This window comes from Pseudoalteromonas sp. AOP7-A1-14 (genome assembly GCF_052376275.1).
Taxonomy (GTDB): Bacteria; Pseudomonadota; Gammaproteobacteria; order Enterobacterales; family Alteromonadaceae; genus Pseudoalteromonas.
In genome coordinates this window covers 1-57,671 of record NZ_JBQSVO010000004.1, presented here as the reverse complement: position 1 = coordinate 57,671, position 57,671 = coordinate 1, and the positions used below count along the sequence as shown (strand labels likewise).

The following is a 57,671-nucleotide window of genomic DNA, read 5'->3' as shown; positions in this document are numbered from 1 at the left end:
TCAGTGACATTAAAGAAGGCCACACGCTCATTGCCACTGATGGTCACGCCGTAGGTAAAGTAAATGGCTTAACGGTATTACACATCGGTGATACCTCATTTGGTACGCCCGCGCGTATTACTGCCACCGTTTATGCAGGCGCCGATGGCGTAATTGATGTCGAACGTGAAGCAGAACTGGGTAAAGCTATTCACTCTAAAGGCGTGATGTTGCTCACGGGTTACTTGGGAAATAAGTATGCCCAGCAATTTAGTTTAACCCTAAGTGCTAATATCGCCATAGAGCAAAGCTATGGTTATATTGACGGCGATAGCGCTTCGCTTGCAGAGTTGTGTGCGCTTATTTCTGCTATTACTAGTTTACCAATTAGCCAATCTATAGCGCTTACTGGCTCTATTAACCAACATGGTGATGTACAAGCTATTGGTGGCGTAAACGAAAAAATTGAAGGCTTTTTTAAGCTTTGTAAAATGCGCGGTTTAACGGGTTCCCAAGGGGTGATTATTCCAAAATCAAATCAAGTGAACTTAGTGCTGGATGATGAGATTTTAGCCGCCGTTGAGCAAAAGCGATTTAATATATTTGCTGTTGAAACCGTTGATCAAGCACTTAGCTTATTAATGGATAGTGACGCAGGCGAGCTTTCAGATGGCTGTTATCCAGAAGATTCAGTTAATGGCATTGCCTTAGCGCGTTTAAGTAATATCGCCGATATAGTAAACGGCGAAGGCGACGACAAAGAAGAAGAGAAAGAATAAGATGGTTAATATTATTTTGGTGATAATTATCGCCATATTTTGTTTTTTGATTTATCAAAATAGTAAAAAAGTAAAACAACAAGCTGTAGCTAATGCACAAATTGAGGCCGATTTTTTAATCGCGAATAGCAAGGTCGAAGGGGTACATGAAACCGCCTCTGGTTTGCAATATAAAATCGAGCAACAAAGTGGCAACGACACTAAACCCAATCCTACCAGTATGGTTAAAGTGCATTATCATGGCACCTTGCTTGATGGCAGTGTATTTGACAGCTCAGTAGAGCGAAACAGTCCAATTAGCTTTGGGCTACATCAAGTGATTAAAGGCTGGACTGAAGGTCTGCAGTTAATGAGCGAAGGTGATAAATATACACTGTATGTCCCGCATCAATTAGCATATGGCGAAAAACGCGTTGGTAGCATACCTGCCGCGTCATTACTTATTTTTGAAGTAGAGCTACTCAAAATAGAGTCATAATAAGGTTGTGAGTGCTTGGAGCGGGCTTATGTTATTGTTTTATGGCCCTCAGCAAGGGCTTTTTTACTGAAATGGATGCTTTTTGAACCTGAATTAGCTAACTAATCGTATTTACACTTTGTTACAGTAATTTGTCGCACAAAGCTGCAATTCCTTCTTATATTGTTATTATGATATAAAATAACAATATGCTCATCACTTGAGCTAGTAAGGACGGTAACGTTGAAACTACGCACTTTATTAACTGTAATAGCTGTTACAGTTGCACCTGTAACTTCCCCAATGGCAGTAGCCTACGAAACACAAGATACGCGACTATTACGCTTCCCTGATATCTATAAAGAATTTGTCACTTTTGTCTATGCCGGCGATATTTACATCGCAAATACAAAAACAGGTAATAGTACGCGTCTGACTGATCATGAGGGGTTTGAGACTTTTCCTAAATTTTCACCCGATGGCAAAAAAATTGCTTTTTCAGCTCAATATAATGGCAGCAGACAAGTTTATGTCATAAATCGTGACGGCAGTGAACTTAAACAGCTTACTTATTATAATGATGTAGGAGTTATGCCCCCACGCGGTGGTTATGATTACCGTGTTCTTGATTGGACACCTGACGGTAAAAACATTGTATTTAGAGCAAATCGCACACCGTATGGAAAGCGTGTTGGTAGGCCCTATATGGTCCCCGCAGAAGGGGGGTTAGAGCAACCATTACCCATCCCTGAAACCGGCGGCGGTATGCTATCGCCAGATGGTAAGCACTATGTTTATACACCGATTGATCGTGAGTTTCGTACTTGGAAACGCACGCGTGGCGGGCGAGCGCAAGATGTATGGATTTATGATTTAGAAAATAATAAATCTAAACAACTTACTACTAACAGAGCTACCGAGCAGCAACCGACTTGGGTTAACGATAATATTTATTATGTGTCAGATAGAGAATATACGCTGAACCTATATAAGCACCAAGAAGGCAAAGCGCCAATAAAAGTTACAAACCACACCGATTTTGACATTCTTTGGCCGTCAGCAGGACCCGATGCCATAGTCTATGAAAGTGGTGGGTATTTGTACCGCTTTGACGACGCAACACAGCGTGAAGAAAAGCTGACGATCAATGTACAAGGAAGCCGTGAATATACCATGCCTTACAGCAAAAATGTGGCTGGTTTTATTGACTCAATGGACGTCTCTCATGATGGTAACCGGGTGGTATTTAGCGCCCGTGGCGACTTATTTTCTGTGCCGGTGAAAAACGGTCCTACACGTAATTTAAGTCATACTTCAAAGGGGCGTGAAATTGCGGCTTCTTGGTCACCAAACGGTCGCTATGTTGCTTATATGAGCGATGAAAGTGGTGAGTACGAAATTTATATTCAAGATAGAGCGAATAATAATAAAGTGAAACAACTGACCAGTAATGGCAGTATTTGGCGCTTTGACCCCGTTTGGTCACCTGACAATAAAAAATTATTGTTTGCAGATCAAAATCATACATTATGGTGGTTTGATATCAAAACGGGCAAGCAACATAAAATAGATACCAGTAAGTATGATGAAGATGGCTTGACCACTTATATTTGGTCTCCTAATAGTGACGATATTGTTTTTGTTAAAAATAATGAAAATCGCTATGCCTCGTTATGGCTCTATAATTTGGATGACGAGCGTGTTATTCGTTTAACCGATAATATGAGCAGTGAAAAAAATCCGGCATTCTCACCCGATGGACAATATCTGTACTTTACCTCTGAGCGTGATTTTAACTTAACGTTTAGTAGTTATGAGTTTGACTACATGTTTAACAACGCAACTCGGCTTTATTCTGTTGCGGTAAATAGTAAAATTAAACCGTTAAATAGTCCTCTTACTGATGAAATAACTATTGTAGGGTCAGATACTAAAGGCGATAAAAAATCAGCTAAAGTACCAAGCAATCACATACAAAGTGATGGTTTCATGGAGCGTGTTGTTGCACTAAATACCCCTGCTGGAAATTATGAAGCATTAACGGGTGTTAAAGGCGGGGTATTAACTTTATCTAAAGGGGAACTTAAATTAATACCTGATAGTGTCGATAGTGAAGTGACGATAGTTGCACAAGGGATTGATAATTATAAAGCTTCAGCAAATGGCGAACATATCATTGCGCGAGTAGGCGATAACTATAGCGTAATTAAGCCAGAGGCAAAGCAAGACTTAAAAGAAACGCAACTCAACCTGCAAGATATGGTATTAAAAATTGATCCGCAAACTGAGTGGGCACAAATTTATCGAGAGGGTTGGCGAACCTTACGTGACTGGTTTTACGATGAAAATCATCACGGTCAAGATTGGGATGCGATTTTAGCGCGTTATCAACCGATGGCTGATGCTGTGGTACATCGCGCTGATCTTGATTATGTTTTGAGTGAGATTGCAGGTGAAATTAACTCTGGGCATATTTATGTAAACTCAGGTGACATGCCAACAGCAAAACGGTTAAAGCATGGCTTGTTAGGCGTTGAAATTAGTGCCCATAAATCCGGTTTTGTAAAAATAGAGACTATTTTTAAAGGCGAAAATTGGCACGAGAACTTCCGGTCACCACTTAATGAAACCGGTGTTAATGCAAGTGTAGGTGATTATATTATTGAAGTGAATGGCCGCTCAGTAAAAGACGTGGTTAACTTTTATGAATTACTAGAGAACACCCAAGGTAAGCCCGTGGAGTTATTACTGAGTAAATCACCCAGTTTGAAAAAAAGTTGGAAAGTAACCGTTAAACCAACAGCTAGTGAAACCGGTTTACGTTACCTGCAATGGGCGCAATCGCGTGCTGATTACGTAGATAAACTCTCAGATGGCCGCATCGGTTACGTACACTTACCCAATACACACTATGAAGGAAATCGTTCGTTATTTAAAAACTTTTTACCGCAAACGACTAAAGAAGCCATGATCATAGACGATCGTTATAACGGCGGTGGCTTTATTCCAGAGCATATGATCACTTGGCTTGCGCGCAAACCACTTAATTATTGGAAGCGTCGCGGTGTTGAGCCAACTAAAACACCGCAGTTTGCTCATGATGGTCCAAAAGCCATGCTAATAAATGGTTATTCAAGTTCTGGCGGCGATGCACTGCCGTATTACTTTCGTCAAGCGGGGCTTGGTAAATTGATTGGTACGCGAACGTGGGGTGGCTTAATTGGTATCTCAGGTAATCCTAGTCTTGTTGACGGTGGTTCAGTTATTGCTGCAACCTTTAGAATACTCGACAACGACGGTAATTGGATAATCGAAAACGAAGGGGTTAGCCCAGACATTAAAGTCATCGATCGCCCAGAGCTAATTCAAGCAGGCGAAGACCCGTCTATTGAACGTGCTGTTGAGGAGTTATTAAAAGAGCTCAAAGCGAACCCTAAAAAACCATTAGTTGTACCCCCAGCTCCGAAAGAGTTTGGTAAATAGTTAGGTACAATAGCATTAAATAAAGCCAGTATTTACTGGCTTTATTTTTACACAAAAAATAATTTACTTTAAGACAAAGAAGGCTTGCAACCGTAAAGCTATTTTAGAGAAACGTTTTAAAATTAAACATCAAACAGCTCACTTAATTAAAAATAGTCAACATCCACACCAGAGAGGTTACTTATTTTACACCGCTTTTTGCTACTTGCGCGCCTTTTGATGATACTAATAAATAATAATTTTCGCCTTGCATAGCAGCTATTTCGGCTGCTTTTAGCCAATAATTAAAATTAACCCTTCGTTAGGCTTCAATCGATCCTGCGGTATTTTTTGTGGTATCGAAAGATAATAATAATAGAGCGGTTATTTTTATAAGAGACTCCAAACGAGCAAACTTCTAAAGCTATTCTTCTTTAACTTTGAACCTCATAACCAAGCCAATCACTCCCACCAATACTACAAATATCCATACTGGTAAGCTGCCATATTGACTGTAAATACTATCGCCTTGAATGAGCTTTACGTTCACTTTAAGGGTATCGGCTTCAAACTGCGGCATGCTGGTTTGGATTTGGCTGATTGGATCATATACACCGCTGATGCCGTTGTTGGTGGCACGAATGAGTGGACGTTGTAATTCTAGGGCGCGCATGCGGGCTATTTGCATGTGCTGGTGGGGTCCATGTGAGTCGCCAAACCAAGCATCGTTGCTGACGGTAAATAAAATGTCAGATTCGCTGTGGTAATTGCCACGGACTAAATCGGCAAAGGCTATTTCGTAGCAAATAGCGGGCAGAATATTTAGGCCATTAGCGCGTAGGTTATTTTGGACTTTATCACCACGGCTGAACGACGACATGGGTAAGTCAAATAGTGGTGCGATGGGGCGCAATAAGTCTTCAAACGGTACAAACTCCCCAATGGGTAACAGCTGGTGCTTTCGGTAACGATTTTTGCCTAAATACTGGTAGTGGCCGTGCTCATCGCCGCGCTCTTTATTGCCAAGCACTATTAAGGTATTAAAGATAGCGCGAGTGTCGCGCTGGTAATCAACAATGCCGGTAATAAGTGCGGTATCGTTAAATGATGCGGCGTTATCAAGGCCTGATAAGTAACTACCAGCAAGGGCTTCCATTTCAGGCACAGCGGCTTCTGGCCAGACAATGAGATCAGCATTCCAATGTGGGCGAGTCATGTCTTGATACTTGCTCATCGTACTCCAGAATTCACTGGGATCAAAACGTAGGTGCTGTTTGATATTACCTTGCACTAACAAGGTTGAAATAGTTTTATCGCTGTATTGTGTCGCTTTATTGTTATGGCCAATAAAACCAACGATGCACAGTAATATAGTTGTAGCGACAAGCGCTTTAATAGCGCGTGCAAAGAGCAGTTGATAGGCACTAAAGGCAAGCGCGATGCATACAAGGATTAAGCCAAATTCACCGATAATGGGGGCAAATATATTTAAAGGGCTGTCGGTTTGCGTATAGCCAAAGCTTAACCAAGGAAAGCCTGTTAGCACTACACCACGCAAATACTCAGTAACCGCGAAACCGCTTAATAACAGTAAACCAAAGGTGTTTGGACTACTCGCAAAGCGTGTTGCAAACGCGCAGGCCAGTGCCGGGTAAATAGCTAAATAAGCGCACAGTAAAACCATTAAAGTAATTGAGGCTATAAGTGGCATGCCACCAAAAGTTGCAATAGAAACATGCACCCAGCTAATGCCTGCACCAAACCAACCAAGGCCGAAAAGAAAGCCGTACTTGGTGCTTTTTTTACTAAACGTTTTACCAGTTTGAGTTGGATTAATACAGTATATTAGGCAAGTAAGGCTTAAGAAGACAATTGGCCAAATATTAAAAGGGGAGTAGCTAAAAGTTAAAACAAGGCCCGCAATAAATGCGAGCCACGCTTTTTTATCTTTTGCTAATAAAGTGAGATTAGTTAGCAGTTTCTTCAATGTTGTTGTCTTCAGTCTTTGGAATAGTTATTTGTAGTTGTAAGATACGACGGTTGTCTGAGTTAGTTACTTTAAACTGCAAAGCATCTATATTAATGAGCTCACCACGGCCTGGCATGTGACCAAATGCATGTAAAACAATACCGCCTATGGTGTCTGCATCTTGGGTGTTAAAGCCGGTTTTAAAGAACTCGTTAAAATCATCTACAGGGGTGAGTGCTTGTACTACAAAGACATGTTTTGAAAGCTGACGAATATCGTGTTGATCTTCGTTTTCATCGTGCTCATCTTCGATTTCGCCAACGATAATTTCTAAAATATCTTCTATAGTAACAAGGCCTGATACACCACCGTATTCGTCAATTACAATCGCCATATGATAACGTTGTTGGCGAAACTCATTAAGTAGTGTATCTACACGCTTACTTTCAGGCACGACCATTGCGGGGCGTAAGTAGTCACGCAGTGATGGCAATTGGTCATCTTTATTTAAGATTAATGGAATTAAATCTTTAGCAAGTAAAATTCCCTCAACATGGTCTTTATCTTCACAGACTACTGGAAAACGAGAGTGTGTTGAGTCCACCATCATGGGAATTATTTCTTCTAGTGGGGCATCGACCTCTAATGTGATCATCTGTGAGCGCGGGATCATAATGTCGCGCACTTTAAGCTCAGAAACCCCAAGCACACCTTCAATCATCTCTTTGGTATCAGGGTCGATTAAATCCCGCTCTTGCGCATCGGCAATTACTTCAACCAGATCTTTTTTGCTTTGGGGTTCACCTTGCAACATTTGGGTAATTTTACCCAACCAGGTTTTGCCAGAAGAACCCTGGCTACTCTGCGAGTTATCGTCGCTCATTGCGTCTATCTGCTCCGTTAATTTAAATATCGTCCCGATATGGGTCAGCTATATTTAGTTCAGCAAGTAATTGCTTTTCTATGCTTTCCATTTCGAATGCGTCTTCGTCCTTTATATGGTCAAATCCAAGTAAATGCAAGCATCCATGGATCACCATGTGGGCAAAATGGTCATGAAATGACTTTTCTTGCTCAATTGACTCAGCCAAAACAATGGCTGGGCAGATAATTAAATCACCTACCAATGGTATTTCTATACCTGGTGGCGCTTCAAATTCAAATGACAACACGTTAGTGGGTTTGTTTTTACCTCGGTAGTCATTATTAAGTTGTTGGCTTTGTGCCTCGTCGCTAATAACTATTGTTAATTCAGACTCTTCGCGGTATTTATTTAGAGCTTTATTTACCCAGACTTCAAATTGTGCAAAGTTAGGTAAGTTGTCAAACTCACATGCGAGTTGTAAATCAAGGTCTGTGGTCACTATTTACCTTCTTGCTGATTGTTGGTCAGTGCCGTTTGTTGAGCTTCTTTTTGGCGATGTTTTTCTGCGCGTTTTAAGCGTGCAACCTCGTCATTATGTTCATACGCTTCGACAATACGTGCAACTATAGGGTGGCGAACCACATCGTGCGATTGAAAAAAGTTAAAGCTTATTTCGTCAATGCCATCAAGTACTTCAATTGCATGGCGAAGTCCTGAGCGCGCGCCACGAGGTAAATCAACCTGGGTTATATCGCCGGTGATCACTGCTTTTGAGTTAAAACCAATCCGCGTTAAGAACATTTTCATTTGCTCAGCAGTGGTGTTTTGGCTTTCGTCTAAAATAATAAATGCGTCATTAAGTGTACGGCCACGCATGTAAGCAAGTGGGGCAACTTCGATGATATTTTTTTCAATTAGTTTTTCGACTTTTTCAAAGCCGAGCATTTCAAATAATGCATCGTAAAGCGGGCGAAGATAAGGGTCGACTTTTTGGCTTAAATCGCCAGGTAAAAACCCCAGCTTTTCACCGGCTTCAACCGCTGGGCGGGTTAGTAATATACGGCGAACCTCTTGGCGTTCTAGCGCATCAACCGCAGCGGCTACCGCAAGGTAGGTTTTACCTGTGCCTGCAGGGCCAATACCAAAGGTAATATCATGATTTAAAATATTGGCAACGTACAAACCTTGGTTATCATTACGTGGCTTAATAACACCACGGCGGGTTTTAATAACCATTTCTTTGCCGTAGGCGCTTTGTGGCATATCTTGCTCAAGTGCATTGCATTCGCTAATAGCGAGATGAACGGCATCGGGTTCTATTTCACCAATTTCACCACGTAGTGGCTGAGTATCAACATATAAGCTTTTTATTATTTCTACCGATGCTGCCGCGCTATGCAATTGACCTGTTACTTTAAAAAAGTTATCACGATGGGCTATTTCTACACCAAGTCGGCGTTCAATTTGTTTGATATTTTCGTTAAATGGACCACATAAAGAAGAAAGGCGTTTATGGTCGGAGGGTTCTAAATAAAGCTCTAAGGTTTTTAATTGATTACTCAAAATTGCTTCCTATTTATGGGTGTCAGCCTAAGCTTTAACCGAGACTGACACCAATTAATTAGCTACGGAACAAACGTCGCAACACCAATTTCGTTCTGTGCTGCAGGTGCTTCTGGTTGAGCTGCCTTACTAACTATGGCTGATGGTGCAATATCACGACGTAGGTTCATTTCTGATTCTGTACGAATTAAGTCACCACGTAAAGAGTTAGGTAATGCTTCTGTAATACGTACATCAACGAATTGACCGATTACTGAATGAGGACCAACAAAGTTTACTACACGGTTATTCTCAGTGCGGCCGCGCAGTTCCATCGGGTTTTTCTTTGATGGGCCTTCAACTAATATGCGCTGCTCGGTATCAAACATTTGGCGGCTTATATGCTGTGCCATTTGGGTGATTCTATTTTGTAATAAGTAGAGGCGCTCTTTTTTCTCTTGATCTGACACATCATCTGGCAAGTCAGCCGCTGGTGTACCTGGGCGCGCGCTATAAATAAAACTAAAGCTCATATCAAAACCAATATCATTAATAAGGTTCATAGTGGCTTCAAAGTCAGTTGCACTTTCACCTGGGAAGCCGATGATAAAGTCAGACGACATACTTAAGTTAGGGCGAATTTTACGTAATTTACGAATCGTTGACTTATATTCAAGCGCAGTGTGGCCGCGTTTCATTAAATTAAGAATACGATCTGAGCCACTTTGTACTGGCAAGTGCAAGTGATCGACTAGTTCGGGTACATCTTCGTACGCATCAATAATATCCGGAGTAAACTCAACCGGATGAGAAGTGGTGTAACGAATGCGGTCAATACCGTCAATCGCTGCTACGTAACGAATTAGATCGGAGAAATAACAAATCTCTCCGTCGTGAGTATCACCGCGATAAGCATTTACGTTTTGACCTAATAAGTTTACTTCACGTACGCCTTGTTCAGCCAGTTGCGCTACTTCTAATAATACATCATCCAGTGGGCGGCTTACTTCTTCACCACGAGTATATGGTACTACGCAGAACGTACAATATTTAGAGCAGCCTTCCATAATAGATACAAATGCAGAAGGGCCTTCGGCTTTTGGCTCGGGCAAACGGTCAAATTTTTCAATTTCAGGGAATGAAATATCAACTACCGATGATCCTTTACTCCCTTGTACTTGCTTGATCATTTCAGGAAGGCGATGTAATGTTTGCGGACCAAAAATCACATCAACAAATGGTGCGCGTTGACGAATAGAGTCACCTTCTTGGGAGGCTACACAGCCGCCGACCCCAATGATCAAGTCTGGCTTGTCATCTTTTAATAACTTCCAGCGACCTAATTGATGAAACACCTTTTCTTGGGCTTTTTCACGAATTGAACAGGTATTGAGTAAGATCACGTCTGCATCCACAGCTTCATCAGTTAACTGGTAGCCGTTGGTAGCATCGAGAAGATCCGCCATCTTCTGAGAGTCGTATTCATTCATCTGACAACCCCAGGTTTTAATATGCAGCTTTTTACTCATTGAAATATTGCCTCGTTTTCAATTCGGTAGTGGCACAAATACGTGCTAGAAACAGGATCAAGTAGCAGATGCGTTAAAATGCATGCTGACTTAAAGGACGCGTATTTTAGCTGGATACCGACCTAGATCCAAGTATAGTTTTAATGTTTGTGGATTGAAATCAAACAAGCTCAATTTTTAACTACTCGATTATTAAATGCGCTGACAGGTAAGACTGATTTACGCTACAATCAAGCATTGTAAAAACGAGTCAAATTAGTGAAAAAATAATGAATAAAAACAACGTGATTATTGTTGGTGGTGGTATGGTCGGCGCTGCGGCTGCAGTGAAGTTTGCCAAGCAAGGCTGCACTGTAACTGTAATTGAAAAGCATATAATTGACCCAAGCCAAGTATTAAATAATGAGCAGGTTGATATTCGTGTATCGGCTATAAATCGTTTTTCTGAAAATTTACTTGATGAACTCGGTGCTATGGCACTTCTTAAGCAAAGCCGTTTAGCGCCATACCAGAAATTAGAAGCTTTTGAGCGTGTGGGCGATAACTTACTGTTTGATTGCAATGATATAAACACCTCGCACCTTGGGCACTTAATTGAAAACAAACTGATTCAAGCCAGTCTTTGGCAGCAATTCTCAACTCTTGATATTACGGTTGTTGAACAACAGAGTGCCGTGACGGCCATTTTACAGACTGATACGGATATCACACTTGTTTATGATGATTCACGCTACAGCGCCGACTTAGTCGTTGCTGCAGATGGGGGGCAGTCACAATTAAGAGCAGCGGCTAATATTGGCGTAACAGGGTGGCAATACGGCCAGCATTGTATGGGTGTACTAATAAAATTAGATGCGCCGCAGCAAATAAAAACCTGGCAGCAATTCAAAGCTACTGGGCCGGTGGCATTTCTACCTATGCAGGCGCCGTATGCTAATTTAATTTGTTATCACGATGCTAAGCAGCTAAAAGAATGGCAGCTACTTTCAAAAAGCGAGCTTAAGCAGCAACTTATTAATCATTTTCCAGCACTACCTGGTGATTTTGAGGTTATTCAACAGGCGGTATTCCCTCTTGCTCGCCTACATGCAAATAACTATTCTCAAGGCCGACTGGTGCTTATTGGTGATGCCGCGCACACTATTAACCCATTAGCAGGGCAGGGCGTTAATTTGGGGTTTCAAGATGTAGCAGCGCTTAGCACACTCATTGCTGAGCAGGATGATATTGGTGCTGCTGGTATTTTAGAAGAATATGAGCTAACCCGCCGTAAAGCTAACTTATTAATGATGAGCATGATGGATGCGTGTTATTTTAGTTTTTCAAACCAAGTAGCGCCACTTAGTTGGGCGCGCAGTCAGTTTTTAAAAATGGCCAATAAAACGGGCCCTGTGAAAAACTGGGTACTTAAGTATGCGATTAGTGGTGATGTTAGCTGATGAGCAAAATCGTGGGTGAAAGCTCACGCTTTAGTGTTTTTTAAAGATTTAAAGAGGATTTTTAAGAAATTGGCTGGGATACCAGGATTTGAACCTGGGAATGCCAGGATCAAAACCTGGTGCCTTACCGCTTGGCGATATCCCAACTATAAATTGGACTAGTTTTAGTTCTTCATAGAACATGGTGCGGAAGGAGAGACTTGAACTCTCACAACCTAAGTTACTGGAACCTAAATCCAGCGCGTCTACCAATTCCGCCACTCCCGCATAAATAGGGTTGCTATTTATACTCGTAGCTAGAGTTATTCTTTAGCAACTTTCCTTGGTAGAAGAAGTTGGCTGGGATACCAGGATTTGAACCTGGGAATGCCAGGATCAAAACCTGGTGCCTTACCGCTTGGCGATATCCCAACAAAGAATTAGCCGATATTTTTAGTTCCTATCAAGAACATGGTGCGGAAGGAGAGACTTGAACTCTCACAACCTAAGTTACTGGAACCTAAATCCAGCGCGTCTACCAATTCCGCCACTCCCGCATCAATAAGGTTGCTGTTTATACTCGTAGCTAGAGTTATTCTTTAGCAACTTTCCTTGGTAGAAGAAGTTGGCTGGGATACCAGGATTTGAACCTGGGAATGCCAGGATCAAAACCTGGTGCCTTACCGCTTGGCGATATCCCAACAAAGAATTAGCTGATAATTTTAGTTCTTATCTAGAACATGGTGCGGAAGGAGAGACTTGAACTCTCACAACCTAAGTTACTGGAACCTAAATCCAGCGCGTCTACCAATTCCGCCACTCCCGCATTTTCACTTTGATAAAATCAAAGAAAGGTAGTTATTTTAAACTCTTCATTGAGCTGCAATTTAACTCTTGCAGAGCCATTTCAAGAAGAAATGGTGGCTAAGACGGGATTTGAACCTGTGACCCCATCATTATGAGTGATGTGCTCTAACCAGCTGAGCTACTTAGCCATTGTTGGCTGGGATACCAGGATTTGAACCTGGGAATGCCAGGATCAAAACCTGGTGCCTTACCGCTTGGCGATATCCCAACTGAAACAATTGATAATTTTAGTTCTTATCAGAACATGGTGCGGAAGGAGAGACTTGAACTCTCACAACCTAAGTTACTGGAACCTAAATCCAGCGCGTCTACCAATTCCGCCACTCCCGCATACTTTGTGTAGTTAAACACTCGGTAGTTATTTTAAACTCTTCATTGAGCAACAAAAATGAATGGTGGCTAAGACGGGATTTGAACCTGTGACCCCATCATTATGAGTGATGTGCTCTAACCAGCTGAGCTACTTAGCCATCTTTTTTGTTAACACATCATTGCTGAGTGCGGGGCGTATTATGCTGATATGGGGTATCTGCGTCAATACCTTTTTTGCAAAAAAATGCTTATAAAGGTTTGTTTGCAGGAAAAATAAGCTAAGCGGCTAAATTTTATTTAAAAGCTTTATTTTTATGGCAAGTATAGTGCTCAACTATAAAAATGTTGAGGTCTATAAAACAAAAAAGAGCCCGTAGGCTCTTTTCTAATTTATATAGCCAAAAGGCTTATACGTTAAATAAGAAGTTCATTACATCGCCATCTTTAACAATGTATTCTTTACCTTCTTGACGCATTTTACCTGCTTCTTTAGCGCCACTTTCACCTTTACAGGCAATGTAGTCATCATAAGCAATCGTTTGTGCGCGGATAAAACCACGTTCAAAGTCTGTGTGAATTTTACCTGCTGATTGTGGTGCTGTTGCACCTATCGGGATTGTCCAGGCACGAACTTCTTTAACACCCGCGGTAAAGTAAGTTTGTAATTGCAGTAATTCATAACCACCACGAATAACAAGATTCAAACCTGGCTCTTCAAGACCTAGGTCAGCCATAAATTCAAGTTTATCTTCTTCATCAAGCTCTGAAAGCTCAGACTCGATTGCAGCACATACAGGAACAACCACGGCATTTTCAGCGGCAGCAATTTTACGTACGCGATCCAGATATGGATTATTTTCAAAGCCATCTTCTGCTACGTTAGCAATATACATTGTAGGCTTGATGGTTAAAAAGTTAACTGAGGCAATTGCTGCTTTTTCTTCTTTAGTGAGTTCTAAAGAGCGTAAAGTCAGGCCTTCATCAAGGTGTGCTTTTACTTTTTCAAGTACGGAGTTTTGCTCTTTTGCTTCTTTATCGCCGCCTTTAGCTTTTTTTGCATTACGGAAAATTGCTTTTTCAGCGCTGTCCATATCAGCAAGTACTAGCTCAGTATTAATTACGTCAATGTCATCTGCAGGGTCAATAGTGCCCGCTACGTGAATAACATTTTCATCTTCAAAGCAGCGAACAACGTGGCCAATTGCATCGGTTTCACGAATATTCGCTAAAAACTGATTACCTAAACCTTCACCTTTTGAGGCGCCTTTTACTAAGCCTGCTATGTCAACAAACTCCATACTTGTTGTAAGAATGCGTTGTGGGTTAACAATTTTAGCTAGTTCATCTAGGCGAGAATCTGGTACTGGAACCACACCGGTGTTAGGTTCAATGGTACAAAAAGGAAAGTTAGCGGCTTCAATTCCCGCTTTAGTTAATGCATTGAAAAGTGTTGATTTGCCAACATTAGGCAAACCGACGATGCCACATTTAAAACCCATAGTAAGATACCTTGTTTAGATTCGTTCAATCGTTATTTATAACGGTTTAAAAGAATGTAGTCTGTTTTGTGCTTTTAACACACCATCTTTTGCAAGTATTTCCATACAACGAACAGCTTCATCAACCGCAGCATCCATTTTTTCTTGGTCTTCTTTAGCTGCTTTTCCAAGCACCCAACCTGTTACCATTTCACGGTGTCCAGGGTGACCAATACCTATGCGTAAACGCATAAAATCTTTTTTATTTGCCATTTTAGCAATAATGTCTTTTAAACCATTATGGCCACCGTGTCCGCCACCTTTTTTTAATTTGGCAACACCGGGTTCTAAATCCAGTTCATCGTGAGCGACTAAAATGTCTTCAACAGGGATTTTGAAAAAATTAGCTAAACTACTGACCGATTTACCACTTAAGTTCATATATGTGGTGGGGATCAATAATTTAAATTCTTGGTTTTGGATGATCACTTTGCCAGTTAGGCCGTGATATTTAGGGTCGTGTTTTAGCGTGCAGTTATATCGTGCTGCAAGTTCAGTGATGAACCAAGCACCTGCGTTGTGGCGAGTGTTTGCGTATTCGGGGCCTGGATTAGCCAGGCCCACAAGCATTTGAATAGAATTCAAGGTGCAAGACCTTAAATATTATTCTGCAGCGTCTGAAGCTTCTTCGTCTTCAGTTGGAGCTGCTTTGTTTGCTTTAACAGTAACTATTGACTGATCGTGGCCTTCGCCTTTACCTAATTCTACAGATTGAACGCCTGCAGGTAATTTAAGTTCAGAAAGGTGGATTGAATCACCAGCTACTAGATCAGAAACGTCTACTTCAACAAATTCTGGAAGTGCTTTAGGTAGACACGTGATTTCAACTTCAGTTAATTGGTGAACAACAGTTGCACCTAACTTACCTACGATCTCTTCACCGATGAAGTGTAAAGGTACTTTAGTGTGAAGTTTATGTGTTGCATCTACACGTTGGAAATCAAGGTGAGTGATCTTAGGCTTGAACGGGTGACGGTGAATATCTTTTAAGATAACTTCAATAGCCTCGCCAGCAATATCAACAGTAAGAATATGCGTGTAAAAACCTTCGTCTTCTTGTGCTTTGTTCATATCTTTATGAGCGAAAGTAAGTGCTACAGCATCTTTACCTGCACCGTAAAGGATCGCAGGAACTTTGTCTTCGCGACGTAGGCGGCGGCTCGCACCAGTACCAGTTTCTACGCGAAGTTCAGCGCTATAAGTGTATTTTTTCTCAGACATGATGTCTCCAAATAATTAAAAGTGTTAGGGCCTTTGCGACCAAGGTCCCTAGCCAAAAGGCGCGCTATCATACCACTGCCCCTAGGTAAAAGAAACAACAGCTATAAAAAAAGCACCTTAAAGGTGCTTTTATCGTGCGGTGTAGGAAAACTAAATTAGTGTTCGAACATCGCTGAGATAGATTCTTCGTTGCTAATACGACGAATTGTTTCCGCTAACATGTCTGCAAGTGTTAATACTTTCACTTTTTCAATTGATTTTAGTTCTTCAGACAGAGGAATTGAATCGGTTACAATCACCTCATCAATTACTGAGTTGCGGATGTTTTCAGCGGCTTTGCCCGAAAGAATAGGGTGCGTTGCATAAGCAAATACGCGTTTTGCGCCATGCTCTTTCAATGCTTCAGCTGCTTTACACAATGTACCCCCGGTATCAATCATATCGTCAACGATAATACAATCGCGGCCTTCAACATCACCAATAATATGCATTACTTGAGAAACGTTCGCTTGTGGGCGACGCTTATCAATAATAGCCAAGTCAGTATCGTGTAATAGTTTTGCAATAGCACGTGCGCGAACTACGCCGCCAATATCTGGTGAAACGACAACTACATCGTCAAAGTCACGATCTTTCATGTCTTCTAGTAATACTGGGCTACCAAATACGTTATCTACTGGTACATCAAAGAAACCTTGGATTTGCTCAGCGTGTAAGTCAACCGTTAATACGCGGTCAACCCCGACACTTGATAAAAAGTCGGCAACAACTTTAGCAGTGATTGGTACACGTGCAGAACGTACTCGACGGTCTTGACGGGCATAACCAAAGTACGGGATTACAGCTGTGATACGACCAGCAGACGCACGACGTAATGCATCAACCATAACGATAAGCTCCATCAAGTTATCGTTTGTAGGGGCGCAGGTTGATTGCAAGATAAAAACATCCGAGCCGCGGACATTTTCTTTAATTTGAACACTGATCTCACCGTCACTAAAACGGCCAACAACAGCATCGCCTAATTCAATATATAAACGTTTTGCAACTTTTTGAGCTAACTCAGGTGTTGCGTTACCAGCGAAGAGCTTCATGTCAGGCACGGTAGGGTTCCTCAGGCACTGAATTTTTGGACTAACCAACTCATGAGAGTTAATTAACTAGTTTACTTGTACGTTACTTCGTTGTTCAAAGTATAGCATTCAACTGCGTATGGGCGGCAGATAAATTAACACTATTAGCAATAAAACCGTCCCATTTATGAGGGAGGTCTGCAAGCACTTGTTGCGCTTCTTTTTGCGTTGAAAATTCCACAAAACAACAAGAACCTGTGCCAGTCATCTTTGACGGAGCGTATTTTAGCAACCACTGGAGGGTTTTTTCAACCTCAGGGCAGAGCTTTTTAACTAATGGCTCGCAATCATTACATACATGGTGTTGTTGCCACTCACCTTTTAATTTTTTTGTATCGCGTTTTAAATCAGGATGAGTAAAAATTTGCGCGGTGCTAACATGTTGCTTTGGGTGTACCACACAGTACCACTTTTCGGGTAGGATAACTTCGCTTAACTGTTCACCTACGCCTTGTGCTAAGGCACTTTTACCGTTAATGAATACAGGCACGTCAGCGCCTAGCTGTAGGCCTATTTCGGCTAGCTGCGCTTTCGAAAGCCGGGTATCCCACAACTTATTAAGGCCTAATAAAGTGCTTGCTGCATCAGATGAGCCACCACCAACACCACCGCCCATTGGGAGCTTTTTAATTAAATTTATTTTTGCGCCTTTATTAACTTGAGTGTGTTTTTTTAGTAATAAAGCGGCTTTGTAAATTAAATTGTCGTGAAGTTCGATGTCATGAGTATCACCCGATACTTCAATTTCATTATTTTTTGTTTCAGTAAAGGTCAGTTCATCACCAAAATTTAAAAACGTAAATAATGTTTCAAGCTCGTGATAGCCATCACTGCGCTTACCATTAATATGCAAAAATAAATTAAGTTTGGCAGGAGCCATTAATGAAAAAGAAGCTGAAGAAGTATTCTGAGTATGCTGGGAATTCATATTAATTAAAGTGCCATTGATAAAGTTGGATTTTAATTTTTAGTTGCTGGTGTTTTAAAGTGAGATTTTTTGGCAACCAGTAACCGTCTATTTGCTGATATTCGCTATATTGAATCAGCCATTTTAGGCCCGAATTATCTGTGTAACTAACTTGTTGGGTGCGCCCTAATGAGTCAAGTTTAATATCACCGTCAGTTACTGTACCTTTTAGCCACTGCTTAGCGTTATCAAGTGGAATAGTAAAGCCGGTTAAGCGCGATAAGAGACGACTTGCATTAGTATCGTGATAGGTTTCGCCATCATATTTAAGTTCTGCACCGGATGCGGTTTGCTTAAGGCCTAAAATACGGGTACCAATAAAACTGGTTAATACCAGTTCGTTTAGCGTCTGTTTTTGTTGCCAGTTTAAATTGGCTGATTGGCGTTCTTCTGGGCTTATAAAAGCCAGTTTACCTTCAACTTGCCAGTTATTTTGTATCGCTAATTGTGCTTTCCAGTCATCATAAAGGACTGTTTGCTGATTTATTTTTTGCGCACAACCACCTAAAAATAAAAAAAATAGTAGTAAAATCAAATTATGTCGAATCAAATGTCGTTCCTTACTTTCCATATTCCAATGAATTTTGGTAAAATGCTGCCTTTCGAGCAGGGCTTAGCAATATTTGGCAGATATGACCATAGTAGCACTTGGTATTAATCATAAAACAGCATCCGTAGATTTACGTGAAAAGGTCGCCTTTTCGCCTGAGCAGTTGTCTGAGGCGTTACAGCAATTGAGTAGTCATGCCCAATTTAATGAGGTGGTGATTATCTCTACCTGCAACCGTACAGAGATCTATTGTAGCCTCGCGCAACAGAATTCCCAAACACTGTTGCAATGGCTTGCAGATTTTCATGGTTTAGATGAACAAGAACTAGGCAGTAATATTTATTGTTATGAAGATAATGATGCGATTAACCATTTGATGCGGGTCGCGTGTGGGCTTGATTCGCTGGTACTAGGTGAGCCACAAATATTAGGGCAAATCAAGCAAGCTTATAATAGTGCGAAAAACCACGAGTCTGTCAGTTTGGTTTTTGATCGTCTATTTCAAAAAACCTTCTCAGTAGCCAAGCAAGTTAGAACTGAGACTGAAATAGGTGCCAGCGCGGTATCTGTTGCTTATGCAGCGGTAAATTTAGCTAAGCATATTTACGGTAAGTTAGATAAAACCAAAGTGCTGCTAATTGGTGCTGGTGAAACTATTGAGTTAGTTGCTAAACATATCTACCAAAGTGGCCCACAACAAATTACGGTTGCTAATCGCACCATTGAGCGAGCTAAAGGCTTAGCCGAAAGCGTAGGCGGTGATGTAATTGCTCTTGCACAATTGCCTGAGCGACTCCATCAAGCAGATATTGTTATTAGTTCAACCGCTAGTACCTTGCCTATTATTGGCAAAGGGGGGGTGGAGCAAGCACTTAAACAGCGTCGTCACAAACCGATGTTGTTTATTGATATTGCTGTACCACGGGATATAGAAAGCCAAGTTGGAGAGCTTGACGCGGCGTATTTATATTCAGTTGATGACTTACAAGCCATTGTAAGCGAGAATATTGCCTCTCGTGAGCACGCAGCCGAGCAAGCCCAAATTATTATTGCCGATAAAAGCGCTGAATTTGCAATGTGGATGCGCTCCCTCGATTCAGTGGGGTTAATTCGTCATTATCGTAAAGATGTACAAGATGTAAAGTCTGAACTGGTAGACAAAGCAATAGGTCAATTAAATACCGGTAAAGACGCTGAAAAAGTAATTTTAGAACTAGCCAACAAATTAACCAATCGCCTGATGCACGCGCCTACACGTGCTATTCAAGATGCAGCGAAAAAAGGTGAAGTGGCTCAGTTACGCCAATTAAAGAAAATGTTAGGTATTGATCAGGAATAGCAATTAAATGAAAGAGTCCGTTTATCGTAAGTTAGAAACCTTAGTAGAACGCTACGAAGAAGTGCAAGCACTATTAAGTGACCCCTCTGTAATTAACGATCAGAATCGTTTTCGTACGCTTTCAAAAGAGTACTCGGAGTTAGAAGAAATTGTAAAAACCTTTTTAGCTTATCAGCAAGCGCAAGATGACGTGGCCAGTGCTGAAGAAATGCTTAAAGATAATGATCCTGATATGCGCGAGATGGCACAAGAAGAATTTAAAGAAGCAAAAGCGCAGGTTCTTCGCTTAGCAGACGAACTACAAGTATTAATGTTGCCAAAAGATCCGAAAGATAATAACAACGTATTTTTAGAGGTTCGTGCAGGGACGGGTGGTGATGAGGCGGCTATTTTTGCCGGTGACTTATTTCGTATGTACGGCCGTTACGCTGAAACTAAAAAGTGGAAAGTGGAAATTGTTAGTACCAACGAAAGTGAACACGGTGGTTACAAAGAAGTAATTGCTCACATCAGCGGTGAAGGTGTCTATGGTCAACTTAAGTTTGAATCAGGCGCTCACAGAGTGCAACGCGTGCCAGAAACCGAATCACAAGGGCGAGTGCATACCTCTGCCTGTACTGTGGCAGTAATGGCTGAAGTTCCTGAAGCACAAGCAATTGAAATAAATAGCGCAGATATAAAAGTAGATACCTTTCGCGCATCAGGAGCGGGTGGTCAGCACGTTAATAAAACGGATTCAGCTATTCGTATTACCCATTTACCAAGTGGTGTGGTAGTTGAGTGTCAGGATGAGCGTTCGCAGCATAAAAACCGTGCTAAAGCGATGTCAGTACTCGGTGCACGCTTACAACAAGCTGAAGACGAAAAACGTCAATCGGCTGAAGCGTCTGAACGACGTAACTTAGTGGGAAGTGGTGACCGTTCAGAGCGTATTCGCACTTACAACTACCCACAAGGGCGTATTACAGACCACCGTATTAACCTTACTTTATATCGTTTAAATGAAGTGGTTGCCGGTGACTTAGGCGCCGTTATTGAACCATTGATGCAGGAGTATCAAGCAGATTTACTGGCTGCAATGGGTGACGAATAAGCGTGCCCACTCGTATTGAGCAAGCGCTTGCTAACGCTGTTGAACAGTTAGCAAATACCAGCGACAGTGCAAAACTCGATAGCGAAGTTTTGCTACTGCATGTTTTGCAAAAGCCACGCAGTTATTTATTTACGTGGCCTGAAAAGCATTTAACCACAGAGCAAAAAATACAATTTAATGACTACTGCAAGCGCCGTGTAAATGGCGAACCGGTGGCACATATTACTGGGCTTCGAGAATTTTGGAGTCTTCCGCTACAAGTTAATCCTGCTACGCTTATTCCACGTCCTGATACTGAAACACTGGTTGAACATGCACTTAGCTTAAGTTTGCCTGATAATGCCAAGGTACTTGATTTAGGTACCGGCACCGGTGCTATAGCCCTTGCGCTTGCCAGCGAAATGCCAAACTGGCAAATAACCGGAGTCGATAGGGTAAGTGATGCAGTTACGCTTGCAAATATTAATAAACAGCGCCTCGGGTTTAACAATGTCACTTTTTTGCAAAGCGATTGGATGAGCGCCGTTACTAAGCAGCAGTTTGACTTAATAGTAAGTAATCCTCCGTATATTGAGTCGGATGATATTCATCTCAACCAAGGTGATCTGCGTTTTGAACCGCTTTCAGCATTAGTGGCTGAAGACGATGGTATGGCAGATATTAAACATATAATTTTTCAATCGCGTGATTATTTACAAAAAAATGGTTATCTTTTATTAGAGCATGGTTTTGAACAAAGCATTAAAGTACGACGTGTTTTTACAGAAATGGCATATATAAATATACTCACAGTTAAAGACTTAGGTAATAATGATCGTGTAACACTTGCTCAATGGCCAGAATAAAAGTAATGCCTAACAAAAGTATAGCTAAAGACTCGTTATGCTGGATGATTTTTTGTTTTTAGATGAACCGCAGCAAGAATTAAATGGTGTGGTTAAAGTCGGTACATCAAGGTAGTATTTTAAATAAGCCTGCGAAACTTGAGCAAGATGAGTGGGAGATAACGAAAACCCATAGAAAAAAAGTCACGCGATTTTAAAAGACTCCTCGCGTACAATATAATTGCACGTGATCGCCATAGATAAATGAGAGGGTACTGGCTTCCCGAAGGTCTGAAAAGAGCCAGTACATATTTATAGTCGAATTGCTGCTTTGGCAGATTTTTATGATGCATTGCGCCATAAACGCTGTTATAAAACGGCTTGTTTACTTGATTGAATAAGTAGTAGACGAAATAAACAAAAAGGTAAACATTTCGAACCTAAACTGGTTGATGTATTTAATCAGTCAGTTAATGAACTTGAGGACGTATTAATGCGTTTTCCCGATTAATTATTTAACTAAGAGTCACTAGGGGTATATGGATTATTTAGCAGTAAAACACACTCACATGGCAATTGCCGTACTTAGCGTATTATTATTTTATGTGCGTTCTTTTTCACGAATAGGCACAGGTGCTATTGCAAAAAACAAACTGGTTTTTATTGGCAGCCACGTAACAGATACATTGCTGCTGGTGTCAGCCATAACATTAATCGTAATGGCCGGCTTTAACCCACTAGAAATGCCTTGGTTACTCGAGAAAATTATTTTAGTTATTGCTTACATTGCACTCGGTATTATTGCCAGTAAACAACAAGCGATGACAGCTAAAGTTGCTTATTTACTTGTAACAACCGCGGTTATTTTAGCAATAGGTTATTTAGCCGTAGTTAAAACCCCACTTATACTTTAATTATTCTTATCCCCAATGAGCGCTTTTTAGTTGCTGATTGGGGAAACCCTAACATGCGTTGGTAACTCAGTTAAAAACTAGGTAAACTAGCGCATCGTTTTCTAATAAAAGATGTGCAGTATTAATGACCACTCCTTGGTTTGAAGATCAAAATGAATCCTATCAAGATGATGCGTTTACTCCTGCTCCGCTTTATCGTTGTATTAGTGCTGAATTGAAGTGGGATCCTCAATCTTCGTTGAGTGAAAGCTTTGCATTGATCAGCGACTTTGAAAATCAAGTAAGCGAAGTGTGTGAACAACATCATGATCAACATGAATGTCTAGATGCGATTGTTGATATGTTTTATACGCAATGGCTGTTTAGTGTCTCGAGCTTAAAAGTGCCTGAATATACTTTAAATAGCTTTAGCTACACGCTAGCCATGCGCAGTGGCTCACCAACTAGCTTGGGGGTTTTATTGTGCCATTTGCTTCAACATGCAGGCTTTGATGCCGGTGTCTGTATTAACCAAAGCGAAGTAAACGTACATGTGGCAATCAGTGATGAAGAAGGCTATTTATTAGAGCCAAGTTCAGGTCAGCAAAGCTGGTATATTACTCCTGAAAATGCCAGTGAAGAAAACGGCGATGCACAAGAGCCGTTAGAACTAGTCTTTGACGATGAAGTGTACAAACTTTATTTGGCTCAGCAAAAATGGGCGTTTATAACTGAGAATAAGTTTGGTCACGCCTTATCATGTGTAGATATGCTTATGGCTATGATTGGCGATGATCCGTACGAACGCCGCGATCGCGGTTATTTACTTAATCAACTTGATTGCCCTAAAATGGCGCGAGATGATTTGCAATTTTTCGTTGATGAGTGTCCTGATGATCCTGCAACTGAAATTATCATGCATCAAATTGAAGAAATTGAAGACAACAACAAAACTCACCATTAATTTGAGGAAATCCCATGGCTGAAACCCATACTGCGCTAATTACCAATGATGCAGTTGTATTTGGTTTATTAGCAGTTATTTTAGGCTTTATTTTTAAAACCTCGCATAGTCAAAACCCGACACTACAGAAGTTTTACAAATACGTGCCTGCGTTACTACTGTGCTACTTTTTACCTTCGTTATTAAATACCTTTGGTATTGTTGATGGCCATGCATCAAATGTTTACTTTGTAGCATCGCGTTACTTACTCCCTGCTTGTTTAATTTTACTTACCATAAGTATTGATTTAAAAGCGATTATAAATCTTGGTCCTAAAGCATTAATCATGTTTTTAACCGGTACCGTTGGTATTGTGATTGGTGGTCCGCTGGCTATTATCATTATGAGTGCCGTAGCTCCTGAAGCGATAGGTGGCCATGGCCCTGATGCTGTTTGGCGTGGTATGACAACTATTGCTGGTAGCTGGATTGGTGGTGGTGCTAACCAAGCGTCAATGAAAGAAATGTTCGACGTTGGCGGCGATATTTTCTCAGCAATGGTTACTGTTGATGTGATAGTGGCTAACTTATGGATGGCGGTTTTATTATTGATGGCAGCGAACCACAAGGCCATTGATGCTAAAACAGGCGCCGACACTAGTGCAATTGAAGAGCTAAAATCACGTGTTGAAAAGTTTCATGCTGAACATGCGCGTATGCCTACGCTTAATGATTATATGACTATTATTGCCATTGCATTTGGTATTACAGGCCTTGCACATTTTTGTGCCGACTTCCTTGGCCCGTACTTTGGCGCTAATTTCCCATGGGCACAAGAGTACAGCCTAAACAGCAAGTTCTTTTGGCTAATTGTTATCTCAACCACCATTGGTATTTCTCTTTCATTTACTAAAGTACGAAATATTGAAGCCTTTGGCGCTTCTAAAGTGGCCTCTAGCTTTTTATATATCTTAGTGGCGTCAATTGGCTTGCACATGAATATTACAGCTATTTTTGAAACACCACTGTACTTTGTTATTGGCCTTATTTGGATGCTTACGCATGCCAGCTTAATGTTGCTGGTGGCTAAATTAATTAAAGCTCCATTATTTTATATGGCTGTGGGTTCACAAGCTAACGTAGGAGGGGCTGCATCTGCGCCAGTAGTAGCCTCTGCATTTCACCCATCACTTGCGCCAGTAGGTGTATTACTTGCCGTACTAGGCTATGGTGTGGGTACATATATGGCTTACATTTGTGGCTTAATGTTACAAGCTGTTGCTCCTTAAGGAATAAATATGAATAATCAGCTAATTAAAATTAACGATATTGAACTGGCGAACGAAAAGCCATTTGTATTATTTGGTGGCATGAATGTGTTGGAATCGCGTGATATGGCTATGCGCATTGCAGAGCATTATGTTGAAGTAACCAATAAGCTTAATATTCCTTATGTCTTTAAAGCTTCATTTGATAAAGCGAATCGTTCATCAATAAATTCATATCGCGGGCCGGGTATGGAAGAAGGCCTAAAAATATTTGAAGAAATAAAGAATACGTTTAATGTGCCTTTAATTACCGATGTTCATGAGCCTCATCAAGCAGCACCTGTGGCAGAAGTAGTTGATGTTATCCAGTTACCTGCTTTTTTAGCACGACAAACTGATTTGGTTGTGGCTATGGCAAAGACGGGGGCAGTAATAAACGTTAAAAAACCACAGTTTTTAGCGCCACGCGAAATGCGTCATATCATTACTAAATTTAATGAAGCTGGTAACAATAACATCGCCCTTTGTGAGCGTGGTTCAAGCTTTGGTTATAATAACTTAGTGGTTGATATGCTAGGCATGGATGATATGAAACCGATGGCTCCGGTTATTTTTGACGCCACTCATGCATTACAGCGTCCTGGTGGGCGTAGTGACTCGGCTGATGGCCGTCGTGCTCAAGCTGCTGAACTTGCAAGAAGCGGTATGGCTCTTGGGATTGCAGGTTTATTTATTGAAGCGCATCCAAACCCAAATGAAGCTAAATGTGATGGCCCATGTGCACTTGCGCTTAGTAAGTTAGAAGGCTACTTGAGTCAAATGAAAGCGGTTGATGAGTTGATAAAAAGTCTTGCACCACTTGATACCAGTGCCGATAACTTATAAGTGGTACTAAGGTTTGAAAAAAGCGACTCTGGTCGCTTTTTTAATGTCGAATATATATCCAAGCTACCTCATAGTGCAGAATTCAGGGTTTTACAGGGGCATAATATCCAAGACGTTACTTTGCAACAATGGCAGTCTTTTTAAGCAGTAACAACGATGAGAGTAAGTCTCTGTTAAACGTTCAAAGGGGTTGTTTAAAAGCGATTTATACTAGGTTATTGATTTTAACAACAGAGCTACTATTACTCGTAATCATTGCTTGCCTAAATCGCTTTTTATTCCAACTGAAACTCGCATCTTGAGATGGTTTGGGTATAATTCATTCCATAAGAAAAACTAATTCTAAGTTTGGTGTGTATGTCGCGACGTTTTCCTCCTCTCAATGCGCTCAAAGCGTTCGAAGCAGCTGCACGCCATTTAAGTTTTACTAAAGCCGCAGAAGAGCTTTATGTAACGCAAGCCGCAGTTAGCCATCAAATAAAAACCCTGGAAGAGCATTTAGGCTTAAAATTGTTCTTACGTAAAAATAGGTCTTTATTATTAACCGAAGAAGGCCAAGGTTATTTTTTAGATATTAGAGAAGTTTTTACTCAGCTAATTGATGCCACCGATAAACTGCTAGCACGCGGCGCAAAAGGTTCATTAACCGTAAGTTTAACGCCAAGCTTTGCTATTCAGTGGATGGTGCCGCGACTTAGTTTATTTAATGAGTTACATCCTGAAATTGATGTGCGAATAAAAGCCCAAGATCAAGACGAAAATTCCCTGACCGATGATGTAGACATTGCTATTTATTATGGTCGTGGGCATTGGAGTGGCGTGCAAACACATAAGTTACACACCGAATATTTAGTGCCACTGTGTAGCCCTATGTTACTTACCGGGCTTAAACCTCTTAACCAACCCAGTGATTTAGCTAACCATACACTATTACACGATACTACTCGTAAAAACTGGAAAACCTGGATGAAAACCGCCGGCGTTCGTAATGTACAAGTTAACCAAGGCCCTATATTTAGTCACTCATCAATGGTGCTGCAAGCTGCGGTACATGGCCAAGGTGTGGCAATTGGCAATAGCGTACTGGCTAAACCTGATATTGATGCAGGGCGCTTAGTGATACCATTTAGCCATAGTTTAGAAAGTAAAAATGCCTATTATTTAGTAATCCGTGAATCGCAAACTGAGCTGGGTAAAATCGTATCATTTAAAGAGTGGATGCTTGGCCTCGTTGAGCAAGAACAAGAGTACTAATAATGGTAATAGAATTATGTTAATTGAGTGGTTTAAAAGTAGTCAGCAACCAGCGGCTGCACAGTTTATATTTGCACATGGGGCAGGGGCTGGCAGCGATTCAGACTTTATGCAAAATATGGCAACACGGTTAAGTGAGCAAGGCATTGATGTTGGTTTGTTTGATTTTGAATATATGCAAATAGCAAAGCAAACAGGCAAACGCCGGCCTCCAGAGCGCGCACCAAAGTTACTAACTTATTTTGAAAAAGTACTTACACACGCAAACCCTAAGTTACCGTTATTTATTGGTGGTAAATCAATGGGCGGGCGCATGGCATCTATGCTTGCATGTGAAAGTACACAGCCGATTAAAGGAATATTGGTATTTGGCTATCCGTTTCACCCACCTGCTAAGCCAGAAAAGCTCCGTACAGAACACTTTGTTGATATTCCTTGTCCTTTTTTAGTGCTTCAAGGGGAACGCGATACGTTTGGTACTAAAGATGAAATTTCAGCAATGCAATTAACTCATTCGCCAACATTTACTTGGCTAACAGATGGCGACCACTCGTTAAAGCCCCGCAAAAAAAGTGGGGTTAGTGAGAGTGATAATCGCCAATTCGCAGCGCACAGTGCTGCAAAATTTATAAAATTATTCAGCAAGTAAGGTGTTAATAAATGATTAAACTATTTCTAATGACAGGCAGTATTTTTTGTATGTTGTCAGTGGTATTAGGCGCATTTGCAGCTCATGGTTTAAAAAGTCGTATTTCAGAATATGCCTTAGGGGTGTTTAAAACCGCCGCTGAATATCAAATGTTTCATGGGCTTGCGCTAATTGCTGTGGCGATACTTATCAAGTGGGGGCTAACACTTAACTGGGCGGGAGGCTTTTTTATCGCAGGTATTCTTTTATTCAGTGGTAGTTTGTATTTACTTGCTCTTACAGGCATCAAGTGGCTTGGGCCAATTACGCCCATTGGTGGTGTTTGTTTTGTGATTGGCTGGGCAGTTCTACTCGTGCAAGTTGCACGTTTTAAGTTTTAGATAGGTTATTAATATGTCGAGTGTAGTAATTTATTGTCGTAGTGGTTTTGAAAATGATGCCGCTGCTGAAATAACCTTTCATGCTGCAGAGCAAGGTTTTGCAGGCTATGTTAAAGCTAAGCCAAATACGGGCTATGTCGTTTATGAGTGTTTTGAAGCTTCCCACAGCGACGAAATAATCAAAAAAGTTGATTTTAAAAATATGGTATTTGCACGGCAGTGGTTCGCAGGTACTTTGCTTGAAAACATGGCAATTGAAGATAGAGTAGGAGCGATTAAAAGTGCTGCTGCTGATTTCCCTTTATGTTCAGAGCTTAGAGTTGAAACCCCCGACACCAATGAAGGTAAAGAGCTACTGACTTTTTGTAAAAAAATATCGACACCGTTAAAAAAGGCTTTAGAAAAACAAAATATTTTATTACGTAGTAAAGAAGGTGAGGCTAAAGCTAATCGTCCTGTTATGCATGTATTATTTTTAGCTAATAATACTGCGTATGTTGGGCATTCTTATAGCTATAACAACTCCCCATTTTTTATGGGGATTTTACGTTTGCGGATGCCAAGTGATGGCCCAAGTCGTTCAACTTTAAAACTTGATGAGGCGTTTAATGTGTTTATCCCGCCTAACGAGGTGGAAGTACGTGTTCAGCCTGGCATGCGTAGTGTTGATTTAGGCGCTTGCCCCGGTGGTTGGACATATCAGCTTGTGCGTCGTGGTATGTTTGTCAGTGCTATTGATAATGGCCCGATGAATGCAAATTTAATGGAAACCGGCCAAGTAAAGCATTTTCGCGCCGATGGGTTTAAATACCGACCAGAAAAACGCAATATTCAATGGTTAGTATGCGACATGGTAGAAAAACCGACTAAAGTAACGAGCCTTATGATTGATTGGGCGGTAAATGCCTATGCAAAAGAACTTATTTTTAATCTTAAGTTACCCATGAAAAAACGCTTCGATAGTGTTTATGAGTGTTTAACTATGATCAGAGAAGAGCTTGATAAATATGGTATTAGCTATGAGCTACAAGCGAAGCACCTTTATCATGACCGAGAAGAAATCACCGTTCATTTAAATGTCACGAAAGTACCGCAAAATTTGTATAGCTAGCACCTACCAGATAAAAGCACATCAAGTAATGGTGTGCTTTTAGATACACGTTTAAAAATTTATTCAATCACGGTATTTAGAGCGATAATTATCAACCCATAAGCGTGTAGCACCGCATACGGCGACGGGCATTACAATTAAGTTCACAAATGGTACAGCTGTTAATAACATTACAGCTAAGCCAAACCCATACGATAAACTGCGCTTTTCGGTCAAATCATTTTTCATTTCATTAAAACTGATTTTATGATTATCAAAGGCGTAGTCTTTATACTGAACTGCGTACATCCAGCAAGTAAATAATATCCATAAGACTTGCCCTATTAGCGGTAAAATCCAAAGCAGAATAAAAAAACCAATAGCGCGAGGCAAGTAATAACAAAGTTTAGTCCACTCGCGGCCTAACATTCGAGGTACATCTTTTAGAAGATCAGCAAAACCATCGTCATTAATTTTTTGTCCCGTTAAATGCATTTCTACTTTTTCACTGAGTAGGCCATTGAACGGAGCGGCAAGAAAGTTGGTGATCACCGTAAATAGCATACTGTAACTAAATAAAATCACCATCACCGCGATCGGCCACATTAACCACTCTAACCAACTTAACCATTCAGGTAGTAGGCTATTTAAATAAGCAAACCCGTCTGTTAGCCAACCATATAAAAAAAATAGCGAACTACCAAAAAGTATAATATTGATTAATAGAGGAATAAGCACAAAACGTTTTAATCCTTTTTGCGAGATCAATTTAAAACCAGAAAAAAAGTATTCCATACCTTGGGTAAACTGCACGTCAGCACCTCAAATTATTTTGTTATATCAGCCATTATAAAAATGCTTAATCATTTTGAACAGACTTTTTGCGTAACAAAGTGTTTAGCTAAAATAACATACTGAAAAACTGATTGTGAATATTGCCTCAGACTTCAGTTCAGATGTTAATATTTTTGCTCTTAGAGTGTTATTTATGTTGTTTTTAGTGGGCTAGGTATATGCCTGTATATGGGTATATAATACTTCCTCTTTTCAAATAGGTTGCATGATGTCTAAGGTATTTATAATTGGTCTGCCCAGAACGGGCACTACTAGCATCAGTGTAGCATTGCTGGAAATGGGGTTGTCAGTTGCACATACAGCCTTTACAAAAAAAGCATTTGAGGTCGCTGATGCGGTATCTGATGCGCCTTGCTTTAGTGATTATAGGCAGCTAGATGTATTATTTCCCGGTTCAAAGTTTGTTTATTTAAATAGGGATTTAGCAAAGTGGCTTCCTTCAATTACTATGCTGCTTGAGAAAATGGCACCACATCTAGCTCTTAAAGGGGGACACTTTAGTCCTGTTTTAAAGCGGAGTTTTCATGATACTTTTCCTTCAATACATCCTTTGACCCAGAGTGATTTAACTAATTGCTATATAAAACATCAACAAGCAGTATTTAGCTACTTTGCAGGACGTGATGATTTTTTATCAATTGATGTTAGTGAGAAGGGGAGCTTATTAGTATTGAAGAAATTTTTAGGGCTGTCAGTAGAAGGTGATGTTGATTTTCCCCAATTAAATATTGGCCGCAATGTCGCTAATTGGCGAGAATACAAGCATCCTAATAAAGTAAACGCTAATTTAGCAGGCATTGAGCATCGAAAGTTTTTAGATTATATTTAAATAAAAAATAGTTTCCTTTCGATAGTTGAGTAATAAGCAGTCAATATAGTTATTTGGCGGCATTTTTTAAGCATTTTTGGAGTCTATATAGAAGTATGGCCCATTTAAACGTTTAAATAAGCAAAAAATAGGCTGAATGAGGTTGTTCATTTGTTACAATTGCGTATAGTCTGAAACAAATTTTTAATATAAAGTTGAAATACTCTATGCAGTTAGTCGATTTAAATTCGAATGACCAAGATGCAATAAATGTCTTTGCTGATATAGATCGACTTATAAACTCTTTATATCCTGTTGCCTGTGCGCAGTCGCTTACGCTTGACGAGTTGAATCACCCAGATGTTTACGCAATTGGTTTAAAAAATGAAGATGGTATTGTTGCCTGTGGTGCGATAGTTAAGCAGTTTGATACTTGTTTATACGGTGAAATACGCCGCCTTTATGTTAAACCAAGTTATCGTGGTAAAGGATTGTCTCGACGTATTATGCAAATTCTGCTGCATTATGCCGGTGAAGTGCAAATTCCACTCATCAGACTCGAGACAGGCCCTAAGCAAACTGAATCAATTAATCTTTATGAAAACTTAGGATTTGAACGATGTGGTAGTTTTGGTACATATACCGATAATCCACAGAGTGTATTTATGGAACTTGGACTTAAGTCGTTCACCTAATGACCCCGGCGCTTTCTGTGTAGGGCAGAACCTCGGGTACTTTTATCAGTGATAAAAAAACGCTAACGCTTAGCTCAGTCAAGCTAAGCTGTATTTTCTTGTGTATTCTATCTGTCTAGCTTACTTCGGCGGGTTGATAAATCTTTTCGTCAAGAGCTGTCGGTTTCGCCACTTTACCCCAGCAACACCTTCTAAATTAGCAACTATAACCGCCAGTACTACGGCTGTACTAGAAAATTACACGACCATAGGAATACATGCTGAATATGGCCACTTCATGAGGGATAATCGCTTACAGCGGCCCTGGTTTATTTTCGATTGTCGGAGATCACGCATCAGTCGACCATGAGGTAAGGAAACGCGCTGTGGCTAAATAACTATATTTATGAATAGACAACTTAAAAGTGTTTAGCATCAAGTTTTAACGCATCTAGTATCTGAGCCCATTGTAATTGTGATTTTTCTTGTTGCTCATCACCTATACTAGTTGGCTCAAGAACCATTTCCTCAATAACGTAAAAGCTTTGCTCACTCATTCGTTCAACTACATTATTTGCCATAGCTTTATACAGCAGGAGCCAAACAAGAACAGCTATAAATATGAGTGTGCATACAATTAACAGCTTATTTTTAGTAATGCGCTTCGCTAAGCTTTGTTGCTTCGTTGTAAAAGGCCAACGAAACTGCGGATCGTCAGGCACAAAGCGGCCACCATCGGTAAAGTTAAGTTCAACGGCAAGTCCCGGTAAATTTGCTGATAGCGCAAGCTGTGCAATAGCTTGTTCGAATTTAAGCTCATCGCGTAAATCAAGTAGCTTAATATGGTTATTGTTTATATGAGCAATGCGCATTTCACTTTTGCTGCTCGCAGGATAGTAATACTGTCCTTGTATTTGCATTTAACTTCCTTATGTTAGTAATATACCGAACACGTTAGTGGCTTATCCAACAAGCGAACATAACCGTTAAAACGAAGGAGAAAAGCATTTCGGCTGTTATACGAGTAAGTATTTTCGCTGATTAATTCTGGATTCGTATCTGTTATTGGGTAGAGGTTATTTCCATGTTTATTACCCCTTGTCCATAAGTAAGGATAACTTAACCAAAAACATAAATTAAATCAAGAATGGAATATTCTTGGTTAATTAATTTTGGATAATTAGCTCAGTAATATTCATCGACATCGCTATTTATTCCATAAAGGAATAGCCATTTTTTAGAGCCTGAATTCGGATAATAAGTACTTTGCCTAAATCGCTTTTAATTCCAACGATGCTCGCATCTTAAGGTAACTTGGGTATATACTCTGGGCGTCAAAATATGAGGCTGCTATGATTTCAAAAAACCAACTCAAGTTAATTCGTGCATTAGGTCAAAAAAAGTACCGCAAGCAATATAATCAATACCTTGTGCAAGGTGAAAAAAACGTTCTAGAGTTACTTGATAGTCGTTTGTCGGTGGTTGAAATTTTTGGCTCTGAAAACTTTATAAATGACAACAAAGCTTTACTGCAAGGCCACAAAGTCACCTTCGCCGATGAAGCCAGTTTATCAAAAGCCAGCACCTTGGTATCAAACAATGCTGCTGTTGCAATTGTTACAATGTCTGATGTTGAGTTACCAGCGCCTGATGGTTTGATTTTAGCTCTAGATGGCGTATCTGACCCGGGTAATCTCGGCACTATTATTCGTGTTGCTGACTGGTATGGCATTAGTCATATTGTTACTAGTGATGATAGCGCCGATGCCTACAGTCCAAAAACGATTAGTGCCACAATGGGCTCGTTTGCCCGCGTTGCTGTGAGCCAAGTGGATTTGCCAAGCTATTTAAAGGCTTTGAAACTACCGGTTTATGGCGCTTTTTTAACAGGTACAAGCATCCATAGTACGCCACTTAAACAGCAAGCCGTGTTACTTATGGGAAGTGAGTCTCATGGTATCCGCGATGAATGCGCCGCACTTATTAGTGACAAAATAACTATCCCAGCGTATGGCATGGCAGAATCTCTTAATGTTGCGATGGCGACCGGGATCATTTTAGATAATTTTAAACGCCAAGCTTAACCTTTTAACATAAATTAGGTTAAGCTTAGCGCTTACAAGTAATAAAAGGTGGTAAAACAACTAGATGCGCTTAAGCACCATAAAATTAGCTGGTTTTAAATCGTTTGTAGAGCCGACTAAAATCCCATTTCCAGACCAAATGACCTGCGTTGTCGGCCCAAACGGCTGCGGCAAGTCTAATGTGATAGATGCGGTGCGCTGGGTGCTAGGTGAAAGCTCAGCAAAAAATTTACGTGGTGATGCCATGAGCGATGTTATTTTTAATGGCTCAACTAATCGCAAACCAATTTCTCAAGCTTCAGTTGAACTTACTTTTGACAACACCCAAGGGCATTTACCCGGCACATTTGCTGATCGTAACCAAGTGGCCGTTAAGCGCTTAGTCACTCGTGATGGTCAATCCTTATACTTTTTAAATGGCAGCAAATGCCGCAAGCGTGATATTACCGATATTTTTTTAGGGACCGGGCTTGGTCCTCGCAGTTACGCGATAATAGAGCAAGGTATGATCTCGCGTTTAATTGAAAGTAAACCCGCAGAGCTTCGGGTATTCTTAGAAGAAGCCGCTGGCGTTTCAAAATACAAAGAACGACGCCGCGAAACCCAAACTCGGATTAAAAGTACCCGCGAAAATCTAGAACGTTTATTAGATGTACGAAAAGAGTTACAAGCTCAGCTGGATAAATTAGCCGTGCAATCGATTGACGCTAAAAAGTACCGCGAATTTAAAGCAACCGAGCGCACGCTTAAAGGCCAGATTGCGGTGTTAAAGTGGCAAAAGTTGCATCAACAACAAGAAGATAAAACTAACCAAATAGAAAAATTAAATGAGCAAATTGACTTTTTTAAGCAAGCGCATTTAGGGCACGACGATGTATTAGCAAGTCTTGAAAGCCAGGCACAGTTACAACAACAAAAACTAAGCGATGCCCAGCAACAACAACACACCATACACACCGAGCTAACTCGCGCTGAGCAGCAGCAAATAAGTTTAAAGCAGCAGCAGCAAGTTGCGAATCAAAACCTTACTAAACAACAGCAATTGCAGCAGCAAAGTCATGAGCTGCAATTAGCTCAGCAAGGTGCTAGTGATGAACTTCAACACGCCTTACAAGAGGCGCTAGAATACAGCTTAGTGTGTAATGAGCAAGTTGAAGAAATGAATGAGCAAGTCACTAGTTTACAGGATAAAAAACAGCAAAGTGCTACGTATTGGCAGCAGCTGAATGAGCGTTCGCAACAATTAAATGAAACGTATGCTAAAACACAAAGTGAGCTTACTCAGCAACAGCAAAATTTACATTATATCAATAGCCAACACGCTGAAACTAATCAAGCGCTTGAAGAACTGACAAGCAGTCCGGTAAGTCGCCAATTAGACCAGCAACAGCAACTAATGCAAACGTTAACTCAGCAATTAGCAACAAAGCAAACTGCATTAAATAAGTTACAAACCAGCGCAGAGCTTGCTGCCAGTGAACTTAAAACAGAGCAACAAAGTAAACAACATATCGCACAGCAATTAAATGAAAACAAAGCCAAAATAGCCGCTTTAAGTAGTTTATTAGACGGCTATACATTAGGTGAAAATGATCTCACGGGCTCAGGGAATATTTTAGCTCAGCTGGAAGTTAAAAGTGGTTATGAACACGTAGTAGAACAAGCTTTATTGGGGCTTGAACACCTAAATGTAAGCAAAACTGTAGCACATAATAGTGTGTGGCCAAACAATGCAAAAGTGACTAAGGGGTCTGTAGCGGCGCTTATCGAGCTTGGTGTTTACCCTGAGCTACTAACTAAAATTGGCTTCCAACAGAGCGTAAAAAGCACAGACCCGGTAGATAATAAATGGCTTGCAGTAATTGATTCCAAAGGTAATGTTTATGGTCATAACTGGCAAAAAGAGACCGCCACCAACAGCGAAAACTCATTACTACTAAAGCATAAACAACTTCACGAGTGTGTTGAACTTGTTGAGCATTTAAGCGCAAAACTTAAAAAGGCAGAGCAACATGAAGCTCAGCAGCAAGGTACATATAATAGCTTTTTAGCGCAATTAGATACTCATAAAGAAGCGGTACATCAATTAGCGCAGCAAATCGCGGGAGCCAGCACGCGGCGCGATATGCTTAAAGAGCAGCAGTCACAATGGCAAGCGCAACACGCTAAGTTTGTACAAAAACAGCAGCAGCTTGACGCACAGCGCAAAGTAATTAATAAAGTCATTGTTACGCACACGGAGCAACTAAACTTAGAAAGTGGACAACGTGATGAGTCAGCAGCTAAATTAGCAGCCGCGCAGAGTGATTTAGAACATGATGAGCAGCAATTAAAGCAGTTAAGTGATCAGCTAGAGCAATATAAAACGCAGGCCCATCAAGCTAATTTAAGCGAGCAAAAAACGCGCAGTGAATGCCAGTTAAGTGAAACCAAACTAGCGCATGCCTTAAGTGCCAGTAGCAATGCAAATGAAGTGGTGCAAGAGCTGACAACGCAACTTGAAGATCTTGTCATTCCGTTAGAAGAAGTCGCTGAGAAAATTGAATTACTACTTGGTGAACACCAGCAATTTGAAGATATTATAAGTAAATTAAAAACGGATTTAGCTGAGGCTAAAGAAGAGTTAATTAATAAACAGGTGGCGCTTAAATCTTCTCAAGGTGAGCTGATAACGTTGCAAGAGCGAAGCCAAAAGCTTGCCATTGAAGAGCAAAGTTTAATGGTTAAGGCGCAAGCTGCGCTTGAGCCACTTGAAGAGTTAGCACAAAACTTAAAAACAGTACTTGATACACTTCCAGAGTCAGTCAATTTAGCAACTATGCAAAGTGCGCTTAATAAAACATCTCAGCAGTTAGCTGATTTAGGGGCAGTCAATTTAGCCGCTATTGATGAGTTTGAACAAGCACAAACACGTAGTCAGTATCTTGATAATCAATTAGATGATTTAACCAAAGCACTTAGCACGTTAGAAGGAGCTATTCAAAAGATTGACCGAGAAACCAAAAGTCGCTTTAAAACGACCTTCGATCAAGTTAATAAAGACTTTGCAGAGTTATTTCCTAAAGTTTTTGGTGGTGGCAGTGCGTATCTGGAATTAACCAGTGATGACTTACTCGAAAGTGGTGTTAGTATAATGGCAAGACCACCGGGAAAGAAAAATTCAACAATTCACCTGCTAAGTGGTGGAGAAAAAGCGCTGAGCGCATTATCATTAGTGTTTTCAATATTCAGGCTCAATCCAGCTCCATTCTGTATGCTGGACGAAGTGGATGCACCACTTGATGATGCGAATGTTGGGCGTTTTTGCCGATTAGTGGAAGAAATGTCACAATCAGTACAGTTTATTTATATCAGTCATAATAAGATTGCTATGGAAATGGCAGGGCGATTGACCGGTGTAACCATGGCTGAGCCAGGCGTATCGCGGATGGTGGCGGTAGATATCGAACAAGCGGTGCAATTAGCACACGTATAATTGTATAATTTAGGCAGATCAAATAAGAAAAGGTGAGGGGATGGCCGAAGAATTAAGATGGGTTTTAATCATTATCAGTGTAGTTGTCATTGGTGGGTTATTAATACATGGCTTATGGTCAGTACGTAAAAAAGATGCGCCCATGCCATCTCATAGCGAACGCGTAGAGCCGTCAGAGTCTGTCGCTGCGGTGCATGATAGCGAACCAAAGACAGAACCAATGATGCAAGAACGTGACGAACCGCAGTTTGGTGATATTAATTTTAGTGCCGAAGATGAGCACAATGACCCGTTAGTCTCTCAAGCTGATGCTAATAGCGATGGTGAAGCGGTAAAAGAGCACAATGATAATGATACAGCAAGCGACGCAGCAAAAACTGCAGATGAGAGTGGAGCTGAAGTTAATGACGCCCCAGAGCCTGCTCAGCCAAGCGATTTTATTATTGTACACATTCAGATGCCTGATGGCCTTACCATGGAAGGCTCAAAGTTATTACCTGCGGTGAACACTCTTGGCTTTAAATATTCAGAAGAAGGCTTTTTCAATCGTCACTTAGATCCTGCAGGGCATGGGCCAGTACTGTTTCGTTTGGTGAATATGTACAACCCAGGTACGTTCGATGTTGATAATATGGAGCAGTTTAGCACCGCAGGAGTGAGTTTATTTATGACCTTGCCGTGTGATGGCGATGGGCTTAGCGCATTTAATATGCTACACAGCGCAGCTAAAAAGCTAGCCGATGAATTTGGCGCAACTATTTTAGATACAAAACGCCAGGAAATGAGCGTTGAGAGTGTGCGCGAGTATGTTGAAAAAGTGCGTAGTTTTTCAGTGTAACTATTTCAAATAAAGTTAAGTTTTAATAAGCCGCTTAATGATGACTCGTTAAAGTGGCTTTTTTTATGTAAATTTCTGAGGTTTTCATGTCTAGCCCTATTTTAGAGCAAGTAAATCAGTTGCGTAGCGTACTTGAAACGCATAATCATAATTACTATGTGCTCGATACCCCCAGCATACCTGATGCTGAGTATGACCGATTATTACGCCAATTAAGCGAACTTGAACAAGCCAACCCTGAATTTCAAAGCCCTGACTCACCAACTCAAAAAGTGGGAGGCGCTGCACTGGATAAATTTGAGCAGGTGTTGCATCAAGTGCCGATGTTATCGTTAGACAATGCTTTTAGCGAAGAAGAATTCGCAGCCTTTAATCGTCGTATTAAAGAGCGCTTAATGGATAATGATGAGCTTACCTTTTGCTGTGAGCCAAAGTTAGATGGCTTAGCGGTGTCTATCTTATATCGTAATGGCGTATTAGTGCAGGCAGCTACTCGGGGGGATGGTCATATTGGTGAAAATATTACGCAAAATGTTAAAACCATTCGTAACGTACCTCTTAAATTGCGGGGGGAGGATTTCCCTAGCGAAATTGAAATCCGCGGTGAAGTATTCATGGATAGCCGTGGATTTGACAAGCTTAACGCTGAGGCCGAAAAACATGGCGAAAAAGTATTTGTTAACCCAAGAAATGCAGCCGCGGGTAGTTTGCGCCAATTAGATTCTAAAATTACGGCTAAGCGGCCACTGATGTTTTATGCTTACAGTATTGGCGTAGTAACAGATGGTGAATTACCTAGCGAGCACTACCAGCAACTCGCAAAACTGACCGATTGGGGCTTACCCCTTTGCCCCGAAACTAAATTAGTTGAAGGCCAGCAAGCGGCACTTGATTATTATCAAGATATTTTAACTCGTCGTAGTGCGCTTAAATACGAAATAGACGGTGTAGTTATTAAAATAAATAACAAAAAGCACCAAGAACGTTTAGGTTTTGTGGCTCGTGCGCCGCGCTGGGCAATTGCTTATAAATTTCCAGCGCAAGAAGAGATAACACAACTTTTAGATGTGGAATTTCAAGTTGGGCGCACAGGCGCAATAACACCTGTAGCCCGTTTAGAACCGATTTTTGTTGGGGGGGTAACGGTCTCAAATGCAACCTTGCATAATGGAGACGAAATAGCACGACTTGGTGTTAAAATTGGTGACACGGTCATTATTCGCCGTGCAGGTGATGTGATCCCACAAATTATCCAAGTGGTGCATGAGCGTCGCCCTGGTGATGCTAAGAATATTGTATTTCCAATAAACTGCCCAATTTGTGACTCTCACATAGAAAAGGTTGAGGGTGAAGCTGTAGCACGTTGTACTGGTGGACTTGTTTGCCAAGCGCAGCGTAAACAGGCAATTAAGCATTTTGCTTCACGTAAGGCGCTGGATATTGATGGCCTAGGCGACAAAATAGTTGATCAGCTAGTGGATCGCGAGCTAATAAAAACTCCTGCTGATCTATTTATTTTAAAACAAGGCCACTTTGAATCATTAGAGCGTATGGGGCCAAAATCAGCAAAAAACTTAGTGGCCGCGCTTAACGATGCAAAGCAAACGACCTTAGCAAAGTTTTTATACTCACTAGGTATTCGTGAAGTAGGTGAAGCGACTGCGCAAAATTTAGCTCAGCATTTTTTAACTCTTGATAAAGTAACAACAGCAAGCACCGAAGCACTTATAGAAGTCAGTGATGTAGGCGACATCGTAGCCACTCATGTATGTGGTTTTTTTAATGAAGCCCATAATATGGACGTGGTTAATGCTCTTATCGAACAAGGTATTCATTGGCCTGCGTTAAGTGCCCCAAGTGAAGAGTCACAGCCATTAGCAGGGCTTACTTATGTACTTACCGGGACACTAAGTGAACTTAATCGTAATGATGCTAAGGCTCGTTTACAGGTCTTAGGCGCTAAAGTATCAGGTAGTGTGTCGGCTAAAACTGATGCGTTAATTGCTGGCGAAAAAGCCGGTTCTAAGTTGACTAAAGCACAAGGTCTCGGCATTGATATTTTAACTGAAGCCGATTTAATCGCGTTGCTGGCAAAGCATAATGGATAGTATTATTAATGCATTTAGTCAGGTTGCAATTGCCTTTGGGCAGTGGCTAGCGCCGCATTTATACAATATTTCGTTGTTGCTGGTAGTGTGTTTAATTTCATTGTATGCCAATGATATAATAAAAATTACTAAACGCTTTGTGTTAAGGCGGCACTTCATTATTCGCGTAGCGTGTTTTGTGTTAGTAACCGGTTTTGGTTTTGGGTTAATGGTGGTTTTTGTGACACCATTTTTGAGTCAGTTATTAATGATGCTAGGTATCAAGTGGCTTGGGGTAACAGTATTAGTTGCCTTTATAGTATTAGGTGTTATTGCTGATAAGAAAAATCAGCTATGATGCGCTTTGGCCCTGAATATTGGGATAAACATGGTAGCTACCGCACACCGATAGCGTTTCATTTAAGCTTATTAGTATTATTGCGAGCTTATTTTATTTGGATTGTTGCAGCGCTAAGCCGGCGCCCTGAGCTTGATATAATGTCGTTGGCTTTTACTACCAAAGAAGATTTTTTTAAAGCGTTGGCAATTGGCGCTGTGGCTATTATTCCGGCACTGGTTTTTTGTCTGCGAAGACCACAAAAAAATACCCAAACCGCAGCGCGCTTAGCTAAATTTTGGTGCTTTATGCGTTGGCCTTTATTATTGTGTGCTGCACTTGATTTAACTTGGCTGGTGATAAAAGCAGCTCATAGTAACTATGTTTTTTCATTGTTTTTAGCGCTGCAAATGGTCGCTGTTTTATGGGTGTTACTGTACCTTATGAAAAGCCGTTATTTAACGGTGTTTTTTAAAGACTGGCCTGATCCAATAACGGATGAAAAATAAAAATAGGGAATGTATGAGCAATATTAACCTGCGTATCGCACTGGTCGTTTTTGCTATTGGTTTACTGCTGATATTAGGCGCTGTTTTTACGCCTGTATGGCAACAACCGTGGTTTATTTTTGTGATTGCCCTGTGGGGATTTATTTTCTGCTCTGCATGTTATCGGTTAACGTCACTTTTTAAAAAGCGTAACCCGGTCAGTGAGTTCTTAAAGCGGGATACCCAGCATGTGTTAGCATTTAGCCTCAATGGCTTCTTTGATAGTAAAAACGGCCCGCACTGCCTAGTTATTGGCAGTATTGACAGTATTGAGACGAAAGATAATTTTATATGTTTTTATAATCATGATGAAAGTGATTTTAAAGTGAGCTTACCAGCAAGCAAAGCCGAGCTTGAAGAGTACCTAAAGCGCTTTTTTACCAGTAAAGAATTACAAAAAATCACCCTGATTTGAAACAAAAAAAGGCTTAATCGGTATAGTTTGAGTAATTATATAAACTGATTCTTAAAACAGAGCTAAGGGTTTCATAGCAGCATACTCATGCTGCAAATTATCGGTGTTTTGGAAGGGCACTGAAGCTATATTTTCATCCTTAAGAGGGGGCAGGTTGATCAGGGTTGGTTTAACGTTGCTAGTATAGTTAGTGAGCCTAGTAAAGCAGCAAGAGTCACTTTTGTCCCTGACATCATCAATTTAACTGATTTAATTGCTATTTACAGCATACCAGATAAATACCGGTCAGCGGTTTATACATTTAGCACAGAGCAAACCAAGCCATTAATGCTAAACAATCTGATACAGTCAAGGCTTAATAATACAAGCACTCCCGGTTGGTGAGTTTAAAAGCTCACCTGAAAGTATCAAAACCACTATTATAGCAACCCACAAAAACCTTTTTGTGAAGTACGAATAAATCCTAAGTTATCAAAATTATTGACGCATTATCGTGATAATGTAGACAGTAATAAACTTTCTCATCTAACTTTGTGAGGTCAACCATGTTGAACTGGAATGATATTATAAATTTTGCTAGTAACGGTAACCCTGAGCCAAGTAGGAAGGTCGAAAAAACCGATACTCAGTGGCGCGAACAGTTAAGCGAAGAAGCTTATTATGTGACGCGTAATCATGGCACAGAAAGACCCCATAGCTCAGACAGCTGTACTTTGTTTGAACCAGGTAAATATGCTTGTATTTGCTGTAACAATTTACTGTTTGATGGTGATGAAAAATTTGATAGTGGCACTGGCTGGCCGTCTTTCACGCAACCCGCAGAGATAAACTCTATTGCCTATTACAGCGATGAAAGCCTTGCTATGCAGCGTGTTGAAACGGTTTGTAATGTGTGTAATGCCCATCTTGGTCATGTGTTTCCTGATGGACCTATGCCAAGTGGTTTGCGTTACTGTATCAATGCGGTAGCACTAAAAAAGCTTTAATTTATAAGTGTTGAGTTATAACGCGCCAAGCTAATTAGTGGGTAACACACGCCAAATGAGTTTTTGAATGTTAAGCACAGATCTAAAAAAGCTTTGGCGTACTCATTTTTATTTAAGCTGAGTAATACATCCCCTTTGAGACGCAAAAGTACTGCGTTTATTTTCAAGGGTGAGGTTAATTAAATTTAATGCTTTTAATTTTTGTTATCATCAATATAGTTATAAATTAGTTGTAAATCGTGCTTACGAAGTAAAACTCGTTCGATACGCTCTTTTAAATAGTAAATTAGTGAATGGTTTAACAAGGAAGTCGTCTGGCTGTAATCCTAAGACGCTATGTACTAGTGGGTTATATGTTTTGGGCAGAAATAAAAATAAAGCCAGTAGAGTGCTTTATTAAGCGTTTAAAACGAAGTTCTTCATACAGTTGATAACCGTCTTGGCGTTTAGTAAGGTTGAATGAGCATACTATTAAATCAAAGTTTTCGGCTAAACATTGTTCTTTTGCCGAAATAGCATGATCTGCAAATCGCAGTTGCCGAAAGCTTTCCCGTTCAGGGATTGTTTCATATAGCTTTGAGCAAGTGGTTGCTCCTTAACTATAAGTATTTTTACTTTCGAAAAAAATGAACTTACAACCAAATTTAGATAACTGTGACTATAATAAACAGTCTAGTCTATGATAAGGGGATCTAAGCTTATATTACAGTTACTAAAGAATAGGATATTGCTGATTTTTCGAAGCATTAGCTGGTAGTTATATAGAATAATTAACTGAACAAAGTATATAGAAGAATTAACTGAAAGGTTTTATATGTGGTGGGTGATACTGGACTTGAACCAGTGACCCTCGCCTTGTAAGGGCGATGCTCTCCCAACTGAGCTAATCACCCACATATAAATTTTTGATTAAATGGTGGGTCGTACTGGACTTGAACCAGTGACCCTCGCCTTGTAAGGGCGATGCTCTCCCAACTGAGCTAACGACCCCATATAATCTGTTTCTTTGCACCACCATTATATTAGTAAATGGTGGGTCGTACTGGACTTGAACCAGTGACCCTCGCCTTGTAAGGGCGATGCTCTCCCAACTGAGCTAACGACCCGCAAAGAATATCTAAATGAAAACACCATTTTAAAAATGGTGGGTCGTACTGGACTTGAACCAGTGACCCTCGCCTTGTAAGGGCGATGCTCTCCCAACTGAGCTAACGACCCATTTAGATAATTTGTGCATATTGTAATTTGGTGGGTGATACTGGACTTGAACCAGTGACCCTCGCCTTGTAAGGGCGATGCTCTCCCAACTGAGCTAATCACCCAAATTACAACTTAAACACGCTACTATCAATATAGACAGTACTGGACTTTAACCAGTGAACATCGCCATTACTTGTAAAAGGCGGTGATGTTCTCATTTTGTAACAGAGTTTATGACCATATTACATTTATTCTATATGGTGGGTGATACTGGACTTGAACCAGTGACCCTCGCCTTGTAAGGGCGATGCTCTCCCAACTGAGCTAATCACCCATATAGAATTCAGCAACACATAGCTGCGTTGTTGTGGGGCGCTATTATAGATAGAGTTGTAAAGGTGTCAATACTTGAATGCGTAAAAATGTTTTAGATGCGGGTTTTATAGGCAAAGAGAGTCGGGTAGCCTATTTTATAAGCGTTAATTAGTAATAGGCTACTTTCTTGCGTATCGAATTTAATAATCATAATACACACTGGGAGAATAAAGTGAGTTTGCACTTTGTACTATAATTAAGCCAGCGAAGCTTATCTTTGTTGATAGTACTATTCTGACAGTGCATCAGAGCGAGTAGAAAGGCAGAAAGTCAAAGAAAGCTATTTTGCATATAAATGTATACCCCAAATCACTGTTTAGTATGGTGAGTGTTTAGTATGATTAGTTTTGCTTGTTCATAGCCTGAAAATACTAAATAGTTAATCTAACTGAGTAATCAACAGCTTTAGTTAACTTCCATAGTTAGGGCGAGTATAGTCAGTGCATAGAGTTAGTGTAATAAGATTGCATTTAATACTTTATTTACAGTCTTTTTTGTTAGGAATGCTTGTTCAGTGTTCAGTTTGTTGAAAATTAAATCATTTAAATAAAGTTGCGGAAAAAACTGTTGACTTTATTTTGGCGGCTGCATAGAATGCGCCCCGCACTCAGCGATACACGACATGGTTAACCCTGTCGTGTTTTGCAAATGATTTGGGGCTATAGCTCAGCTGGGAGAGCGCTTCGCTGGCAGCGAAGAGGTCTGCGGTTCGATCCCGCATAGCTCCACCAAGTCATTCGTGTATGTCCTAGGGTTGCAGTTTTCTGCGTCCCCATCGTCTAGAGGCCTAGGACACCGCCCTTTCACGGCGGTAACAGGGGTTCAAATCCCCTTGGGGACGCCACTTATTTTTTAAGTTAATTTAGAGTAATGCACATAACATTGTGGGCTCTATAAGACATTAATCAAGAATATTAATTTCTTGAGTATGTTAGCTAACTTTTAATATGAGGCGGTTTATACCGAGGAAATAGCTTAACAATTAAAGCTCAAGTCTTTATTTGTGTTATTAAGTAACAACCTTAAACTCATGATATGAGTCTAAATTATCAATCGTCCTAGTGACACAGTTTTAGTAAGCTTAGGTTTGCACATAAATACTGCGTCCCCATCGTCTAGAGGCCTAGGACACCGCCCTTTCACGGCGGTAACAGGGGTTCAAATCCCCTTGGGGACGCCACTCTTTAGAATAAAAGAGTAGGGTGTTATTAAGTCAACTCGCCTGAAACGAGTTTAACCATTCAGTCGTCCTAGTGACACAGTTTTAGTAAGCTTAGGTTTATGAATAAATACTGCGTCCCCATCGTCTAGAGGCCTAGGACACCGCCCTTTCACGGCGGTAACAGGGGTTCAAATCCCCTTGGGGACGCCACTTTCTTAATTGAAAGTTATTGTGGTATTTGTATTGCCGTATTAGCTATGCATAGCAGTAAAAAAGAAATCTTTTTAAGCATATCACTTTAAATTCAAAAAAATTCACAAAATACACTTCAAATAATCTTCCCTGTAAAATATCGAACTATTTACCCTTTATAAAAAATTATATCCTCATTTTTTGACCGCTATTCATACTTCGTTACAAATCAATACTAGCAAAGCGATTACTACGCTTGTCCCTTTATTTATTAAGTTTTAAACTCAAGTAGATAATAAAAAAGTGGACCACTAAATGAAACTAACAAAAATAGCAATTGCAGTGCTATTGAGCTCGGGTCTTGCGGCGTGTAGCAATAACACAACAAATACAATTGACTCTGCAACTAGTAGTATTAAAAGTACAATTCCTGGCGTTACTTTAATTGATTCAGTGAACAGTAATGCAGCTGAAATAAGGATTCCTTATAAAAAATATCGATTAGATAATGGCTTAACAGTTATTATTCATGAAGATCATTCTGATCCGCTAGTACATATAGATGTAACCTATCATGTTGGTTCGGCTCGTGAAGAGCTGGGCAAATCGGGCTTTGCTCATTTTTTTGAACATATGATGTTCCAAGGTTCAGAGAATGTAGCTGATGAAGAGCACTTTAAAGTTATTACCGAAGCGGGTGGCACGCTAAATGGTACGACTAATTCAGATAGAACAAATTATTTTGAAACCGTCCCGGTTAATCAATTAGAAAAAATGCTCTGGTTAGAAGCTGATCGAATGGGTTTTTTACTTGATGCTGTTACTCAAGAAAAATTTGAAGTACAACGTGAAACGGTTAAAAATGAACGAGGGCAGCGAGTTGATAATCGTCCCTACGGCCGCTTAAATGAACGTGTATCACAAGCACTTTACCCTGATGGACATCCGTATTCTTGGCCTGTAATTGGTTATATGGACGACTTAAATCGCGTCAACGTTAATGACTTAAAAGCGTTTTTTTTACGTTGGTACGGGCCAAATAATGCCACAATCACCATTGGTGGTGATATAAGCGCTGAAGACGTATTACCGCTGATCAGTAAATACTTTGCGCCTATACCTAAAGGTCCTGAGGTTGTTGATGCACCAAAAGTAGCCGTTACTCTTGACGAAGACCGCTATATTTCAATGGAAGATAAAGTGCATTTACCATTACTAAGTATGAACTTTCCAACGACTTATGCACGCCATGAAGATGAAGCTCCGCTCGATATTCTTGCTGAGATCATCGGCGGGGGTAATAACTCTATACTTTATAAAAACTTAGTAAAAACCCAAATAGCAGTACAAGCTGGGGTTAGCCACCCTTGTCGCGAACTTGCTTGTTCGTTAAGCATTTACGCATTACCAAATCCAACCTCAGGTAAAGCGCTCGCAGATATTGAAAAAATTGTTCGGGACTCATTTAACGAGTTTGAAAAGCGTGGTGTAACGCAAGATGACTTGGATAAAGTTAAAGCAAAAATAGAATCTGGCGCTATTTTTGGTTTACAAAGCGTATCAGGCAAAGTATCGCAACTCGCTGCTTTTGAAACGTTTACCGGCAACCCAAGCTATATTAAAGATGATATTGCTCGTTACAACGCGGTTACCAAAGCAGATGTTATGCGTGTTTTTAATCAATATGTTAAAGATAAAGCATCAGTTATTATGAGCGTAGTACCAGAAGGTCAAACTCAACTAATTGCAGCAAAGGATAACTTTACTCCCGTAGCTCATGCCTTTGATGGTCCATCAACAACCACTTCAGACGATTTAGTCGCTCGAAGAGCTGTTGATACTTTTGATCGCAGTCAAACGCCAAAGGCAGGTGTAAACCCCGCGGTAGAAATACCTAGTCTTTGGGAAAGTAAAACAGCTAACAATGTTGATATTTTAGGTACGCAAAGCACAGAAACACCGACCACATCATTACTGATCAAAGTGCCAGGAGGGTTGTATCATGAACAAGCCGAGAAAGTAGGTCTTGCCTCTGTTACAGCGGCTTTACTTAATGAATCAACTCAAAACTACAGCACTGAAGAAATGAGTAATGCACTTGAAAAGTTAGGCAGCACTATTCGTATCTCAGCCGCTAATAGCCATACTAATATTTTTGTTTCAAGCCTAACTAAAAACTTAGATGCGACCCTTGCTTTAGTGCAAGAGAAGCTATTTAAACCTGCGTTTAATGAAGAAGATTTTAATCGCAATAAACAACAAAGCTTACAAAATATTCAACATGCATTAAAAGATGCCGGTTACTTAGCGCCTAATGCTTATAGCAAACTATTATACGGTGATAGTGTTGCAGCTCTTCCTAACGGCGGTACTTTAGACAGTATTGCTGCGATCACACTTGATGATGTCAAAGGCTTTTACAATAGCCACTTTAAACCGTCAGGTACTGAGGTTATTGTGGTTTCAGATCTTGATAAAAGTGAACTAAAACCAAAACTCGTGAGTACGCTTGATGAGTGGCAAGGACAGTCGCCTGCAGCACCGGCAAGCTTTGCAGAACCAGAAGTAGCTACGAATGTTATTTATTTAGTCGATAAGCCTGATGCACCACAGTCTGAAATTCGTATTGGTAAGCGCGATATTGCTGAAGACATAACTGGTGAATTTTTCAAAGCTAACTTAATGAACTTTGCGCTTGGTGGCAACTTTAATAGCAGAATTAACTTAAATCTGCGTGAAGATAAAGGTTATACCTACGGCGCTCGAACGCGTTTTTGGGGTGATGAAACATCAGGTGGTTTTACTGCATCAGCTGCTGTTCGTGCTGATGCGACAGTTGCTTCTATCACTGAATTTAACAAAGAACTTAATAACTATGCTGAAAATGGCATTAGTGATGAAGAGCTTATGTTTATGCGTCAAGCGATTAACCAAAAAGATGCTTTAAAATATGAAACCCCTAATGCTAAATTAGGCTTTTTAGCACAAATTTTAGAGCATGACCTACCGCCAAGCTTTGTTAAAGAGCGCAATAAAATTGTCAGTACAATTACTAAGGAGCAGGTTAATGAGTTGGCTGCTAAACACTTAAATACTAAAGAAATGGTGTATTTAGTGGTTGGTGATGCAAAAACATTACGCCCTGAGCTTGAAAAGCTAGGTATGAAAGTTGTCGACTACAGCTTGTAACTTTTATTACTTAATTTTATCACTTTATAAAGCGGCTTAATTCTAGCCGCTTTATTTAATTAAATGAAAAGGCTATAAAGTACTGTAATCTTTTTTCTGAATAAATTCGATAGAGTAACCATCAGGATCTTTAACAAAAGCAATTTCAGTTGTGCCGCCTTTTACAGGGCCAGGTTCACGGCTAACAGTACCGCCAGCAGCTTTGATATCGTCGCAGGCCTTATAGATATCATCAAATTCTATCGCGATATGGCCGTAGGCATTACCCAAATCATAATCTTTAGGGTCCCAGTTATATGTAAGCTCGAGTACAGTCGTATCTTTTTCGTCGCCATAGCCAACAAAAGCAAGGGTATATCGATACTCTTCATTATCAGCGCGACGTAGCTCTTTCATACCCAGAGTTTGGGTGTAAAACTCAATGGATTTATCTAAATCAGCGACTCGCAACATTGTATGTAATAAGCGCATTTAAGCATCCTCTGTTTTGTCTTTAAATTCACATAAATCTTCAATTATACAGCTACCACATTTAGGTTTACGGGCTACACAAGTATAGCGGCCATGTAAAATGAGCCAGTGGTGTACATCCACTTTAAACTCTTTGGGAACTATTTTTTCAAGTTTTTGCTCAACCGCAACCACATCTTTACCCATGGCAAGTTTTGTACGATTAGATACCCGAAAAATATGCGTGTCTACAGCGATTGTTGGCCAACCGAAGGCAGTGTTAAGGACTACATTAGCTGTTTTACGTCCAACGCCTGGTAGAGCTTCTAAGGCTTCACGGTTTTCAGGCACAATACTGTTATGTAAATTGACAAGCATGCCACACATCTTATACACGTTATTGGCTTTTGAATTAAATAAACCAATAGTTTTAATGTAATCTCGTAAGCCTTCAAGCCCTAAGTCTAATATGCCTTGTGGGGTATTTGCGACTGGAAAAAGTTTACGAGTGGCTTTATTAACCCCAACATCGGTAGCTTGGGCAGATAAAGTGACCGCGACTAACAGCTCAAACGGGCTTGAATACTCAAGCTCGGTTTCAGGGTTAGGGTTATTGTCGCGCAGGCGAGATAAAATTTCGTAGCGTTTTTCTTTATTCATTAACTACAAAGCACGCAGTGACGGTGCGTGCTCCTCCTTCAGGTTAAGCTGGTCACTCGCGCTCGAGGGCCTTTTTCGGCTTCTGGCGGTGCAGTTTTTTTTGATTTTATTTGTTCATCAATAATATTTTTTGCAGCAATTAATAACCCTAAACCAATAAACGCCCCGGGTGGTAAAACAGCCAATAAAAATTGGTTATCAAAGCTGAATACTTCAATACGTAATACTGCAGCCCATGATCCAAGCAATAAATCTGCACCATCAAATAGGGTGCCTTGACCAATAAGCTCACGCATCGAGCCCAATACAACCAATACCAGCATAAAGCCCACGCCCATCATTAAACCATCTAATGCAGAAAGGTGAACTGGATTTTTTGAGGCATACGCTTCAGCGCGACCAATAATGGCGCAGTTAGTGACAATAAGTGGAATAAATATTCCTAAAGACTGGTATAAACCAAAAGTGTAGGCATTCATTAATAGTTGAATGATAGTTACAAAACCGGCAATTATCATAACAAAAACCGGTATACGAATGTCTTTAGGTACCCAGTTTCTAACCGCTGATATAGTGACGTTGGAGCCTACTAATACCAGTAACGTTGCCAGCCCTAACCCTAATGCGTTGGTAATGGTCGATGTAACGGCAAGTAACGGGCACAAACCCAGCAATTGTACTAAGGCAGGATTATTTTTCCATGTTCCTTGATTAATTAGCTCTTTAACTTCGCTCATAGTTTATCCTCTGCACAGGCATTTGGTGCATCAAATACGGCTTGAAATTGCTGCTTTGAAAATAATACCGCATCTTTTACTGAGCCAACAACAGCTCTTGGAGTGATAGTTGCTCCGGTGAATTGATCAAAACTACCGCCATCTTTTTTTACCGCCCAGCGCTCATCGTTTTCATTCAATACGGTTTTATCTTTAAATGTAGTGATCCAAGGGGACTTTCGTATCTCTACTTTATCACCTAAACCGGGGGTTTCTTCGTGCTCCGTTACTCGTACACCGGTAATTTCGCCGTTTTCAAATACACTGGTTAATAACGCTATATCGCCACTGTAACCGCGTGGGGTAGTGTGGCGGATGACTAACGCAACGGGTTCTCCATTCTTACGAGCACGATAAATTACTTGATTATCATAAGGACCAAGTAATGAATTTGTGATTATGGCGCAATCGTTGTGAAGTTCATTATTATAAAAGTGTGGGTCTAACACTTCTTGCAGTTGAGCCGAAAGCTGAATACGCGCTTGCTCTGCGATGCGATCCTTGGTTAGTGACTGCACGATTGCGACAGATCCTGTAGTAACTAAGGCAAATAGGGTTAAAATAGTGCCATTTTTTGCCATTGAAGAAAAAATCATTCGCTTACTCCATGACCGTAAGTGCGAGGCTGAGTATAGTGATCAATCAGTGGCACAGCCATATTGATAAGTAATACGCTAAATGCAATCGCATCAGGGTAGCCACCAAAGGTACGAATAAGGTAAATTAATAAACCAATTAAGGCGCCGTATATTAAACGACCTCGATTTGTCGTTGCAGCAGACACCGGATCTGTGGCAATAAAAAATGCCCCAAGCATGGTAGCACCACTGAATAAGTGAAAAACAACTCCAGGCTCAGTGCCTGGTGAAGCAATAAAGCCAATGCCGCTGCAAAGTGCTAATGATGCTATAAAGCTTACTGGAATATGCCAGTTTATAAGCTTGGCTTTAAGAAGGTAAAGCCCCCCGAGTAAAAAACCTAAGTTTACCCAGCCCCAACCTAGCCCAAGCCATTCATTAAATTGCGCTTTACTCATACTTTCAGAGGCCGTTAAACCGTGAGCAACATCTGTTTTAACAGTATCAAGAGGGGTTGCCATAGTCAGCCCATCAATACCAACACGGATTTGATCAAGGCTAAAACCTGCGCTAGTAAAACCATTAAATACAACACTCAACTGCTCGGATAAGCTAAGTGAGTTTGCTAAGAGCTCGCTGACAGGTAGCCAACTAGTCATTTGTACAGGAAATGAAATTAATAGTAAGACATAGGCGGACATTGCAGGGTTAAATAAATTAAAGCCTAGTCCGCCATATAATTGTTTAACAATTACAATAGCAAAAACACAACCAATTACCATCACCCACCAAGGGGCTAGGGGAGGAATGCTTAATGCTAATAATACGCCGGTCAGCCATGCACTGCCATCATTAAGTGCAGGCCAAATAGGGCGATTACGCAGACGCATAACAGCGGCTTCGCAAATACTTACGGTAATAATGGCAATCACTAATTGTATTAATACCCCAAAGCCGAAAAAATATAGCTGTGCGATAAACCCCGGTAGGCAAGCTAAAATAACCGTCAGCATCAGTCGGCTTAATGACTTATGGTTGTGATTATGGGGAGAACTGGCCATGGTAAGCTTCATGACTTATCACTTCCTTCTGGTTGATTTTTTTTAGCTTTCGCGCGGGCAATAGCACGCGCTACAGCGGCTTTTTTATCATCCGCAGCAGACGCTTCATCGGTTTGGCTGCTTTGCTCCGTGGTCGCTTCAATTTCTTTTGCTGCTTTTTTATCGTCCGCAGCAGACGCTTCATCGGTTTGGCTACTTTGCTCCGTGGCCGCTTCAGTTTCTTTTGCTGCTTTTTTAGCTTTAGCGCGGGCAATGGCCTCGGCTACAGCGGCTTTTTTATCGTCCGCAGCAGGCGCTTCATCGGTTTGGCTACTTTGCCCCGTGGCCGCTTCAGTTTCTTTTGCTGCTTTTTTAGCTTTAGCGCGGGCAATGGCAGCGGCTACAGCGGCTTTTTTATCATCCGCAGCCGGCGCTTCATCGGTTTGGCTACTTTGCTCCGTGGCCGCTTCAGTTTCTTTCGCTGCTTTTTTAGCTTTCGCGCGGGCAATGGCCTCGGCTACAGCGGCTTTTTTATCATCCGCAGCAGGCGCTTCGCTATGTTGCTCAGGTGTCACTTCAGTTTCTTTCGCTGCTTTTTTAGCTTTAGCGCGAGCAATGGCCGCAGCTACAGCGGACTTTTTATCATCCACTTTATCTGTTTGCGTTTCGCTTTGCTGCGCTTGTTTTTGTGCTTTATATTGACGCGCCTTTTCTTTACGCGCTGCACGTTCTGCTACAACTTCGCTGTTATCAGGCTCTAGTTCAGCAGCTTCAGTATTTTTCTTTTTAGCTTTAGCACGTGCAATGGCCGCGGCAACTGCTGATTTATCGTCTTTATCGCCGCTTGAGTCTTTTTTAACCCGAGCTAAGGCATCCGTTACTTTTTGCTTTTCATCTGCTGATTTTCTCGCAGGTTTGCGCTTATGACGATTTTGTCTTGCTTTTTTCTCACGTTCTAATCGCTCTTTTCGGGCTTCAAAACGTTCTCTTGCGCGCTCAGCTTTAATTTGTTCAGCTTGTTGTTCTTTAATCTCAACTTTAGCTACGCGATAATACTGTACTAATGGTATTTCACTCGGGCATACGTATGCGCAGGCTCCACATTCAATACAATCAAATAAATTGTAGTCTTTTAATTTATCGTATTCTTTTGACTTGGCGAACCATTGTAGTTGTTGTGGTAATAATGATGCAGGGCAAGCGTCGGCACAAGCACTACAACGAATACAGGCTTTTTCAGCGCCTGGTTCAGCAAGCTCATGGTGATCAGGGGCCAAAATACAATTAGTGGTTTTAATCACCCCAATTCTGACCGTTGGTAACGTAAAGCCCATCATTGGGCCACCCATTACTACGCATTGCTGCGGAATAGGCGAAAACCCTTGGCAATCGAGCAAATGCTTAACTTCAGTACCTATTAACGCCCATACATTCCCGGGTTTATGAATAGTATTACCGGTTACTGTGATCACTCGTTCAATCAGTGGCTTGCCTTCATATACGGCTTGATTGATAGCAAATAAAGTGCCTACATTGTGCATTAGTACACCAATATCTGCTGGAATGCCGCCACTTGGAACTTCTTTATTAGTAAGCAGCTTTATTAGTTGCTTTTCGCCACCGGATGGATAAATCGTTGGTACTGTTTGAATGATAATCTGGTCATTGTGAGCCGCTGCATTTTGCATAGCGGCAATGGCCTCTGGTTTATTATCTTCAATGCCAACAATAGTTAACGTGGGGGTCAGTATTTGTTGCATTAACTCAATACCGCGAATTATACCCTCTGCGTGCTCGCGCATGAGTAAGTCATCGGCAGTAATGTAAGGTTCACATTCAACAGCATTGACTAACAAATATTCGATAGGCTTTCTGCTATCGGCTTTAACATAGGCTGGAAAACCAGCGCCGCCCATCCCGGAGATACCGCTTTGATGGATTATTTCGACGAGTTGATCATGGTCGAGTTTAGTTACATCATTAACTGGGGAAAGTTTACACCAAGTATCTTCACCATCCGGGGTAATAATTACGCTTAGCTCAGGTAATGCTGATGGGTGCGCAGAAGGCATAAGGCAAATATCAGTAATAGCACCTGAAGTAGGGGCGTGAATAGGTACGGACCAATTGGCAGCCGGCTCGGTTAGAGCTTGCCCTTTTAGTACCTGCTCGCCTTTAGCCACTATAAGCTTGCCGTTTGCACCTATATGTTGTTTTAGTGGTACTACAAGCTTATCAGGCAAAGGTAACCGCATTATTGCATGTGTATTAGACAGTGATTTTTGCTGAGGCGGATGAACCCCGCCTGGAAAAGGCCACACTTTACCTTGTTTTATTTGTTCAATTAACTTTTCCATGCGTGGCCTTAATCTATTTGGGTGACTGGAATTGCGTCGAGTTGCCATTTCCAACTTTGCTTGGTGGTTTCTAAAGGCAACATATCAATACAATCAACCGGACAAGGTTCAACACATAAATCACACCCAGTGCATTCATCAATTAGCACCGTGTGCATTTGCCTAGTCGCACCAACAATGGCATCTACTGGGCATGCTTGTATACATTTAGTACAGCCGATACATTCGTCTTCTCTAATGTAAGCGACTGTTTTTACTGGATCAGCTTGTTCACCACCGGCTAAAGGCTTGGCCTCTACGCCCATTAGATCAGCGAGATTTTTAACCGTGGAGTCACCACCAGGAGGGCATTTGTTAATTTCATCGCCGTTTGCGATCGCTTCAGCGTAAGGGCGGCAACCTGGGTAACCACACTGGCCGCATTGTGTTTGCGGTAAAATATTATCAATTTGTTCGACAATCGGGTTGCTTTGCACACGAAAGCGCACAGCAGCAAAGCCCAAAATTAAGCCAAATATAAGCGCTAACGAACCCAGCGCTATTAAAGCGTACATCAAGGTCATATTAAAACTTCACTAATCCGGTAAAACCCATAAAGGCCATCGACATTAAACCTGCAGTGATCATGGCAATGGATGCGCCTTTAAAAGGCATAGGTACATCTGCTGCAGCTAAGCGTTCGCGTAGTGCGGCAAATAAAATAAGTACCAATGAAAAACCAACTGCGGCACCAAAGCCATAAACAGCCGATTGTAAAAATGAGTGATTTTCTTTGATATTTAAAATCGCAACACCGAGTACCGCGCAGTTAGTAGTGATAAGCGGTAAAAATATTCCCAACAAGCGATACAGAGTCGGGCTCGTTTTTCTCACTACCATTTCAGTAAATTGAACGACCACGGCAATCACTAAAATAAAGCTCATAGTGCGTAAAAAACCGATATCTAGAGGGATTAAAATATAGTGATTTACTAAGTAACTCGACACTGACGCAAGGGTTAATACAAAAGTAGTCGCCAGTGACATACCAATAGCAGTATCGAGCTTACCCGATACGCCCATAAAGGGGCATAAACCAAGAAACTGTACTAGTACAAAGTTGTTGACAAGGACTGTGCCTATCAATAACAAGACGTATTCTGTCATTTTTGCCTCGCGCGATTAAAAACGCCTACATTATCCTTTTTTCTGGGTTGTTTAACAACAGGTCTGTACGGATAGTCGAAATAAATAGGCGGTAGTCGGGACGTTGCTTAGTAAATACTCAACAGTAAGTGTTCATTGTTAAGCAAGCGAAGTGTTATATAGCTTTAGGTTTCTCGATATAATAGCCTTGTACGCCATCTAAACAGAGTATTTCGACTATATGCTTTTCTTCTTGGCTTTCTACACCCTCAGCAATAACACTGACGCCTATACGGTGAGCAAGATCGACCATCAAGCGCATAAAGTACTGATTGTTTTTATCATCTTCTAGGCCACGCGTATAGCTGGCATCCATTTTGATAAAGTCAGGCTTCAAGTCACGAAAAAACTTAAATGATGTTAAGCCAACGCCAAATCGCTCAACGGTGATACGTGCACCAACACGATGGACCATATCAATGAAACGTTTACTTGCTTTAATATTCTGCTGTAAGCCAAATTCACTGACTTCAAAAACTAGCTTTGAAGCGATATTAGTGTCTTTTAATAATCGCCGTTCTAACCAAATAACAAACTGATCATTATGAGCGCTTGATGGGGTGACATTCAGACCAAAAAATCTCTCTGAGAAGTTAAGGTTTTTGATTTTTTCAAGGGAAGAGTCAATAATTAACCGGTCAATCTCCATTGCCATATCGAGCTTTTCGGCCATCGCTAAAAATGAAGCGGTTGGTAAGGTTTGAGCTTCTGCAGTTTTGAAGCGCGCTTGTATTTCTGCATAGGCTTTAACATTTTTACTTAATGGCATTATATTTTGCATCACCAAGTGCACCCGTTCAGTCTCGATAACTTCATTAATAACTTTACGCCAGTTTTGATTACCAAAGCCGGCACTCGCATTATGCATAAGATCTGTTTCACGTTGTACATGCCATGCATTGGCTTGTTTAGATTGTGCCATGCTCATAGCGTTATCAACAATAGAGAGTAACTCACCAAGGGGCTTTCCTTTTTCATAGCCCACAATACCAGTGTTTGCTACGGAGCTTAACTCTTGGTTTTGCTGATACTGAGTAAAACGAGATTGTAGGTTTTCACCAAAATGTTCAGATTCTTTTAAAGGTACATTAGGAAGTACCACGGCAAAGTCAGAGCTGGTTAAGCGAAACACCTTGCTTCCAGTATAAGTACCACTAATATGCTTGATAACATCAGCGACACCTTTAATATATTCATCACCTTTTTGATAACCACGGGTTTGGTTTATAGCTTGTAATTCACTACAGCGGATCATCGCTAAAGCACCAAAGGTACTTTTATCACTGTTCTCAATATTTTTTTCGTAATATTCAACAAACATATTTCGATTACCTAACCCTGTAACAATGTCTTTGTAAGCTTCTTGTTTTATTGAATGAGCTGCATTTTTGATATCTTCATGTTTTGATTCTAAAAAGTGAGATAGGCGGTTAAAGCTAGGTATCAAATCAGCACCGAACTGTTTTATTTTTGTGCTATCAATTGCTGACTCAAGGTTATCATTAACTTGATTTTGATTAATATACACATCAATGACTTCAGCTACCGTCATACTTATATTTCTATTTAAGCGCCTAAGTATAGCTTTCATAAAAATGAGCGGGATTACAGCCATTAACGCGGCGATTAAAATAACAATGAGTAGGGATTGCTGTAATAAGGCTGCTAAGTTGTTTGCGCTTATTATAAATTCTACTTTGATATCAGCCGTTTGATTAACCGCAAATTGTGGTCTAATCGAGTCGAAAGTTGACTCAACTAACTGTGCAATAGTAGATAAGGAAGTAGGGGATTGCACATTGACGACTTCAATGTCGTCATGATTACGAACAATAAAGCTTGAAAATACGGTACCGTCTGATAGGACATGTTGAATTTTTTTAGGAGAAATTTCTTCAATTGTATGGCTATTAATATAATTATTGACTACTAGTTGCGCTTTTTTTTGTGCATTACTCACTGCTGAATTAAACCCCACTGCAATAAAGTAGGCACCGAGCGTTGCAAATAACAACCAAGATATTAATTGTATAAATATGAGTTTTTTAAAGCCAGCCATGTTTAGTTCTTATTCTTAAGCAAAGGGAAAGATCGGATCCATGATCAAAATTATAGAATTTAAACTAGTGCAAGTCTAAAATATAATTATTGCTTGTTAGGGTCACGGCTAGCGCATTTTAATCCCAGACTCTAG

At 40.7% G+C, this 57,671-nt stretch carries 48 protein-coding genes, 20 tRNA genes and 1 pseudogene (1 of these 69 running past the window's edge); 30 read left to right on the top strand and 39 right to left on the bottom strand.

Annotated elements, in window-relative coordinates; translation table 11 throughout:
- The 3 genes from ACT3RM_RS01565 to ACT3RM_RS01555 all read left to right on the top strand — a co-directional run.
- Positions 1-758, top strand: partial view of a Lon protease family protein gene (locus tag ACT3RM_RS01565; protein ID WP_441994775.1) — the end only. It extends 1,576 nt beyond the left edge of the window; 758 of the gene's 2,334 nt are visible here — the last part of the coding sequence; its start codon lies beyond the left edge, outside the window; the stop codon is at positions 756-758.
- 1 nt (position 759) lies between these two features.
- Entirely contained in the window at positions 760-1,236 is a 477-nt protein-coding gene (locus ACT3RM_RS01560) for an FKBP-type peptidyl-prolyl cis-trans isomerase (RefSeq protein ID WP_441994777.1), read from the top strand.
- 222 nt (positions 1,237-1,458) lie between these two features.
- Entirely contained in the window at positions 1,459-4,698 is a 3,240-nt protein-coding gene (locus ACT3RM_RS01555; protein ID WP_441994779.1) for a S41 family peptidase, read from the top strand.
- A gap of 403 nt (positions 4,699-5,101) precedes the next feature.
- Here ACT3RM_RS01555 and lnt read toward each other — a convergent pair whose 3' ends face one another.
- From lnt to miaB, 5 genes are all read right to left on the bottom strand, one after another.
- Positions 5,102-6,664 (bottom strand): apolipoprotein N-acyltransferase, encoded by a 1,563-nt coding sequence (lnt, locus tag ACT3RM_RS01550; protein ID WP_441994781.1) that lies wholly within the window; start codon positions 6,662-6,664, stop codon positions 5,102-5,104.
- The gene (corC, locus tag ACT3RM_RS01545) at positions 6,645-7,529 is read right to left on the bottom strand and encodes a CNNM family magnesium/cobalt transport protein CorC (RefSeq protein ID WP_441994782.1); all 885 of its coding nucleotides are present in this window, start codon (positions 7,527-7,529) and stop codon (positions 6,645-6,647) included. The genes lnt and corC overlap by 20 nt, the downstream gene beginning before the upstream one ends.
- A 22-nt stretch (positions 7,530-7,551) precedes the next feature.
- Positions 7,552-8,010, bottom strand: a complete 459-nt coding sequence (gene ybeY / locus ACT3RM_RS01540) for an rRNA maturation RNase YbeY (RefSeq protein ID WP_441994783.1) — start codon at positions 8,008-8,010, stop codon at positions 7,552-7,554.
- On the bottom strand, positions 8,010-9,074 hold the full coding sequence (locus ACT3RM_RS01535) for a PhoH family protein (protein WP_441994784.1): 1,065 nt from the start codon (positions 9,072-9,074) through the stop codon (positions 8,010-8,012). The genes ybeY and ACT3RM_RS01535 overlap by 1 nt, the downstream gene beginning before the upstream one ends.
- A 62-nt stretch (positions 9,075-9,136) precedes the next feature.
- Complete coding sequence (gene miaB, locus ACT3RM_RS01530) at positions 9,137-10,582, bottom strand: tRNA (N6-isopentenyl adenosine(37)-C2)-methylthiotransferase MiaB (RefSeq protein WP_441994785.1); 1,446 nt, start codon at positions 10,580-10,582, stop codon at positions 9,137-9,139.
- Between the two features lie 269 nt (positions 10,583-10,851).
- Here miaB and ACT3RM_RS01525 point away from each other — a divergent pair, with 269 nt between their 5' ends.
- Positions 10,852-12,021, top strand: coding sequence for an FAD-dependent oxidoreductase (locus tag ACT3RM_RS01525; RefSeq protein ID WP_441994786.1), 1,170 nt, complete (start codon positions 10,852-10,854; stop codon positions 12,019-12,021).
- A 70-nt stretch (positions 12,022-12,091) separates the two neighbouring features.
- On the opposite strand, the gene ACT3RM_RS01520 is transcribed toward ACT3RM_RS01525, so the two are convergent.
- The 16 genes from ACT3RM_RS01520 to lolB all read right to left on the bottom strand — a co-directional run bounded on the left by ACT3RM_RS01520 (position 12,092) and on the right by lolB (position 18,588).
- A tRNA-Gln gene (locus tag ACT3RM_RS01520) sits at positions 12,092-12,166 on the bottom strand.
- A gap of 37 nt (positions 12,167-12,203) precedes the next feature.
- Positions 12,204-12,288: transfer RNA gene (locus ACT3RM_RS01515), tRNA-Leu, on the bottom strand.
- A gap of 69 nt (positions 12,289-12,357) precedes the next feature.
- Positions 12,358-12,432 (bottom strand) — tRNA-Gln (locus tag ACT3RM_RS01510).
- A 40-nt stretch (positions 12,433-12,472) separates the two neighbouring features.
- Positions 12,473-12,557 (bottom strand) — tRNA-Leu (locus tag ACT3RM_RS01505).
- Between the two features lie 69 nt (positions 12,558-12,626).
- A tRNA-Gln gene (locus tag ACT3RM_RS01500) sits at positions 12,627-12,701 on the bottom strand.
- 40 nt (positions 12,702-12,741) lie between these two features.
- Positions 12,742-12,826 (bottom strand) — tRNA-Leu (locus tag ACT3RM_RS01495).
- Positions 12,827-12,918: 92 nt separating this feature from the next.
- A tRNA-Met gene (locus ACT3RM_RS01490) sits at positions 12,919-12,995 on the bottom strand.
- Between the two features lie 5 nt (positions 12,996-13,000).
- Positions 13,001-13,075 (bottom strand) — tRNA-Gln (locus ACT3RM_RS01485).
- A gap of 37 nt (positions 13,076-13,112) precedes the next feature.
- Positions 13,113-13,197: transfer RNA gene (locus tag ACT3RM_RS01480), tRNA-Leu, on the bottom strand.
- A 63-nt stretch (positions 13,198-13,260) separates the two neighbouring features.
- Positions 13,261-13,337, bottom strand: a tRNA-Met gene (locus ACT3RM_RS01475).
- 249 nt (positions 13,338-13,586) lie between these two features.
- A complete protein-coding gene (gene ychF, locus ACT3RM_RS01470; RefSeq protein WP_441994744.1) occupies positions 13,587-14,678 on the bottom strand; it encodes a redox-regulated ATPase YchF in 1,092 nt (363 codons plus the stop codon).
- Positions 14,679-14,714: 36 nt separating this feature from the next.
- Positions 14,715-15,302 (bottom strand): aminoacyl-tRNA hydrolase, encoded by a 588-nt coding sequence (gene pth, locus ACT3RM_RS01465; protein WP_441994743.1) that lies wholly within the window; start codon positions 15,300-15,302, stop codon positions 14,715-14,717.
- A gap of 18 nt (positions 15,303-15,320) precedes the next feature.
- Entirely contained in the window at positions 15,321-15,938 is a 618-nt protein-coding gene (locus ACT3RM_RS01460; RefSeq protein ID WP_441994742.1) for a 50S ribosomal protein L25/general stress protein Ctc, read from the bottom strand.
- 155 nt (positions 15,939-16,093) lie between these two features.
- Complete coding sequence (locus tag ACT3RM_RS01455; RefSeq protein ID WP_441994741.1) at positions 16,094-17,041, bottom strand: ribose-phosphate pyrophosphokinase; 948 nt, start codon at positions 17,039-17,041, stop codon at positions 16,094-16,096.
- An 85-nt stretch (positions 17,042-17,126) separates the two neighbouring features.
- Positions 17,127-17,999, bottom strand: coding sequence for a 4-(cytidine 5'-diphospho)-2-C-methyl-D-erythritol kinase (ispE, locus tag ACT3RM_RS01450; RefSeq protein ID WP_441994740.1), 873 nt, complete (start codon positions 17,997-17,999; stop codon positions 17,127-17,129).
- A gap of 1 nt (position 18,000) precedes the next feature.
- On the bottom strand, positions 18,001-18,588 hold the full coding sequence (gene lolB, locus ACT3RM_RS01445; RefSeq protein WP_441994739.1) for a lipoprotein insertase outer membrane protein LolB: 588 nt from the start codon (positions 18,586-18,588) through the stop codon (positions 18,001-18,003).
- 82 nt (positions 18,589-18,670) lie between these two features.
- Between lolB and hemA the strand changes: the two genes are divergently transcribed.
- From hemA to rlmM, 11 genes are all read left to right on the top strand, one after another.
- Positions 18,671-19,927, top strand: a complete 1,257-nt coding sequence (gene hemA / locus ACT3RM_RS01440) for a glutamyl-tRNA reductase (RefSeq protein WP_441834272.1) — start codon at positions 18,671-18,673, stop codon at positions 19,925-19,927.
- A gap of 7 nt (positions 19,928-19,934) precedes the next feature.
- Positions 19,935-21,020, top strand: a complete 1,086-nt coding sequence (gene prfA, locus ACT3RM_RS01435) for a peptide chain release factor 1 (protein ID WP_441834271.1) — start codon at positions 19,935-19,937, stop codon at positions 21,018-21,020.
- A 2-nt stretch (positions 21,021-21,022) separates the two neighbouring features.
- Positions 21,023-21,865: a peptide chain release factor N(5)-glutamine methyltransferase gene (prmC, locus tag ACT3RM_RS01430; RefSeq protein ID WP_441834270.1), complete on the top strand. Its 843-nt coding sequence runs from the start codon at positions 21,023-21,025 to the stop codon at positions 21,863-21,865.
- Between the two features lie 518 nt (positions 21,866-22,383).
- Positions 22,384-22,758, top strand: coding sequence for a SirB2 family protein (locus ACT3RM_RS01425; RefSeq protein WP_441992719.1), 375 nt, complete (start codon positions 22,384-22,386; stop codon positions 22,756-22,758).
- Positions 22,759-22,882: 124 nt separating this feature from the next.
- The gene (locus ACT3RM_RS01420) at positions 22,883-23,701 is read left to right on the top strand and encodes a tetratricopeptide repeat protein (RefSeq protein WP_441994738.1); all 819 of its coding nucleotides are present in this window, start codon (positions 22,883-22,885) and stop codon (positions 23,699-23,701) included.
- 14 nt (positions 23,702-23,715) lie between these two features.
- Positions 23,716-24,969 (top strand): DUF819 family protein, encoded by a 1,254-nt coding sequence (locus ACT3RM_RS01415; RefSeq protein WP_441836352.1) that lies wholly within the window; start codon positions 23,716-23,718, stop codon positions 24,967-24,969.
- A 9-nt stretch (positions 24,970-24,978) separates the two neighbouring features.
- A complete protein-coding gene (gene kdsA / locus ACT3RM_RS01410; RefSeq protein WP_441836353.1) occupies positions 24,979-25,833 on the top strand; it encodes a 3-deoxy-8-phosphooctulonate synthase in 855 nt (284 codons plus the stop codon).
- A 357-nt stretch (positions 25,834-26,190) separates the two neighbouring features.
- The gene (locus tag ACT3RM_RS01405; RefSeq protein ID WP_441836354.1) at positions 26,191-27,087 is read left to right on the top strand and encodes a transcriptional regulator GcvA; all 897 of its coding nucleotides are present in this window, start codon (positions 26,191-26,193) and stop codon (positions 27,085-27,087) included.
- A 16-nt stretch (positions 27,088-27,103) separates the two neighbouring features.
- Positions 27,104-27,736: an alpha/beta family hydrolase gene (locus ACT3RM_RS01400; RefSeq protein WP_441836355.1), complete on the top strand. Its 633-nt coding sequence runs from the start codon at positions 27,104-27,106 to the stop codon at positions 27,734-27,736.
- A gap of 11 nt (positions 27,737-27,747) precedes the next feature.
- Positions 27,748-28,116 carry a DUF423 domain-containing protein gene (locus ACT3RM_RS01395; protein ID WP_441836356.1) on the top strand — a complete coding sequence of 123 codons (369 nt, stop codon included), beginning with the start codon at positions 27,748-27,750 and terminating at the stop codon, positions 28,114-28,116.
- Positions 28,117-28,129: 13 nt separating this feature from the next.
- Positions 28,130-29,227: a 23S rRNA (cytidine(2498)-2'-O)-methyltransferase RlmM gene (gene rlmM / locus ACT3RM_RS01390; protein ID WP_441836357.1), complete on the top strand. Its 1,098-nt coding sequence runs from the start codon at positions 28,130-28,132 to the stop codon at positions 29,225-29,227.
- 63 nt (positions 29,228-29,290) lie between these two features.
- On the opposite strand, the gene cysZ is transcribed toward rlmM, so the two are convergent.
- On the bottom strand, positions 29,291-30,001 hold the full coding sequence (gene cysZ, locus ACT3RM_RS01385) for a sulfate transporter CysZ (RefSeq protein WP_441992721.1): 711 nt from the start codon (positions 29,999-30,001) through the stop codon (positions 29,291-29,293).
- Between the two features lie 268 nt (positions 30,002-30,269).
- On the opposite strand from cysZ, the gene ACT3RM_RS01380 reads away from it, so the two are divergent.
- Together ACT3RM_RS01380 and ACT3RM_RS01375 are read left to right on the top strand one after the other, a co-directional pair.
- On the top strand, positions 30,270-30,890 hold the full coding sequence (locus ACT3RM_RS01380) for a sulfotransferase (RefSeq protein WP_441835744.1): 621 nt from the start codon (positions 30,270-30,272) through the stop codon (positions 30,888-30,890).
- 206 nt (positions 30,891-31,096) lie between these two features.
- Positions 31,097-31,564: a GNAT family N-acetyltransferase gene (locus ACT3RM_RS01375; protein WP_441835743.1), complete on the top strand. Its 468-nt coding sequence runs from the start codon at positions 31,097-31,099 to the stop codon at positions 31,562-31,564.
- Between the two features lie 398 nt (positions 31,565-31,962).
- Here ACT3RM_RS01375 and ACT3RM_RS01370 read toward each other — a convergent pair whose 3' ends face one another.
- Positions 31,963-32,463, bottom strand: a complete 501-nt coding sequence (locus tag ACT3RM_RS01370) for a hypothetical protein (RefSeq protein ID WP_441835742.1) — start codon at positions 32,461-32,463, stop codon at positions 31,963-31,965.
- 432 nt (positions 32,464-32,895) lie between these two features.
- On the opposite strand from ACT3RM_RS01370, the gene ACT3RM_RS01365 reads away from it, so the two are divergent.
- The 8 genes from ACT3RM_RS01365 to msrB all read left to right on the top strand — a co-directional run bounded on the left by ACT3RM_RS01365 (position 32,896) and on the right by msrB (position 42,313).
- Positions 32,896-33,627 (top strand): RNA methyltransferase, encoded by a 732-nt coding sequence (locus ACT3RM_RS01365; RefSeq protein WP_441835741.1) that lies wholly within the window; start codon positions 32,896-32,898, stop codon positions 33,625-33,627.
- A 64-nt stretch (positions 33,628-33,691) separates the two neighbouring features.
- Positions 33,692-37,102 carry a chromosome segregation SMC family protein gene (locus ACT3RM_RS01360; RefSeq protein ID WP_441994737.1) on the top strand — a complete coding sequence of 1,137 codons (3,411 nt, stop codon included), beginning with the start codon at positions 33,692-33,694 and terminating at the stop codon, positions 37,100-37,102.
- 40 nt (positions 37,103-37,142) lie between these two features.
- Positions 37,143-37,940 carry a cell division protein ZipA gene (gene zipA, locus ACT3RM_RS01355; protein ID WP_441994736.1) on the top strand — a complete coding sequence of 266 codons (798 nt, stop codon included), beginning with the start codon at positions 37,143-37,145 and terminating at the stop codon, positions 37,938-37,940.
- An 86-nt stretch (positions 37,941-38,026) separates the two neighbouring features.
- A complete protein-coding gene (ligA, locus tag ACT3RM_RS01350; protein WP_441994735.1) occupies positions 38,027-40,048 on the top strand; it encodes an NAD-dependent DNA ligase LigA in 2,022 nt (673 codons plus the stop codon).
- Positions 40,041-40,385 (top strand): DUF3392 family protein, encoded by a 345-nt coding sequence (locus ACT3RM_RS01345; RefSeq protein ID WP_441994734.1) that lies wholly within the window; start codon positions 40,041-40,043, stop codon positions 40,383-40,385. Before ligA ends, ACT3RM_RS01345 begins: the two co-directional genes overlap by 8 nt.
- Positions 40,382-40,873, top strand: a complete 492-nt coding sequence (locus ACT3RM_RS01340) for a DUF2919 domain-containing protein (RefSeq protein WP_441994733.1) — start codon at positions 40,382-40,384, stop codon at positions 40,871-40,873. The genes ACT3RM_RS01345 and ACT3RM_RS01340 overlap by 4 nt, the downstream gene beginning before the upstream one ends.
- A gap of 13 nt (positions 40,874-40,886) precedes the next feature.
- The gene (locus tag ACT3RM_RS01335) at positions 40,887-41,327 is read left to right on the top strand and encodes a hypothetical protein (protein WP_441994732.1); all 441 of its coding nucleotides are present in this window, start codon (positions 40,887-40,889) and stop codon (positions 41,325-41,327) included.
- Between the two features lie 545 nt (positions 41,328-41,872).
- Complete coding sequence (msrB, locus tag ACT3RM_RS01330) at positions 41,873-42,313, top strand: peptide-methionine (R)-S-oxide reductase MsrB (RefSeq protein ID WP_441994731.1); 441 nt, start codon at positions 41,873-41,875, stop codon at positions 42,311-42,313.
- A 51-nt stretch (positions 42,314-42,364) separates the two neighbouring features.
- Here msrB and ACT3RM_RS01325 read toward each other — a convergent pair.
- From ACT3RM_RS01325 to ACT3RM_RS01295, 7 genes and pseudogenes are all read right to left on the bottom strand, one after another.
- Positions 42,365-42,883: pseudogene (locus tag ACT3RM_RS01325) on the bottom strand (response regulator); the annotation flags it as partial.
- 247 nt (positions 42,884-43,130) lie between these two features.
- Positions 43,131-43,206, bottom strand: a tRNA-Val gene (locus tag ACT3RM_RS01320).
- 21 nt (positions 43,207-43,227) lie between these two features.
- Positions 43,228-43,303: transfer RNA gene (locus tag ACT3RM_RS01315), tRNA-Val, on the bottom strand.
- A gap of 40 nt (positions 43,304-43,343) precedes the next feature.
- Positions 43,344-43,419, bottom strand: a tRNA-Val gene (locus ACT3RM_RS01310).
- Positions 43,420-43,455: 36 nt separating this feature from the next.
- Positions 43,456-43,531: transfer RNA gene (locus ACT3RM_RS01305), tRNA-Val, on the bottom strand.
- A 28-nt stretch (positions 43,532-43,559) separates the two neighbouring features.
- Positions 43,560-43,635, bottom strand: a tRNA-Val gene (locus tag ACT3RM_RS01300).
- A 136-nt stretch (positions 43,636-43,771) separates the two neighbouring features.
- Positions 43,772-43,847 (bottom strand) — tRNA-Val (locus ACT3RM_RS01295).
- Positions 43,848-44,543: 696 nt separating this feature from the next.
- On the opposite strand from ACT3RM_RS01295, the gene ACT3RM_RS01290 reads away from it, so the two are divergent.
- The 5 genes from ACT3RM_RS01290 to ACT3RM_RS01270 all read left to right on the top strand — a co-directional run bounded on the left by ACT3RM_RS01290 (position 44,544) and on the right by ACT3RM_RS01270 (position 48,431).
- A tRNA-Ala gene (locus ACT3RM_RS01290) sits at positions 44,544-44,619 on the top strand.
- 37 nt (positions 44,620-44,656) lie between these two features.
- A tRNA-Glu gene (locus ACT3RM_RS01285) sits at positions 44,657-44,732 on the top strand.
- A 260-nt stretch (positions 44,733-44,992) separates the two neighbouring features.
- A tRNA-Glu gene (locus ACT3RM_RS01280) sits at positions 44,993-45,068 on the top strand.
- Positions 45,069-45,184: 116 nt separating this feature from the next.
- A tRNA-Glu gene (locus ACT3RM_RS01275) sits at positions 45,185-45,260 on the top strand.
- Between the two features lie 297 nt (positions 45,261-45,557).
- Positions 45,558-48,431 (top strand): M16 family metallopeptidase, encoded by a 2,874-nt coding sequence (locus tag ACT3RM_RS01270; protein ID WP_441995180.1) that lies wholly within the window; start codon positions 45,558-45,560, stop codon positions 48,429-48,431.
- A 72-nt stretch (positions 48,432-48,503) separates the two neighbouring features.
- Here the strand turns inward: ACT3RM_RS01270 and gloA are convergent, their stop codons facing one another.
- The 9 genes from gloA to ACT3RM_RS01225 form a co-directional block, all read right to left on the bottom strand.
- Entirely contained in the window at positions 48,504-48,902 is a 399-nt protein-coding gene (gene gloA, locus ACT3RM_RS01265) for a lactoylglutathione lyase (RefSeq protein WP_441995182.1), read from the bottom strand.
- Positions 48,903-49,541: an endonuclease III gene (gene nth / locus ACT3RM_RS01260; RefSeq protein WP_441835486.1), complete on the bottom strand. Its 639-nt coding sequence runs from the start codon at positions 49,539-49,541 to the stop codon at positions 48,903-48,905.
- 38 nt (positions 49,542-49,579) lie between these two features.
- The gene (locus tag ACT3RM_RS01255; protein WP_441995184.1) at positions 49,580-50,278 is read right to left on the bottom strand and encodes an electron transport complex subunit E; all 699 of its coding nucleotides are present in this window, start codon (positions 50,276-50,278) and stop codon (positions 49,580-49,582) included.
- Positions 50,275-50,913: an electron transport complex subunit RsxG gene (gene rsxG, locus ACT3RM_RS01250; protein WP_441995186.1), complete on the bottom strand. Its 639-nt coding sequence runs from the start codon at positions 50,911-50,913 to the stop codon at positions 50,275-50,277. The genes ACT3RM_RS01255 and rsxG overlap by 4 nt, the downstream gene beginning before the upstream one ends.
- Positions 50,910-51,968, bottom strand: a complete 1,059-nt coding sequence (gene rsxD, locus ACT3RM_RS01245; protein WP_441995188.1) for an electron transport complex subunit RsxD — start codon at positions 51,966-51,968, stop codon at positions 50,910-50,912. The genes rsxG and rsxD overlap by 4 nt, the downstream gene beginning before the upstream one ends.
- Positions 51,965-54,292 (bottom strand): electron transport complex subunit RsxC, encoded by a 2,328-nt coding sequence (gene rsxC / locus ACT3RM_RS01240; protein ID WP_444511300.1) that lies wholly within the window; start codon positions 54,290-54,292, stop codon positions 51,965-51,967. The genes rsxD and rsxC overlap by 4 nt, the downstream gene beginning before the upstream one ends.
- 8 nt (positions 54,293-54,300) lie before the next feature.
- Positions 54,301-54,855 (bottom strand): electron transport complex subunit RsxB, encoded by a 555-nt coding sequence (gene rsxB / locus ACT3RM_RS01235; protein ID WP_441835481.1) that lies wholly within the window; start codon positions 54,853-54,855, stop codon positions 54,301-54,303.
- Between the two features lies 1 nt (position 54,856).
- The gene (gene rsxA / locus ACT3RM_RS01230; protein ID WP_441835480.1) at positions 54,857-55,438 is read right to left on the bottom strand and encodes an electron transport complex subunit RsxA; all 582 of its coding nucleotides are present in this window, start codon (positions 55,436-55,438) and stop codon (positions 54,857-54,859) included.
- Between the two features lie 154 nt (positions 55,439-55,592).
- Positions 55,593-57,536 carry an EAL domain-containing protein gene (locus ACT3RM_RS01225; RefSeq protein WP_441995192.1) on the bottom strand — a complete coding sequence of 648 codons (1,944 nt, stop codon included), beginning with the start codon at positions 57,534-57,536 and terminating at the stop codon, positions 55,593-55,595.
- Between the last annotated feature and the right edge of the window lie 135 nt (positions 57,537-57,671).

What these genes read in the sequence shown, in the direction of transcription:
- ACT3RM_RS01560 (WP_441994777.1), top strand. Translation starts at nt 760, where the DNA reads ATGGTTAATATTATTTTGGTGATAATTATCGCCATATTTTGTTTTTTG.
- corC (WP_441994782.1), bottom strand. Translation starts at nt 7,529, where the DNA reads ATGAGCGACGATAACTCGCAGAGTAGCCAGGGTTCTTCTGGCAAAACC.
- miaB (WP_441994785.1), bottom strand. Translation starts at nt 10,582, where the DNA reads ATGAGTAAAAAGCTGCATATTAAAACCTGGGGTTGTCAGATGAATGAA.
- ACT3RM_RS01525 (WP_441994786.1), top strand. Translation starts at nt 10,852, where the DNA reads ATGAATAAAAACAACGTGATTATTGTTGGTGGTGGTATGGTCGGCGCT.
- ychF (WP_441994744.1), bottom strand. Translation starts at nt 14,678, where the DNA reads ATGGGTTTTAAATGTGGCATCGTCGGTTTGCCTAATGTTGGCAAATCA.
- ACT3RM_RS01460 (WP_441994742.1), bottom strand. Translation starts at nt 15,938, where the DNA reads ATGTCTGAGAAAAAATACACTTATAGCGCTGAACTTCGCGTAGAAACT.
- ispE (WP_441994740.1), bottom strand. Translation starts at nt 17,999, where the DNA reads ATGAATTCCCAGCATACTCAGAATACTTCTTCAGCTTCTTTTTCATTA.
- hemA (WP_441834272.1), top strand. Translation starts at nt 18,671, where the DNA reads ATGACCATAGTAGCACTTGGTATTAATCATAAAACAGCATCCGTAGAT.
- prfA (WP_441834271.1), top strand. Translation starts at nt 19,935, where the DNA reads ATGAAAGAGTCCGTTTATCGTAAGTTAGAAACCTTAGTAGAACGCTAC.
- ACT3RM_RS01425 (WP_441992719.1), top strand. Translation starts at nt 22,384, where the DNA reads ATGGATTATTTAGCAGTAAAACACACTCACATGGCAATTGCCGTACTT.
- ACT3RM_RS01420 (WP_441994738.1), top strand. Translation starts at nt 22,883, where the DNA reads ATGACCACTCCTTGGTTTGAAGATCAAAATGAATCCTATCAAGATGAT.
- ACT3RM_RS01415 (WP_441836352.1), top strand. Translation starts at nt 23,716, where the DNA reads ATGGCTGAAACCCATACTGCGCTAATTACCAATGATGCAGTTGTATTT.
- kdsA (WP_441836353.1), top strand. Translation starts at nt 24,979, where the DNA reads ATGAATAATCAGCTAATTAAAATTAACGATATTGAACTGGCGAACGAA.
- ACT3RM_RS01405 (WP_441836354.1), top strand. Translation starts at nt 26,191, where the DNA reads ATGTCGCGACGTTTTCCTCCTCTCAATGCGCTCAAAGCGTTCGAAGCA.
- ACT3RM_RS01400 (WP_441836355.1), top strand. Translation starts at nt 27,104, where the DNA reads ATGTTAATTGAGTGGTTTAAAAGTAGTCAGCAACCAGCGGCTGCACAG.
- ACT3RM_RS01395 (WP_441836356.1), top strand. Translation starts at nt 27,748, where the DNA reads ATGATTAAACTATTTCTAATGACAGGCAGTATTTTTTGTATGTTGTCA.
- rlmM (WP_441836357.1), top strand. Translation starts at nt 28,130, where the DNA reads ATGTCGAGTGTAGTAATTTATTGTCGTAGTGGTTTTGAAAATGATGCC.
- cysZ (WP_441992721.1), bottom strand. Translation starts at nt 30,001, where the DNA reads ATGGAATACTTTTTTTCTGGTTTTAAATTGATCTCGCAAAAAGGATTA.
- ACT3RM_RS01380 (WP_441835744.1), top strand. Translation starts at nt 30,270, where the DNA reads ATGTCTAAGGTATTTATAATTGGTCTGCCCAGAACGGGCACTACTAGC.
- ACT3RM_RS01375 (WP_441835743.1), top strand. Translation starts at nt 31,097, where the DNA reads ATGCAGTTAGTCGATTTAAATTCGAATGACCAAGATGCAATAAATGTC.
- ACT3RM_RS01370 (WP_441835742.1), bottom strand. Translation starts at nt 32,463, where the DNA reads ATGCAAATACAAGGACAGTATTACTATCCTGCGAGCAGCAAAAGTGAA.
- ACT3RM_RS01365 (WP_441835741.1), top strand. Translation starts at nt 32,896, where the DNA reads ATGATTTCAAAAAACCAACTCAAGTTAATTCGTGCATTAGGTCAAAAA.
- ACT3RM_RS01360 (WP_441994737.1), top strand. Translation starts at nt 33,692, where the DNA reads ATGCGCTTAAGCACCATAAAATTAGCTGGTTTTAAATCGTTTGTAGAG.
- zipA (WP_441994736.1), top strand. Translation starts at nt 37,143, where the DNA reads ATGGCCGAAGAATTAAGATGGGTTTTAATCATTATCAGTGTAGTTGTC.
- ligA (WP_441994735.1), top strand. Translation starts at nt 38,027, where the DNA reads ATGTCTAGCCCTATTTTAGAGCAAGTAAATCAGTTGCGTAGCGTACTT.
- ACT3RM_RS01345 (WP_441994734.1), top strand. Translation starts at nt 40,041, where the DNA reads ATGGATAGTATTATTAATGCATTTAGTCAGGTTGCAATTGCCTTTGGG.
- ACT3RM_RS01340 (WP_441994733.1), top strand. Translation starts at nt 40,382, where the DNA reads ATGATGCGCTTTGGCCCTGAATATTGGGATAAACATGGTAGCTACCGC.
- ACT3RM_RS01335 (WP_441994732.1), top strand. Translation starts at nt 40,887, where the DNA reads ATGAGCAATATTAACCTGCGTATCGCACTGGTCGTTTTTGCTATTGGT.
- msrB (WP_441994731.1), top strand. Translation starts at nt 41,873, where the DNA reads ATGTTGAACTGGAATGATATTATAAATTTTGCTAGTAACGGTAACCCT.
- ACT3RM_RS01270 (WP_441995180.1), top strand. Translation starts at nt 45,558, where the DNA reads ATGAAACTAACAAAAATAGCAATTGCAGTGCTATTGAGCTCGGGTCTT.
- gloA (WP_441995182.1), bottom strand. Translation starts at nt 48,902, where the DNA reads ATGCGCTTATTACATACAATGTTGCGAGTCGCTGATTTAGATAAATCC.
- nth (WP_441835486.1), bottom strand. Translation starts at nt 49,541, where the DNA reads ATGAATAAAGAAAAACGCTACGAAATTTTATCTCGCCTGCGCGACAAT.
- ACT3RM_RS01255 (WP_441995184.1), bottom strand. Translation starts at nt 50,278, where the DNA reads ATGAGCGAAGTTAAAGAGCTAATTAATCAAGGAACATGGAAAAATAAT.
- rsxG (WP_441995186.1), bottom strand. Translation starts at nt 50,913, where the DNA reads ATGATTTTTTCTTCAATGGCAAAAAATGGCACTATTTTAACCCTATTT.
- rsxD (WP_441995188.1), bottom strand. Translation starts at nt 51,968, where the DNA reads ATGAAGCTTACCATGGCCAGTTCTCCCCATAATCACAACCATAAGTCA.
- rsxC (WP_444511300.1), bottom strand. Translation starts at nt 54,292, where the DNA reads ATGGAAAAGTTAATTGAACAAATAAAACAAGGTAAAGTGTGGCCTTTT.
- rsxB (WP_441835481.1), bottom strand. Translation starts at nt 54,855, where the DNA reads ATGACCTTGATGTACGCTTTAATAGCGCTGGGTTCGTTAGCGCTTATA.
- rsxA (WP_441835480.1), bottom strand. Translation starts at nt 55,438, where the DNA reads ATGACAGAATACGTCTTGTTATTGATAGGCACAGTCCTTGTCAACAAC.
- ACT3RM_RS01225 (WP_441995192.1), bottom strand. Translation starts at nt 57,536, where the DNA reads ATGGCTGGCTTTAAAAAACTCATATTTATACAATTAATATCTTGGTTG.